Here is a 57,671-nt window from a genome sequence, read left to right as displayed (position 1 = left end):
CGGACTCCTCGATCAGTCGGCGGAAGTCCTGGCAGCGCGGGTCGTCGGAGGCGGCCAGGCGCACACGCAGACAGGCCTGGCGCAGGGCGTGGAGCGCGGACTCCCGCTTGTACGTCACGTCGTCGGGGGTGAGGCCGAGGAGGACGGCCGTACGGTCGTCCGGTTCCCGCTCCACGACGCCGTACCAGATGAGGCCCTGCGGCCGGGGCGGCAGCAGTTCGAACGCGGCGAGCAGGGGCGGGACGCGGCCGCCGGGGCCCGCGGTGTCCAGCACGACGCGCAGGGCGGGGGCGAGACCGGTCGCGCCGCCGTCGGTGGCCCAGCCGGCGGCGACCCGTGCGGTCAGCAGGAGCAACCGATGGCGCCAGGGGATGGCTGGCTCGATCCCCCGCGCCGTCTCCTTGGTGGCGGCCGTGAACGCCTGCGTCGCCAGTTCCCGTGCCGAGGACTCGCTCGCGGCGCACAGCCGGGCGTAGGTGAGGACCGACGGGTGGTGGCGCTCGCGCAGTTCGCGCAGGGCCGCGTACGCGGTCGGCGAGTTGGAACGTAACAGCGCGGTCAGCCGTGTGTCCGACGCGCTCGCGTGCCGGTGCTCGGACCCGTCGTCGGGGCGTGCGCCCGGCGCGCCGGTGTCCTGTTGGTCCTCATGGCCGTCGTCGCCGCCAGGGCGCTCGTCCCGAGCCCGAGCCATCCTCGTGCCTCCTCGCACCCCCGTGTCCGCCCGTCGGCTTCTGGCATACCGAACAGTCTGGCGCGTGACCATAGTGGCGGAAGGTGAACCGGGGGGAAGGGGTTTCTTGCGGTAAGGGGGTGGGACAAGGGAAGACAGGGTGCGACAGGAGGCGGACCGGACGCAGTTCGGCCGGGTACGTCAGGAGTGTCGTGACTCCCACCGCACCCGGCCGACTTGGATCCGTGTCGCTCCGTCTCTGCGTTCGTGTCCGTCGCCGTCACCGATGTGGTCGGCTCCGGCGCGCGCTCACTCCTCCAGCGTCAGCCCCTTGCGCAGGCGTACCAGCGTGCGGGACAGCAGCCGGGAGACGTGCATCTGGGAGATGCCCAGTTCGTCCCCGATCTCGGACTGCGTCATGCCGGCCACGAACCGCAGCGACAGGATCTTCCGGTCGCGCGGAGGCAGTTCGGCGATCAGCGGCTTCAGGGACTCGACGTACTCGATGCCTTCGAGGCCGTGGTCCTCGTAGCCGATCCGGTCCGCCAGGGCGCCCTCGGAGTCGTCCTCCTCGGGCTGGGCGTCCAGCGACGAGGCGGTGTACGCGTTCGACGCCGCCATGCCTTCGACGACCTCGTCGTTCGTCAGCCCGAGGCGCTCCGCCAGCTCTCCCACCGTCGGAGCGCGATCGAGCTTCTGAGCGAGCTCGTCGCCGGCCTTGGCCAGGTCGAGCCGGAGCTCCTGAAGTCTGCGCGGCACCCGCACGGACCAACTCGTGTCGCGGAAGAAACGCTTGATCTCACCGACGATCGTCGGCATCGCGAACGTGGGGAACTCGACGCCCCTGCTCAGTTCGAAGCGGTCGATCGCCTTGATGAGGCCGATCGTGCCGACCTGGATGATGTCCTCCATGGGTTCGCTGCGCGAGCGGAACCGGGAGGCGGCGAACTTCACCAGAGCCAGGTTGAGTTCGACCAGGGTGTTGCGGACGTACGAGTATTCGTACGTGCCTTCCTCAAGGGATTCGAGCCGCTCGAAGAGGGTTTTGGACAGGGCTCGTGCGTCCACCGGTCCCACCTCGTCGTACGGGGGGATCTCCGGGAGGTCGGCGAGCACGTCGCCCGGACTGTGGGCGAGGTCGTCCTGCGTCTCTTCCGGGGCGGATGCCGACGTCGCCCTCTGGGTATGCGATTCGTCGAGCCGGGGTGACATGATGTCCTCCATCGTTCTCGGCATATGGCCGCCGATGCCAATACGTGCACTGCGGTGTGCGGCGCCTCCAAAGCCGGCCGTGTCGATTGGTGTCACTACTAGCCCTACCCGGTTTCCGGACGTCGTCGCAAGTGCCTCCTGTGGTGAAATGTCCCTTTGCGGGCGATTGTTCGGGTGTCGGAGAGTGTGGAGAAGGCGTAGTGTTCGAGGGCGAGTCAGCAGTCACGACGGTCGGGAGAGAGACGGCATGGACCGTGGGACGGTCGGCAGCGCACAGTCGGGCCGGCTACGGGTCGAGGTGCGGGAAGAGGGCCTCAGTGCCGTCGTGACCCCGGCGGGTGAGCTCGATCACCACACCGCCGATCTGTTGCGTGAGCCACTCGAGAGCTGCCTGGACAAGGGGTTCACACGTCTGGTGGTGGACTGCTCACGCCTGGAGTTCTGCGACTCCACCGGGCTCAACGTCCTGCTGGGCGTGCGGCTCAGGGCGGAGTCGGGAGGCGGCGGCGTCCATCTGGCGGGAATGCTCCCGGCGGTGGCGCGTGTGTTCGAGATCACCGGGGCTGACGCCGTGTTCACCGTCCACGACACCCTTGAGGACGCCCTGGGCGACTAGAGCCGTGGCCGACCCGCCCGTGACCTGCGTCACGGGCGGCGTCGCCCGGCTCGGCCGACGGTCCGGCCGGCGACGGCGGGTCGGTGGCGTCGGCCGGTCGTCCCCGCGTCCTCGCTCAGGTGTCGCACCCTGACCGTCGGGTTATTCGCGTCACAGGTTCTGTGCCGAAAACGTGGGTGTTCTGACGGTTCGCTCGGGCAGGAGACATGCTGAACGCGTCGGTGGTGACCCGGATACGACCGGGTCCCGGCCCGGCGGCTCGGCAGTACGGCGAGGTGCGACGGAAGTACGGATGGCGCAACGGATGACAGCAGAGAACGGCATGTACCGCGGGTCTTCGTCCCGCACCCTTGATGAGTCCTGAATCGTGAACTGGTGAATCGGTGAGGTGAAGCGCTGATGAGCACCACCCGGCCTTTCTCGCCGGGCGACCGCGGCCCGGAACCGGGTGCCGGCGGCGCTTCCGGGGTGCCAGGCGGAGACCCGCCCGAGGCCCCCGCCGCGAGCCGCCTTCCCCGTCGGCTCGGCTTCGAGGGGGAGAGCGGAGTGGTGCCGCTCGCCCGTGACTTCACCCGCCAGGCGTTGTACGAGTGGGGGTGGCTGCCGGCCGCGACCGCGGACCAGCGGGCCGCGGCCGAGGACGTGCTGCTGGTGGTCTCCGAGCTGGTCACCAACGCCTGCCTGCACGCCGGGGGGCCGGCCGAGCTGCGGATCGGGTGCGACAACAAGGTGCTGCGCATCGAGGTGTCCGACCGGGGGACGGGCAGCCCGGAACCGCGCACACCGCACCGAGCCGGACGGCCGGGCGGGCACGGGATGTTCATCGTGCAGCGGCTCTGTCTGGACTGGGGGGTCGTACGGGCTCCCGGGGCGTCCGGCAAGACGGTGTGGGCGGAGCTGGGAGCACCCGCGTAGCCGCACGTCGCCGCACTCCGCGGGGCGCCGCGCAACCTCGGGCGGGCCGGGAAACGCCGTGCGCCGCGAACCTTCGGGCGGGCCTCGGACCGTCCCTTGAAGCCTGAACCACGAGTGAAGCCTGAACCACGAGCCGCCGTCGCGCGGTTCATCGTCTTCCGGCCACGAGCCGTCCGGCCACGAGCCGTTCGGCGTCCTACGGGTTCCCGGGTGGGCCGGTCGCCGTGCGGTCGCCCCCGGCGCATCGACACACATCCGACCCTTGCGCGTGTCTTCCTTCTCCAAGGGCCCCGGCGTACCTTGAGCCGCCGATCTGATGTTCCGTCAGAATGTGGGGTGCCGAGGTGTCGTACCGGACGTACCAGAAACGAACCGCCGCGCTCGCGTCCCTCGCGGCCCTGGCCGGCTCGGCGGTGCTGCTGGCCGCCCCGGTAGCCCATGCCGAGGTCGTGGACGTCGAGTACAACTGCAAGACGCCGATCGGGGACAAGTCCGCGGTGTCGCCGATCGACATCAAGGGAGTCGAGAGCGGCGACGGCTACAGGATCACGATGTCGTGGCAGAAGGGTGTCTCCTCCAGCCCGGTCGAGCTGGGCAAGGGCGCGATGACGCCCAGCGCCACGATCGAACTGGGCGGGGCCGACAGCGGCACGCTCACGGTGACGGGTCCGGCGAACCAGGACGCGACCCCGGCCAACACACCGATCAAGATCAACGACCTGAGCGGCACGTACACCCCGAAGGAGACCGGCAAGGTCGAGTTCACCGCTGGGGTGCTCACCATCAAGGCCCTCGGCACGGTGACCACCTGCACCCCGGGCAACGATCCCGGCCCGTCGCTGACGCTCGACGTCACCGCCGCGGGCGGGAGCGCCTCGGGCGGTACGGGGGGCGGGTCCGACACCGGAGGCACGGGCGGGTCGAGCGGGTCGCAGGGCACGGGCGGTGAGCTGCCGCAGACCGGGCCCCTGGACTCGGCGGTCGCACTGGGCACGCTCGGCGGCACGGTGCTGCTCGCGGGCGCGGCCGGGGTGCTGTGGGTGACGCGCAGGAACCAGGCGGTACGTCGCTGACGGGAGCCGAACGTGATCAGAAGGCGGCGGACCCCGGCGTCGTGCGCGGCCGGATTGCTGACCCTGGTGGTGCTCACCCTCGCCGTGGCGCTCCTGACGCCCCTCGCGGACGCGCACGCACAACCGCCGGGGCGGGCCACCGCGAGTGAGCCGACCGTGAAGCTGTCCAAGTCGGAGGCGGGGACCGGTGGTTCGGTCACCGTGACCGGGAGCGGCTGGCGGCCGGGGGCGATCCTGATGGTGCTGATCTGCGGCCGTTCGACACCGTCGAGGGGCGTGCCCGGCGGCACCGACTCCTGTGCCAACGCCGACGGACGGGCCGTCACCGCCGACGACGAGGGCACGTTCCGGCGGGAGTTGCCGGTGGCGGAGCCGCCGGTGCCGTGCCCGTGTGTCGTGCACGTCTCCACCATCACGGGCCCGAAGGCCGAGGCGGACGCGGCGTTCCGGGTCGCCGGGCACTCGGTCGAGCCGCTGCCGCAGGAGGCGACCGGAGGACGGCTGTCGCTGCTGACGGACGGTCGACTGACGGGCTCCAGCGGCCTGTTGACCTGGTTCGGGGCGCCGCCCGCCCGCGAACTGGTCCTCACCGTCGGCAATGTCGGTACCTCCCCCGTGAAGGACCCGGTCTTCCAGGTCGGCACCTCCCACGGTGTGTTCGCGCCGCGCTGGCAGGAGCAGCGGTGGCGCGGCACGGTCCCACCGGGCGGCGAGGCCCGCATCACCCTGCCCGTCGACCTCGCGGCCGGCGCCCACGGCGACTACACCGTCACCCTCAAGTACGGCGGCAAGGTCCTCACCGAACAGCCATGGACCGTGGGCCGCCCCTGGGGCGTCACCCTCTTCTGGCTGATGCTCTGCCTCGTCGTACCGGCAGCGCTGTTCCGGATCGGCATGGCGGTGGTGGACCGCGCACGGCCGGAGCGCGCGGCTCCCGAGCCGGAACGTCGGCGGCGCCTCGTCCCGGCCCTCCCCGCCTGGCTCCCCCGACCACCCCCGTCGACCGCGGCCCACGCCCAGTCCCGCACACCGCCCCCGTCCCGCACACCCTCGACCCTGCCGTGGTTCACGCCGGACACGGACACGGACATGGACGCGGGGGCGGCACCCGCCGTGCACCTCTCCTCGTCGCCGGAGGACACGTGAAAGGGCCGCCACACCCCCGGGTGCGGCGGCCCTTCCCACGGTCCGTCGGCCGTCGGCCGTCGGGCGTCGTTCTCAGTTGACGTCGCCCGTGAGGGCCCTGACCTTCTTGCGGTACATGTAGATCGCGAAGCCGGCGAGGACGGCGAGGGTGGCCTCGACGGCGACCATGCCGGTGCCGCTGAGGTCGAAGCCGCCGACGGCCGGGTTGGAGAGCAGGCCGGTGATCGAGTCGCCCGCGGTGACCGCGAGGAACCAGACGCCCATCATCTGGCTGGCGTACTTGGCCGGGGCCATCTTCGTCGTCACCGACAGGCCGACGGGGGAGAGGCACAGCTCACCGACGGTCTGGATGAAGTAGATGCCCACCAGCCACATCGGGCTGGCCAGATTGCCGTCCGCCGCCAGGCCCAGCGGGATCAGGAAGAAGAAGAACGAGACACCGATGAGCACCAGGGCCATGGCGAACTTCACGGCCGTACTGGGCTCCCTGCCCTGGCGGTTGAGCCACAGCCAGAGCCAGGCGAAGACCGGGGCCAGCGCCATGATGAACAGCGGGTTCAGCGACTGGTACCAGGAGGTCGGGAAGTCGAAGCCGAGCAGCGAGCCGGCCACCTTCTCGTCGTTCGAGCCGAACGCCTGGACCGTGGACGCGCCCTGGTCGTAGATCATCCAGAACACGGCGGCGGCGACGAAGAACCAGATGTAGCCGGTCATCTTCGACTGCTCGGCGGTGGTCAGCTCCTTGTCCCGCTTGATGCGCAGCAGCACACCGGCCGGGACGACCAGACCGATGACGGTCAGGGGGATCATCGCCCAGTTCAGGGTGAAGTGGCCGCTGAGCCCCACGACGCCGTAGAAGACGGCCGCGACGGCCAGCCAGAGCAGACCCTTGCGCAGCCAGGCGGCGCGCTCCTCGGCCGCGAGCGGCTTCGGGACGACGTCGCTCTTCGGGCTGAGGGTGCGGCTGCCGGCGAGGAAGGCGGCGAGACCGATGGCCATGCCGACCGCGGCCAGACCGAAGCCGAGGTGCCAGTTGACCTCCTGGCCGACGGTGCCGATGGCCAGTGGGGCGAAGAAGGCACCCGCGTTGATGCCCATGTAGAAGATCGTGAAGCCGCCGTCGCGCCGCGGGTCCTCGGGGCCGTCGTACAGATGGCCCACCATCGTGGAGATGTTGGCCTTCAGCAGACCGGAGCCGGCCGCGACCAGCGCGAGGCCCGCGAAGAACGGCGCCTGACCGCCCGGCAGGGCGAGCACCAGATGCCCGGACATGATCGTGACGGCCGCGATCGCCACCGTTTTGCGGGGGCCCCAGACGCGGTCGCCGAGCCAGCCGCCGGGCATGGCGAGCAGATAGACCATCGCCGAGTAGACGGCGACGATCGTGGTGGTGGTGGCCAGGTCCATGGCCAGGCCGCCGTGCATGCTCCCCTTGCCGGCGTCGGGGCCGCCGGAGAGCAGGTAGACGGTGAGGAGAGCCTTCATGCCGTAGTAGGAGAATCGCTCCCACATCTCGGTCATGAAGAGAGTGGCCAGTCCGCGGGGGTGGCCGAAGAAGGTGCCTTCGGCGCCGGGGGTTCCCCGGCCGGCCGAGTCCTTCGTCAGGCTGGACGCCATGGTCGTTCCTTGCTGGTCGGGACGGCGCACGTGGGGGGCGCGCCCACAGGTTGTTCCGCACACAAAAGAGACCTTCAGCGCAGATATGCCGCCAAAGGTCCCCACATGTAGCTACAGGCGTTCCGTCACCATACGCCAGGGGGTTGCAGGAAACGAAAGGACTTGAGAGGCGGATCACAGGTAAGAAGACACGGATGATCGCAGATTCGAAGGTCAATCTGGGTTCGCCTCACGCAGGCGCAGAAGGTGACCGTGTCGGGCACGGCGCGGCGACGCTCTGTTCACAGGACCGGCGCACGATCTCCGTCGAACCCGGCCGCCGCCTCCACGCCGCGCCATGGATCTTCACCGGCGCAGGGACGAAACGCCCGCCGCAGTGGATCATGCCCCGGTACGTAAGAGAACCGTTGGACAAAGGTGTGAATCACGCTTGCCGATCACCCTCCACCTGCGGTTCTCGGCGGACTACCATCACCCCATGACCCGTGTACTGCTCGCCGAGGACGACGCGTCCATCTCGGAGCCGTTGGCTCGCGCACTGCGCCGGGAAGGGTACGAGGTGGAGGTCCGCGAGGACGGTCCCACCGCGCTGGACGCCGGAATGCAGGGTGGCGTCGACCTGGTCGTCCTGGACCTGGGGCTGCCCGGGATGGACGGCCTGGAGGTGGCCCGTCGGCTGCGCGCCGAGGGGCACGCCATCCCGATCCTCATCCTGACCGCGCGCGCCGACGAGGTGGACACCGTCGTCGGGCTCGACGCGGGCGCCGACGACTACGTCACCAAGCCCTTCCGGTTGGCCGAGCTGCTCGCCCGTGTCCGGGCGCTGCTCCGGCGCGGCGCGGCGGAGCCGGCGCAGCCGCCCGCCACCCACGGCGTGCGGATCGACGTCGAGTCGCACCGGGCGTGGATGGGCGACGAGGAACTCCAGCTCACGGCCAAGGAGTTCGACCTGCTTCGGGTGCTCGTGCGCGACGCCGGCCGGGTCGTCACCCGTGACCAGCTGATGCGCGAGGTCTGGGACACCACCTGGTGGTCCTCGACGAAGACCCTCGACATGCACATCTCCTGGCTGCGGAAGAAGCTGGGCGACGACGCGGCGAATCCGCGGTACATCGCGACGGTGCGCGGGGTCGGCTTCCGGTTCGAGAAGAACTGAGGCCTACTGGGGCTGACCCGGGCGCCACATAGCTCGGGGCGTGGGTCGTGTGGCGGCCGCGGGGTCCGTTGTGGCTGGTCGCGCGGTTCCCCGCGCCCCTTGCGGGGCTGCGCCCCGGCACCCGACCCCCGCGCGGCGGCAGGCGTCAGGTGCCGCACAATCAGAGTCCAGGAACAAGCCGCCCCGCCCGGAGGGCAACCGTGCGTCGCCGTCTCATCCAGTCCACCCTCGCCGTGGTCCTCGTGGTCATCGCCGTCTTCGGCGTCTCCCTGGTCATCGTCGAGACCCGCACGATCAGCAACAGCGCCGAGGAACGCGTGGAGTCCGAGGCGGTCCAGCTGACGAGCATCGTGGACAGCCGGATCATCGGCGACGAGCGGATCACCGCCGAGGTCCTCCAGGACCAGGTGGGCGACGAGCGCTACGCCCGTATCGAGATCCCCGGCCAGTCCGTGATCGAGATCGGCGAGAAGCCCGTCGGTGACGTCATCAGCCACCAGGCCAAGGGCGAGAAGGACGAGGTCGTCACGGTCGAGGAGTCCCGCTCGGCGGTCAGCCGCGAGGTCGGCCGCACGCTGCTGATCATCGCGGCCGTGGCCCTGCTCGCCGTCATCGCCGCCGTCCTCCTCGCCGTACGCCAGGCCAATCGCCTCGCCTCCCCCCTGACCGACCTCGCCGAGACCGCCGAACGGCTCGGCTCCGGCGACCCGCGCCCCCGCCACAAGCGGTACGGCGTTCCCGAGCTGGACCGGGTCGCGGACGTGCTGGACGCCTCCGCCGAGCGCATCGGCCGCATGCTGACCGCCGAGCGGCGTCTCGCGGCCGACGCGTCCCACCAGCTGCGTACGCCACTGACGGCGCTGTCGATGCGGCTGGAGGAGATCACCCTCACCGACGACATCGACACGGTGAAGGAGGAGGCGCACATCGCGCTCACCCAGGTCGAGCGGCTCACGGACGTCGTGGAGCGGCTCCTCACCAACTCGCGCGACCCCCGCAACGGCTCCGCCGTCTCCTTCGAGCTCGACGAAGTCATCAAGCAGCAACTGGAGGAGTGGCGGCCGGCCTACCGCAGCGCCGGACGGGCCGTCGTCAGCTCCGGCAAGCGGCACCTCCAGGCCGTCGGCACGCCGGGCGCGGTCGCGCAGGTGCTGGCCGCGCTGATCGAGAACTCGCTGATGCACGGCGGCGGCACGGTGGCGCTGCGCACCCGGGTCACCGGGAACCAGGCGGTCATCGAGGTCACCGACGAGGGGCCCGGTGTGCCCGCCGACCTCGGGGCGCGGATCTTCGAGCGGGCGATCAGCGGGCGCAACTCGACGGGCATCGGGCTGGCCGTCGCGCGGGACCTCGCCGAGGCCGACGGGGGGCGCCTGGAGATGCTCCAGGCGCAGCCGCCGGTGTTCGGGCTGTTCCTGTCGCGCACGCCGGTGCGTACGCCTGCCGGCGAGGACCGGCCGGTTCGGTAGGCCGGCGGCCACGTGGCTCTCGGCGGTCGGTGCGGCTTCGCGGATGCGCCGTGGCCTTCCGGAGCGTAGGACGGCGGCTGCGGGGCCGTGGGGCTTCTCGCGCAGTTCCCCGCGCCCCTGAAGGCGCGGCCCGCGCCCCTCAGCGGCGCTTGCCGGTGGCCGTCCGCGGGTGGGTGGATTCCGCTTCCAGGAACGATTCCGCGCTGGCCACCGTCTCGCGTGCCGGGAGGGCCCGGAAGACCCAGGTGCGGTACGACCAGAACCGGAAGAGGGTCGCGACGCCGATGCCGAGGAACTTGAAGATGTTGGACTGCAGGGGGCTGTCCCAGCCGAAGCCGTACGTGGCGGTGTAGAGGACCCCGTTCTCGATCACCAGCCCGACCGCGCTGAACAGCAGGAACAGCGACAGCTCCTTCGTACGGCCGCTCTTGTCGCGGTCGCGGTACGTGAAGTAGCGGAACCCCACGTAGTTGAACGCGATGGCCACGACCGTGGCGATGACGCTGGCCCGGACCACCTGGAGCTCGGTGGTGTGCCGCACGAGGTTGAACACCCCGAGGTTCACCAGCAGCCCCGCACCGCCCACCGCGCCGAACTTGGCGACCTCACGCACGAGCAGGTCGAGTCGGCGGCGCAGGACGCCGCGGGGCTTCGTATGAGGCCCCGAGCTGGTACTTCCCATCGTGTACGGCCCCGTCGCTCGGTGAAATGAGTAGAAATAAGTTGATCTGAGTGAATCTTCGGTCGAAATCCACTGGTTCGGCCATGCTAACCAGCGCCCCTGCGCAATGCCTGTGCAGAAGCTCACAGCCGGGGTACGCGGGAGGTCCGGGGGCGGTCCAGGGGGGAAATGGGCGGGGAAATCGGGCACCCGGGAGTGGCCGATTCCGTGGCCGATACCCTGGGGGCGTGACGTTCCCGGTAGTCGGCATGGTCGGCGGTGGCCAGCTCGCTCGTATGACACACGAGGCGGGCATCCCGCTCGGCATCAGGTTCAAGCTCCTCAGTGACACCCCTCAGGATTCCGCGGCGCAGGTCGTCGGTGATGTCGTCATCGGCGACTACCGCGACCTCGACACGCTGCGTGCGTTCGCGCAGGGCTGCGACGTGATCACCTTCGATCACGAACATGTACCCACCGAGCATCTACGGGCCCTGGAGGCGGACGGTATCCCCGTGCGCCCCGGCCCGGACGCGCTCCAGCACGCCCAGGACAAGGGCGTGATGCGGGCGAAGCTCGTCGAGATCGGGGTGCCCTGCCCACGGCACCGCATCGTCGCGGACCCCGACGACGTGGCCGCTTTTGCCGCCGAGGGGCTCCCCGAGGGCGCCGAGGGCGACGGGTTTCCGGTCATCCTCAAGACGGTCCGCGGCGGCTACGACGGCAAGGGCGTATGGGTCGTCCGGTCGGTAGAGGACGCCGCCGAGCCCTTCCGTGCCGGCGTCGCGGTCCTCGCGGAGGAGAAGGTCGACTTCGTACGGGAGCTGGCCGCCAACGTCGTACGGTCGCCGCACGGCCAGGCCGTCGCCTATCCGGTGGTGGAATCGCAGCAGGTCAACGGCGTCTGCGACACCGTGATCGCCCCCGCGCCCGACCTGGACGAGGCGCTCGCCCTGCGCGCCGAGGAGATGGCGCTGCGCATCGCCAAGGAGCTGGACGTCGTCGGCCACCTGGCCGTCGAGCTGTTCCAGACCCGCGACGGCCGCATCCTGGTCAACGAGCTGGCCATGCGCCCCCACAACTCCGGCCACTGGAGCCAGGACGGCGCGATCACCTCGCAGTTCGCCAACCATGTCCGGGCCGTCCTCGACCTCCCGCTCGGCGACCCGCGCCCCCGTGCGAAGTGGACCGTCATGGTCAACGTCCTCGGCGGCGACTACCCGGACATGTACTCCGCGTACCTGCACTGCATGGCCCGCGACCCACAGCTCAAGATCCACATGTACGGAAAGGACGTGAAGCCGGGCCGTAAGGTCGGTCACGTCAACACCTACGGCGACGACCTGGACGACGTGCTGGAGCGCGCCCGTCACGCTGCCGGTTACCTGAGAGGCACGATCACCGAATGAGCCCCGTCGTAGGCATTGTCATGGGGTCGGACTCCGACTGGCCTGTCATGGAGGCCGCCGCGCAGGCCCTCGACGAGTTCGAGATCGCGTACGAGGTCGACGTCGTCTCGGCGCACCGGATGCCGCGCGAGATGGTCGCGTACGGCGAGGAGGCCGCCGGCCGGGGCCTCAAGGTGATCATCGCGGGTGCCGGCGGTGCCGCCCATCTGCCCGGCATGCTCGCGTCCGTGACGCCGCTGCCGGTCATCGGCGTGCCGGTGCCGCTGAAGTACCTCGACGGCATGGACTCCCTGCTGTCGATCGTGCAGATGCCGGCCGGGGTGCCCGTCGCGACGGTCTCCGTCGCCGGGGCCCGCAACGCCGGTCTGCTCGCCGCGCGCATCCTCGCCACGCACGACGAGGAACTTCTCGGCCGTATGCGGGAGTTCCAGCAGGAGCTGAACGACCAGGCGACCGAGAAGGGCAAGCGCCTGCGCACCAAGGTCGAGGGAGCGGGCAGCGGCTTCGGCTTCGGGAAGTAGACGTAGGCGACATGACGGGGATCACGGGGGACACGGGGGAGATGGCCATGGCATCGCTGGAGGCGGCCCGGGAGCTGCTGCGGGAGTTCCCGGTCGCGGACGGGCACAACGACCTGCCCTGGGCGCTGCGTGAGCAGGTCCGCTACGACCTGGACGCGCGGGACATCGCGGGCGACCAGAGCGCCTTCCTCCACACCGACCTGGCGCGGTTGCGCGCGGGCGGGGTGGGGGCGCAGTTCTGGTCGGTGTACGTCCCCTCGCACGCCGAGGCCCTGCCGGGGGCCGTCCCCGCGACACTGGAACAGATCGACTGTGTACGGCAGTTGATCGACCGTCACCCGGCGGAGCTGCGGGCCGCGCTGACCGCCGCCGACATGGAGGCGTCCCGCGCCGAGGGCCGGATCGCCTCCCTGATGGGCGCCGAGGGCGGCCACTCCATCGACAACAGCCTCGCCACGCTGCGGGCGCTGTACGCGCTCGGCGTCCGCTACATGACGCTCACCCACAACGACAACATCGCCTGGGCCGACTCCGCGACGGACGAGGCGGCCGTGGGCGGCCTCACCGCCTTCGGCCGGGCGGTGGTGCGGGAGATGAACCGTGAGGGGATGCTCGTCGACCTCTCGCACGTGGCCGCGACGACGATGCGGGACGCGCTCGACACGTCCGTGGCCCCGGTGATCTTCTCCCACTCCTCGTCGCGGGCGGTCTGCGACCACCCCCGCAACATCCCGGACGACATCCTGGAGCGGCTCCCGGACAACGGGGGAGTGGCGATGGTGACGTTCGTGCCGAAGTTCGTGCTGCAGGCCGCCGTCGACTGGACGGCCGCCGCCGACGAGAACATGCGGGCCCACGGCCTGCACCACCTCGACACCACCCCCGAGGGGATGGCGGTCCACCGCGCCTTCGAGGAGCGCAACCCCCGCCCGGTCGCCACGGTGGCCACGGTCGCGGACCATCTCGACCACATGCGCGAGGTCGCCGGCATCGACCACCTCGGCATCGGCGGCGACTACGACGGCACGGCCTTCACCCCGGACGGCCTGGGCGACGTCTCCTGCTACCCGAACCTGATCGCCGAGCTCCTCGACCGGGGCTGGTCCCGGACCGACCTGGCCAAGCTGACCTGGCACAACGCGGTCCGGGTGCTGGGCGCGGCGGAGGACGTGGCCCGGGACCTGCGGACCCGTACGGGCCCGTCCAACGCGACGCTGGACCAGCTGGACGGGTGACACCGGGCGCCGTCCGGACCTCACCCGGGTGGCGTAGTGGCGGCCCCGCGACGGCCGTTCAACCCGAACGCCCCACCCACCAGGAAGGCGGGCGGCCTCCGTGCCACGGTGACGAGTACTGCGATCACCCAACGGCTACGGAGGTCCGCCATGGCAGATCTGCAGGACGAACTGCAAGCCGCGGGGGAGGCCGGCGAACTCGACACGCCCCCCACCACCACCCGCACCGGCCCCGACCGGAAACGCGACCGGCGCCCACCGGCGGCGGAGCCGATAGCCCCCGGCGACGGCGGCTACCCCGACGACGGGGAGGCGGACGACGTCCGCCACGGCGCAGCGGCCGACGTCCGCCGCGGTGGAGCGGACGTCGCCGGGAACCCCGGGGACGAAGCCGTCGTGGTGGCGGGACCCGCCGAGGCATCCCCGGCGCCCTCCCCCTCCTCGGAACTGGCCGAGGCGGACGCCTTCCTCGTCGCGCACCCCGTCGCCGACGGTTACAGCGGGCTGCCGTGGGTGCTGCGCCAGCTGCCCCGGTACGACCTGGAGCTGGGCGAGGGCGGTGTGGACACCGATGTGCCGCGCATGCGCAAGGGGCACATCGGCGCGCTGTTCTGGTCGCTGCACCTCCCGGAGGGCCTCGCGGGCGAACGGGCCGTGGGAGCCACGCTGGAGCAGCTCGACCTGGTCCGGACGGTCGTCGACGCCCACCCCGAGGGCCTGCGGCTCACCCACAGCGCCGGGGAGACCACCGACGCCCGCAACTGCGGACGCGTGGCCGTCCTGCTGGGCCCCGCCGGAGCGCCGGCCATCGGCGACTCCCTCGGCATCCTGCGCGCCCTGCACCTCCTCGGCCTCAAGGCCCTCACCCTCGCCGGCGCGTCCTGGGCGGGCGAGTCCGGGCTGAGCAGGTTCGGTGAGGAGGTGGTCCGCGAGATGAACCGCATCGGCGTCCTCGCCGACCTCTCCGGAGCCTCCGAGGAGACCGTCCGCCGGGCGCTCGCGGTCTCCCGCGCGCCGGTGGTGTGCACCCGCTCGGCGGCCGCGAAGCTGCGCGCCCACCCCGCCAACCTCTCCGACGACCTCCTCGCCGCACTGGGCGAGGCGCGGGGCCTGTGCATGGTGCCGCTCACCGCCGAGCAGACCGGCCCCTCGGTCCGCGACGTCGCCGACCACCTCGACCACGTCCGCTCGATCGCCGGCCCCGAGTGCGTCGGCCTCTCCGGCACCTACGACTCCGGCGCGGCCCATCCCCAGGACCTCACCGACGCCTCCTGCTACCCGCGCCTCGTCGCCGAACTCATGCACCGAGGCTGGTCCGAACCCGACCTCGCCCTCCTGACCTGGGGCAACGTCCAACGCGTCCTCCGCACGGCCGACTTCACGGCCAGGGCGGCACGCGACCGCCGAGAGGCCTCGACGGCGAGGATCGCGGAACTGGACGGTTGACGGGGCCACGCCCCGTCAGGGGCGCGGGGAACTGCGCGACCAGCCACGAACGACCCGCGGCCGCTCGGCTCCCCGCACCCCCTCCCGCTATCGCGCACTCAACTCCGGCAAAGGCAGAACGGATGCCCCGCGGGATCCGCGTACACCCGGAACCCCCGCTCACGGTCCGCCGCGTCCAGCACCGTCGCCCCCAGCGCGAGCACCTGCTTCTCCGCCGCGTCCATGTCCTCCACGTTCAGGTCGAGGTGGAACTGCTGCGACCGCTCCGCCGAGGGCCATTCGGGCGCCACGTACCCCGGCGCCTGCTGGAACGCCAGCCGCGCGCCCCCGCCCGGCACCTCCAGATCCACCCAGTCCCCCTCCCCGCTGACCTTCCCGCCGATCACCTCGGCGTAGAACCCGGCGAGCGCGGCCGGGTCGGGACAGTCCAGAACGACGACATCCAGCTTGGCGATGGCCATGGCCTTCTCCTTGCTCGTTCTCTGCTCACCTGAACTTCGTTACCTGCAGAGGAGGGTAACCAGTAACGGTTACCTTATGCACCCCCATAAGCGGTAACCTCGCGGACATGAGTGCAAGAGTGTCCGCCCCCGGCGGCCTGGCCCTCGTCGAGAGCCTGGTGAACACGCTGGACCTGGAGACGGGCGCCGACACACTGGAGACCCCGGAGGCCCGCGCCGGCCTGCGCCTGGCGGCGGACGAGGACCTCACGGCCGTACGCGAACTGCGGGAGTCCCTCCGCGCGACCCTGCTGGCCCACGCCGGTCACGCCCCGCACGGCCCGGTGACCCCGCTGGGCACCCTCCTGGCCGCGGCACCGCTCGTCGTCGTGGTCTCCGCCGAGGACGGCTCCGCGAGCCTGCGCCCCGCCGCCGACCCGGCGCCCCTGCTCTCCCGCGTGGCCGCGGCCGTCGCCGAGGCCCTCACGGCGGGCACCTGGCAACGCCTCAAGGCCTGCGAGGCCACCGACTGCCACTGGGCGTACTACGACCGCAGCCCGGCCGGACGCGGCCGCTGGTGCTCGATGCAGGTGTGCGGGGCCCGTGCGAAGATGCGCCGCTACCGAGCGAAGTAAGCGCTTCGCCCCCGCCGAGGGCCGGAACGGTGGACAATGGCGAAAGACGCCGTTCCGGCCGACTGAGCCTCGGCCGGAGCGGCGTCACCTCGCGTCGGCGGCGCATCGTCGGAGCCGCCTTACCGAAGTCGGGGCGCCTTACCGAAGCCCAGGGCGCCCTACGGGAGCCGGGGGCACCCCCGTCCCTACGCGGTCGGCCGCCCCATCGCCCGGTACGTCCACCCCGCGCGGCGCCACAGCTCCGGGTCCAGCGCGTTGCGGCCGTCCAGCACGAGCCGGGTCGACGCGACCTCGCCCAGTGCCGCCGGGTCCAGCGTGCGGAACTCCTGCCACTCCGTCAGGTGCAGCACGATGTCGGCGCCCCGTACGGCGTCCAGCGCGGTGTCGGCGTACCCGAGCGTCGGGAAGAGCCGCCGCGCGTTGTCCATGCCCTTGGGGTCGTAGACGGTGACCTGGCCGCCCTGGAGATGGATCTGCCCGGCCACGTTGAGGGCGGGGGAGTCGCGCACGTCGTCGGAGTCGGGCTTGAAGGTGGCGCCGAGCACGGCGACCCGCTTGCCCAGGAAGGAACCGCCGCCCAGCGCCTGCCGGGCCAGCTCCACCATCTGACCGCGCTGGCGCATGTTGATGGAGTCGATCTCGCGCAGGAACGTCAGGGCCTGGTCGGCGCCCAGCTCACCGGCGCGCGCCATGAACGCCCGGATGTCCTTCGGCAGACAGCCGCCGCCGAAGCCGATGCCGGCCCGCAGGAACTTCTTCCCGATACGGTCGTCGTACCCGATGGCCTCCGCCAGCTTGGCGACATCGCCCCCGGCGGCCTCGCACACCTCGGCCATGGCGTTGATGAAGGAGATCTTGGTGGCGAGGAAGGAGTTCGCGGAGGTCTTCACCAGCTCGGCGGTCGGGAAGTCGGTGAGGACGAACGGGGAGCCCTCCTCGACCGGCGTCGCGTACACCTCCCGCAGCAGCTTCTCGGCCTTCTCGCTGCGCACGCCCACCACGATCCGGTCCGGGTGCAGCGTGTCGTTCACGGCGAAGCCCTCGCGCAGGAACTCCGGGTTCCAGGCCAGCTCGGCGTCCTCCCCGGCGGGCGCGTGCTCGGCGAGATACGCGGCCAGCCGGTCGGCGGACCCCACCGGCACCGTCGACTTGCCGACGACCAGCGCCGGGCCCGTCAGATGCGGGGCGAGCGAGGCGAAGGCCGCGTCGACGTAGGACATGTCGCAGGCGTACTCGCCGTGCCGCTGCGGGGTGTTCACACAGACGAAGTGGACGTCACCGAAGGCCGCGACCTCGGCGTAGTCGGTGGTGAAGCGCAGCCGCCCGCTCGACCCCTCGATCCCGGCGACGTGCTTGCGCAGCAGCTCCTCCAGGCCCGGCTCGTACATCGGGACCTCGCCCCGCCGGAGCATGTCGATCTTCTCTTCGACGACATCGAGCCCGAGCACCTCGAACCCCAGCTCGGCCATGGCGGCGGCGTGCGTCGCGCCGAGATAGCCGGTGCCGATCACGGTGATCTTGAGGGCCATGGGTGCTCCTGTGCTGTCCGGCCGAGGGTGCTCGCGCGTGCGGGAGACGTGCGCTGCCTGAGCATAGTCGGGGCGTGTTCGAGCCCTTCACCGGGCAGATTCCCCGGGGGCCGCGGCCTGTCGTCAAACTCACGTACCAGTCCCTTGAGCAGCCCTCTAAAATTGCGTTACTTAACGGTAGTTAGCGTCAGGAGCGTGAGAGACCTTGGCCGGATCGGCTGATTTCGACCTGTACCGCCCGTCCGAGGAGCACGACATGCTCCGTGACGCGATCCGTTCCCTCGCCGAGGCGAAGATCGCGCCCCACGCCGCCGCCGTGGACGAGGAGGCCCGCTTCCCGCAGGAGGCGCTGGACGCGCTGGTCGCGGGCGACCTGCACGCCGTGCATGTGCCCGAGGAGTACGGCGGCGCCGGCGCCGACGCGCTCGCCACGGTCATCGTGATCGAGGAGGTGGCCCGCGCCTGCGTGTCGTCCTCCCTCATCCCCGCCGTCAACAAGCTCGGCTCGCTGCCCGTGATGCTCTCCGGCTCCGAGGAGCTGAAGAAGAAGTACCTGGGCCCGCTCGCCAAGGGCGACGCGATGTTCTCGTACTGCCTCTCCGAGCCGGACGCGGGCTCCGACGCGGCCGGGATGAAGACCCGCGCGGTCCGCGACGGCGACCACTGGATCCTCAACGGCGTGAAGCGCTGGATCACCAACGCGGGCGTCTCCGAGTACTACACGGTCATGGCCGTCACGGACCCGGAGAAGCGCTCCAAGGGCATCTCCGCGTTCGTCGTCGAGAAGTCCGACGAGGGCGTCTCCTTCGGCGCCCCGGAGAAGAAGCTCGGCATCAAGGGCTCCCCGACCCGCGAGGTCTACCTCGACAACGTGCGCATCCCCGCCGACCGCATCATCGGCGAGGAGGGCACCGGCTTCGCCACGGCGATGAAGACCCTGGACCACACCCGCATCACCATCGCGGCCCAGGCCCTCGGTGTCGCCCAGGGCGCCCTCGACTACGCCAAGGGCTACGTCCAGGAGCGCAAGCAGTTCGGCAAGCCGATCGCCGACTTCCAGGGCATCCAGTTCATGCTCGCCGACATGGCCATGAAGGTCGAGGCCGCCCGCGCCCTGACCTACCAGGCCGCCGCCAAGTCCGAGCGCGGCGACAAGGACCTCACCTTCCAGGGCGCCGCCGCCAAGTGCTTCGCCTCCGACGTCGCCATGGAGGTCACCACGGACGCCGTCCAGCTCCTCGGCGGGTACGGCTACACCCGCGACTACCCGGTGGAGCGCATGATGCGCGACGCCAAGATCACCCAGATCTACGAGGGCACGAACCAGGTCCAGCGCATAGTCATGGCGCGCAACCTGCCGTAACAACCCCCTCCGGCGCGGTGGCGGGCGGGGGCTGGGAGGCGTAGGACGGAAGGTGCGCGGGGTCCGGCCCCGGACCCCGCTCTCCCACCACCCCCAGGAGGAGCCATGACGCAGCAGGCCGGGAACATGACCGCGATGAGCAAGGAGATGCAGGACTGCGTCGACGCCTGCATGACGTGCCACAGCATGTGCGAGGAGACCATGAGCTCCTGCATGCAGGCCGGCGGACAGGCCCAGATGCAGATCATGCGTGCCCTGATGGACTGCGCCGAGATGACCCGTATGTGCGCGGACATGATGATGCGCCGCTCGCCGCTGTCCGCCGAGATGTGCGCGATGTGCGCCCGCGCCTGTGACATGTGCGCCGAGGCGTGTATGTCCATGCCGGACGACCAGCAGATGATGCGCTGTGCCGAGGCGTGTCGCCGCTGCTCCGAGATGTGCCGGACGATGGCGGGTGCGACCGCCTGACCTGCCGGAGACGACTGAGGGGCACCCCCTGCGACAGGAGGTGCCCCTCGGTCACGTCGTCCGCCGGGTCAGTTGCCCGACACCGTCACCGTCTCGTCGTTCTTCAACTGCTCCACCAGTTGCTTCACCTTCGCGGTGTCCCACTGGAGGTTGCCGTTGGCGGAGTTGCCGGAGATCGGCATGTTCATGGACTTGCCGTCGCCGCCCGTCACGCCCTTCATCGCCCAGAACATGTCGGCCAGGTCGAACAGGCTCATGTCCTTGTCGACGATCAGGGTGTCCAGGCCCGAGCTCATCGTCGGGTATAGCTTGAACGGGTTCAGCACCGTGCTCGGCGTCGCCGTCTGGCTGGCGAGCGCCGCGAGGAACTTCTGCTGGTTCTTCGTTCGGTCCAGGTCGCTGCCCGCGAGGGCGTAGCGGGTCCGGACGAAGGCGAGGGCCTGCTCGCCGTTGAGGGTCTGCTTGCCCGCCTCGAAGTCGGCACCGGACTTGGTGTCCTTCATGCCGCCCTTCGGGATCTCGATCTCGACCCCGCCGACCGCGTCGACGATGTTCGCGAAGCCCGCGAAACCGATCTCCACGTAGTGGTCGATGCGCAGCCCGGTGTTGGCCTCGACGGTACGGACGAGCAGCTCGGGTCCGTCCTCCGCGTACGCCGCGTTCAGCTTCACCTGGCGGCCGGTGCCCTTGTAGGTCTTGCCGGACTCGGAGCCCACGAACGACGGTATCTCGACGTTCGAGTCACGGGGCAGCGAGACCAGCGTCGGGCCGTTCGAACCGGTGTGCAGGATCATCATCGAGTCCGTCCGCTTGCCGTCGGCGGACCCGGTGTGGAGCTCCTTCTTCTGCTCGTCGGACAGGCCCGCACGGCTGTCGGAGCCGACGATCAGGTAATTGGTGCCCTCGCCCTCGTCCGGCCGCTCGATGACCTTGGAGAGGTCGACCTCGCGGTTCAGCTTGGAGTCGGCCCAGAAGTACGTGCCGATCGTCGTCGCGAGCAGCACCACGGTGACCGTGATCGCGGTCAGCTTGATACGACGCCCCCAGTTCGGCGCGCCACGGTCGCCCCGGCCGCCCCCGTGACCACCGGAGCCGCCCGCGCCGCCGGCGCCGTAGACCTGGCCGGTGTTGTAGTCGCTGGTGTAGCCGCCGCCGTACTGGTCGGGGCCGCTGTTGCCGTAGCCGTCACCGTACGAGTCGCCGTACGACGGCTGCTGCGGCACACCACCCTGAGGGGGTGCCGACGGGCCGCGCCGGACCTGGCGCATCACGCGCGGCCCGTCGGGCTGGGCGTAGTCGCCGCCGCGGTTGTTGCCGGACCATCCCTCGGGCCAATCGTTCATGCGCCCCAGTGTGCCGCGTCCGGCTGTGCCCTTTACAAGGGTCGACGAAAAACCAAGGCCGTGCTGTTGCCAAGCTGACACAAATCGCACGCAAGTCGAACGGTCGGGGGCAGGCCCGTCAGGCGCAGGAGACCTGGTCGCCCCGCACCACTCCCGACTCGCCCTGGTCCGGGTTCTCGGCGCGTACCTTGCGGACCTGCTCGAAGTCCGTGCCGGCGACCACCTTCATGGTGGGGCCCTGGGCGCGGACCGGCCGGAGCTCCGAGCCCGGGAGGGCGGCCGCGAGGGAGCGGGCGGAGCGGTCCCAGCGGGGGTCGTAGAAGACCTGGGTGCGGGTGGCGTTCGGCTGCGGGGCGTTGACCGGGGCCTTGGTGGTGCGGAAGCCGGTGGCGGCCAGCTGATGGTCGACCTTCTTGCCGAGGCCCGCGACGGCGGTGCCGTTCTCGACCTGCACCCGGATCTGCTGCGGGGCCACATCGACGAGCGTGTACGTGCCGCGCGCCTTGTAGGGGGCGAGCGGACGGTCGTCGCGCAGCGCCTCGAAGAGGCGGGCGGCCTTGGCGTCGTCCCACTTCAGCGTGGAGCCGACCCCCGCCACGGCGTACCCCATACGGCCGATGGGCACCGTGGTGAACTCCGACGAGGCCGGTGAGAGGTTGCGCAACGCGCGGCCGAGGTCGATCAGCTCGCCGGTGCCGAACTCCTTGTCGGCGCGGACCGAACCGAGGACGGCCTGGGTGATGTCGCGGAACTTCATCGGGTTGAGCAGAACCCCGGAGGAGGTCGCCTGGGACATCAGGGACGCCATGAACCGCTGCTGGCGCTTCATCCGGCCCAGGTCGGAGGAGCCGTCGGCGTGCCGGGAGCGGACGTACTGGAGGGCCTCGCCGCCGTCCAGCTCATGGGTGCCCGCGTCCAGGTCGAGACCGGTGTAGGAGTCCTTGAGGGGGCGGGTGGTGCAGATCTTGACGCCGCCGAGGACGTCGACGGTCCGCATGAAGCTGGTGAAGTCGACCTCGACGTAGTGGTCGATCTTCACCTTGGTCATGTGCTCGACCGTGCGCACGGTGAGCTGCGGCCCGCCCTCCGCGTAGGCCGCGTTCAGCTTGATCGGGTGCGAGCGCTGGACCTTCCCGGTGGCGCGGTCGGTGTGCTCGGGCGTCTCGGCGTACGAGTCGCGCGGCAGGCTCACGATGCTCGCGCGCTCCCTGTCCTCCGAGATGTGCACGATCATCATCGTGTCCGTGCAGTGGCAGGGGGCACCGCCCAGCCGGTACTTGCGCCGCTCCTGCTCGCTGATCCGGTCGCGGCCGTCGGTGCCGACCAGCAGCACGTTCATGCCGTGGCCGGCCTCGGGGCGGTTCTTCATGTCCTTGAAGGCGTCGACCCGCTTGATCTCGCCGTCCAGGCGGGTCACCACCGCGTGGCCGATGCCCGCGGCGGCCAGCACCACCACCGAGAGCGTGGTCACCGCCCGCATGGCCCAGCTCCGCCGCCGCGGAGGCACGGGGGGCCGGGGCTGCTGCGGACGGGCTGGACGGCGGGGCGGTGTGGACACGGGGGACACCTCCGCGAGACCGGTCGGGGGAAGGGGGCGCAGAAGAGGGAGGGAGAAGCCAGAGAACCTTGAGCACCGTAGGGTCCCGGCATCCGCGCCCCGCGCACGCGACCGGGCGGCGCGCGTTCGTGTCCCCCGTTCGCGGTAACGTGAGCCCCCTATGAACGCCAAGCCCGACGTGCAGCTCCCCGCCGTGTCCGTGATCATGCCCGTCCTCGACGAGGAGCGGCATCTGCGCGGAGCCGTCCAAGCGATCCTCGCGCAGGAGTACGCCGGCGAGATGGAGGTCGTGATCGCCCTCGGTCCGTCCAAGGACCGCACGGACGAGATCGCGGCCCAGCTCGTGGCCGAGGACCCGCGCGTGCACACCGTCCCGAACCCCACCGGACGTACGCCCGCCGCCCTCAACGCCGCGATCAAGGCCTCCCGCCACCCGATCGTGGTCCGGGTCGACGGCCACGGCATCCTCTCGCCGAACTACATCGCCACCGCCGTACGGCTCCTGGAGGAGACCGGCGCGCAGAACGTCGGCGGCATCATGCACGCCGAGGGCGAGAACGACTGGGAGCACGCGGTCGCCGCAGCGATGACCTCGAAGATCGGGGTCGGCAACGCCGCCTTCCACACGGGTGGGCAGACGGGACCGGCCGAGACGGTCTATCTGGGGGTCTTCCGGCGCGAGGCGCTGGAGCGGCAGGGTGGCTACAACGTGGAGTTCATCCGCGCCCAGGACTGGGAGCTGAACTTCCGCATCCGTGAGGCGGGCGGCCTCATCTGGTTCTCGCCCGAGCTGCGGGTGTCGTACCGGCCCCGGCCCAGCGTGAAGGCGCTCGCCAAGCAGTACAAGGACTACGGGCGCTGGCGGCATGTCGTCGCCCGCTACCACGAGGGCTCCATCAACCTGCGCTACCTCGCCCCGCCGACCGCGGTGTGCGCGATCGTGGCCGGCACCCTGGTGGGCGCCCTGCTGACCCCGCTGGGCTTCGTCGTCCCCGGCGGCTATCTCGCGGCGATCGTGGCGGGCTCGATCCCGGCGGGCAAGGGGCTGCCGCTCAAGGCCCGCCTCCAGATCCCCGTCGCCCTCGCCACCATGCACATGTCGTGGGGCTTCGGCTTCCTCACCAGCCCCACATCGCTGGCGAAGAAGGTCATCGCCTCCCGCCGCCCGGCGGTGCTGACCGAGAGCTGAGCACCGAGCACGTACGAGCGGGGCCCCTCCCACCGCCGGGAGGGGCCCCGCTCGACGTTCCAGGCACTCACCAGGTGAACGCCGGATTGACCTTCATACAGGCTTCCTTGTTCGCGCCGTTGAGGGCGTCCGCCGACTTCGGAGTCGTGTCGTCCTCCTTCTCGGCCTCGTACGTCTTCCCCTCGCGCCAGTCGGCGCCGACGACGAGCGTGACACCGCTGACGTTCGTGGACTTCTCCACCTGGCCCAGCGGGATGCCGAGGGCCTTGGCGACCGCCTGCGCGTCACCCTCCAGCTCGGCGCTCGGGTACCGCACGACCGTCTTGTCCTCGGTGGTCGCGGTGGCCGAGTCGGACGAGGACTTGGCGAAGCCGTCCTCGACGAGCAACTGGGACACCGTGTGCGCGCGACCCGCGACCGGGGCGAGGGTGGAGGTCATGGTGCCGTTGATCACCAGCACCCCGATCTCGTCCTTCGCCGCCGCCGGGTCGTCGGAGGTCGCGTCCTCGGTGGTGGTCTTCTTCTTGTCCTTGCCGTCCAGGGCGATGTCCTCGCGCACCAGCCGGAACAGCTTCTCCGCGTCGCCCTCCTTCGGCACGACGCGCGCGCCGGAGTACGTGTACGGCATCGTCGTCATCGTGATCCGGGCCGGCTCGACCTTGCGCAGCTCCGTGCTGAGGTCGTAGAGCTGGGCGACGTCACCGAGGCCCTCGTCGACGGTGAGCGCGTCGGTGGCCTCCTCTGCGAGCCTGCGCAGCTTGTTCGGGTTGGTGATCGTGGCGTTCTCGCGCAGTTCGCGGACCATCGCGTTCATGTACTGGTGCTGGGCCTTGGCGCGCGCGATGTCGCTGCCGTCCTCGAAGCCGTACCGGGTGCGCAGCCACTGCAGGGCCTGCTTGCCCTGGATGTAGGTGGTGCCCTTCTTCAGCTTCAGCCCCGAGCCCTTGCCGTCGCTGGTGTGCGAGTAGATGTTGGCGTCCACGCACACCGGCACCCCGCCGATCGCGTCGGCCATCGACACCACACCGGAGAAGTCGACCATCATGAAGTGGTCGATGCGGATCCCGGTCAGCTTCTCCCAGGTGGCGACCGAGCAGCCGGGGCCGCCGCGCTCCAGCGACTGGTTCGTCATCACGTGGGTGAGCGCCTCGTACACCTCGCCGCTGTCGGGGTCGGTGCACTTGGGGATGTCCAACAGGGTGTCGCGGGGCATGCTGACGACCGACATGTTGGTGCGGTCCGCGGACAGGTGCAGCAGCATCTGGACGTCGGCGAGGGCCGGCCCGTTGAAGTTCTCCTTGGCGCCGCCGAGTTTCTGGTTCTCCGCGGTGTCCCGTGCGTCCGAACCGATCAGCAGGATGTTCAGCGGGGTCTGGCCGGCCGCGTTCGGCGTCGGCTCGGCGATCTTCGTGTCGCCGAGGTTCAGCTTCTCCTTCTTGATGTTGCCGTTGAGGTGCTGGTAGTAGAGATAACCGGCACCGGCGGTGCCGAGTATCACGACCGCCAGGACCGTCGCCGACCAGCGCAGCGCCCGTCTGCGTCGGGGCCTCCCCGCGGCCTTCGCGCGCCCCCGTCCGCCACCGCCGCCGCCGTCGCGGCGCTTCCGTCCGCCCTGCCCGGGGACCCTGACGTCCGCGTCACCGTCCGAGCCGGACGAGTCGCCCTCCTTCGGATCCGAGCCGGACGAGTCGCCCTCCTTCGGATCCAGGTCCCCGTCCCGCTCGCCGGGTTCGTCGACACGCGGTCGCCCCCCGTCCCCGCGCACGTCGCTCCGTACCATCTCCCTGCCCCTCCCCACCCTGCCGTGGCGGGGCCGTCCCCGCCTCCTGTTGGACCGTCGAGAACCCAACCGGGATGTACTCATGTTCTGTTGAACGCGTCATGTGTTCCGACCGGATGACATGCGGACACGGTTCGGCACGGCGGCACTCGCCGCCCCACGGCACTTCGACGACATTCGGAACCGACCGGGCGGGGGCGTCCTCGCGCCCGCCCGGTGCACCACCGGATCTTTCGACTGTCTTGCGCTGCTCGCGTCGGGTTAGACGCGCCACGACCCCGTCAGGTCATCAACTGGCGCACTTTTCCTTGTCCGCGGTGTTCTTCTGGACGTCCAGATCCGTCGCCGAGCCCCCGCTCAGCGGCACCCCGGCTCCCTTGAAGTCCTCGCCCAGGGTCAGCACCATCGAGGGCAGGCCCTGGGAGTTGGTCTCGCTGTTGCCCTCGCCGGGCTTCAGCGCGGACGCGGACAGACCCATGAGGTCGGCCAGCTTGCGTGCCTGGTCGGCCTGGTCCGGGTCGTACGCGAGGGTCGTCTTCGTCAACGTCTTGTCGGCGTTGCCGAGCTGGCTGGACTTGGTCACGCCGACATCGTTCTGCAGCCAGCTGAGCGTGGCCTGTGCGCTGCCGGCCTTGGCACCGCCGTTGTAGACGCTGACCCGGACCTCGGAGGCGTCGGCGCGCTTGCCCTTGAGCTTCGCGGCCTCCTTCTCCTTGGCCTGCTTCTTCACCTCGGTGAGCGAGATGTCGTTCCTGATGGTCTCGAAGAGCTGCTCCGCCTTGCCCGGCGTGGGCAGCACGGTCGCGCCGTCGGTGTTGTCGACGACCGGCACGGTGGTGAAGGTGATGTTCTTCGTCTTGACCTTGCCGACCTCCTGGCCGAGCGAGGCCAGCTTCTTGATGTCGGTGATCCTGGAGTCGACGGACAGTGCCTTGGTGGCAGCCTCGGCGAGGTTCACCACCTTCGTCGGGTCGGTGAGCGTGTCCTGCGACTTCATCTGGCGGATCATCGAGCTGAGGAACTGCTGCTGCAGCTCGATCCGGCTCAGGTCGCTGCCGAGGCCGACGCTGTAGCGGGTGCGCAGGAAGGCCAGCGCCTCCTCGCCCTCGATGCGGTGCTTGCCCGCGCTGAGGTCCAGCTTGGACTTGGAGTCCTTGATGTCCTTCTCCAGACACACCTCGACACCGCCGATGGCCGTGGAGAGCGTCTTCACCGCGTTGAAGTCGGCCACCATGAAGTGGTCGGGGGTGATCCCGGTCAGCTCGGTGACCGTGCGCATCGTGCAGCTCGGGGTGCGGCCGTCCTGACCGAGGCTCGTGTTGAACCGGACGTTGGAGGTGCCCCGGATGTTCTTCTTGGAGCCGTCCTCCTGTGTGGTGAGGCAGTCCGGGACATCCACGATCATGTCGCGCGGGATACTCATCGCGGTGGCGTTCGAACGGTCCTTGGAGACGTGCAACAGGATCGTGGTGTCGGCGTGGCCGACGCTGTCCTTGTCGCCGTAACTCCCGTTGCCCGCGCCGGTCCGCTTGTCCGTGCCGATCACCAGCAGGTTGATCGCCCGGTCCTTGCTGAAGCCGCCGGTGCTCGCGCCGTCGTCCGAGATCTTCTGGATGTTGTTGTTCAGGTGCTGGTAGTAGAGGTAGCCGGCGGCGCTCACCCCGACCAGCACGAAAGCCAGCGTGCCGCCCGTCCAGACCAGTATCCGCTTGCCCGTCGACTTCTTGGGCTTCGTCTTGCCCCGCCCGCCCCGGCGACCCGGCAGCGGCTCCTCCTCGGGCGTGCCCCGCCGACGCCGGGGTCCCGGCAGCGTGTCGGGGATCTCCCGGGTGTCCGTGCCCGCCGACGCGGAGCGCGTGGACGTACCGCCCGCGGCCCTGGCCCCCGCCGCGGCGGGCGCGGCCCGACGCGGCCTCGGCACCGCCGACTGCGGTGCGGAAGGAGTCAGTCGCAGTTCGTATTCACCGGTGTTCGGGTTGAGTACCCACTGGTCTGCGGGGTCGATGTCGTCCGCCCGCCCACGGCCTTGCGCGTCCACGGTTGTCTGATTCCTCCGTCGGGGCCACGCGGCGTCTTCCCCCTCAAAAGACGCTCGGGTCTCGATGCAAGTGGTGCGTGGCCGGAAGGCCTGGCGCACCGGATCGCTCACACTAGCCGCACGATCAGGCGCCGAGCGACGGCGGTGACAAATTGCACGTCCCTACAACCGGGCAATCCGCCCATTTCCTAGAGCATTTGTTCCTGCTGTTGACGTGTGCTTTACCTGCGGAACCCCTCCGGAGTCATCCGCAGTCCTCCTCGGCGGCCGTACTGCCACGGAAAGTCGGTACCGGATCCGGTGTCCCGGAGAGGCTTCCCGAAAGCTCTTCCGAATGCCCTTCCCGGGCCCCGTCCGGCAGTTCTCGCGCCACCGCCACGGGTGCGTCGGCGCGCAACCGTGCGAAAAGGCTCCGCGCCGCGGGCTCCACGAGCTCGTCACGATTGGCGTCGTACGCATACGACTTCCGGGGAACGGTCAGGAATTGCACCTTTTCCATGGGGATCGTACGCAGGCCGCGCACCAGGTCGTAGAGCCCGCGCAGACTCGCCAGCCCCGGGTCCGTGGTGAGTGACGAGGTGGCCGCGTCGAGCACCGGATAGAGCTTCACGGGATTCAGCAGGACGTCATTGCCGCGCACCTTCGCTGCCAGCGCCGCGAGGAAACGCTGCTGCCGGTCGATCCGCTCGGTGTCGCTGCCGTCGCCCAGTGACTTGCGGGCCCGCACATATCCCAGTGCCTGTTCCCCGTCGAGCTTCACCCTGCCCGCCGGCAGACGTAGTTCGGCCTGTTTGTCGTGAATGGGTTCGGCGAGACACACCTCGACCCCGTCCACGGCGTCGACCATCTCCTTGAAGCCGTGGAAGTCCACCACGATGTGATGGTCGACACGAATATCCGTCATCCGCTCGACCGTCCGAATGGTGCAGGCCGAACCGCCGCTCTGGAAGGCGTAGTTGAACATGGTGAACACCGGTTCGGTGCGACTGCCGTCCGGTCGCCGGCAACTCGGCACGTCCACCATCAGATCCCGTGGCAGCGACACCGCGGTCGCGCTGCGCCGGTCCGCCGCGAGATGCAGCAGGATCGTCGTGTCGGAGCGCTCGGTGCCCGAATCGCGCCCGTACTCGCCGTTCTCGTCCCCCGACCGCGAGTCCGACCCGATGACGAGGATGTTCTGCGCGCCCCGCACCAGCGCCGTCGGCCGCTCCTTCTCGTACCGCGCCAGCTCGTCCGCCGCCGACCGGTCCGAGGTGATGTTCCCGTCCAGCTTCTGGTACGCCGCCCAGCCCACCCCCAGGGCTCCGACGACGACCAGGGCGGCGCCGCTCGCCACCCACCGCCCCCACCGCCGTCGACGCCGACGCCGGGGCCCGAGCCCGGTGGGCGAACCGCCCGCACCGGGCCCCAGCCCACGCGCCTGCCCTCCGACGTCGTCCACTTCCGGCCACCCCTCACGGCGTACGAGCGAGTCGTTGCTCTTACGACGATGGCGCGAGAGGGGGCAGGGGGGCGGCCGGGGCTAGGCCGAATGGGGGAGGGGACGGCGCCTTGTGGCTGATGGGCGAGGGCAGCCGCGCCCTTCAGGGGCGCGGGGCTGTGACATATGCGGCTCCGCCGCGTGGGCGCGAGCAACCACAACACACCCGCAGCCGCCCACCGACCTCGCCCCCACGGCGCCACCGCGCACAGGTCATCCAGAACGCGTCACCGAGAGACCGAAGTGACCCGCTCGCTCTCGATCCGCTTGGCGAGCGCGTCCTCACCCGCCTGCTCCAGATGCCGGCACAACACCACGGACCCCCCACTGGCGAGCGGCCCGTACAACCCCGCGGCCAGCCCCTCCCACGTGTCGTACCCGAGCCCCGACAGCAGCCGTGACCCCGGCCCCGTCAGCCCCAGCCCGGCCGCGTCCGCCCGGGCCCGCTCGACCACCTCGGCCCCGCTGAACTCCCGCCCGGCCACGACGAGCGCCGCCTCCTCGGGATCCACCGGCGCGTATGCCACGAACCGGTCCCCCTGCGAGGGCACCTCGACGGCGTAGTCGGCGAACCCGGCGGGCACCTGCGGGAACCGCCCGCCGAGCGGCCGCAGCGCGAGCGCGACGCGTTCCCCGGAGCACGCCCGGGCCGCGTCCAGCGTGTCCGGGCCGCTCACCACGAGGTCGGCCGCCGCCGGGTCCCCGCCGACCTCGGCGACCACCCCCACCGACGAACACGCGAGCAGCCACACCGCCGTCTGCCAGTGGGCCGGCAGCAGCAGCGCGACCCGGTCGCCGGGCTCCGCGGACAACTCGCCCTGGAGGAGGTTGGCGGTCTTGGCCACCCAATTGGCGAAGGTGGCCACGGACAATTCGACCCGCTCGCCCGTGGCGTCGTCGTAGAAGGTCACCAGCGGGCGCGCGGGATCCGCGGCCAGCGCGGATCGCAGCAGGTCGGCAGGGGTGCGGTCGGTGGCGTTCATCCGCGTAAGCGTACGCGGGGACCGCCGTGCCCGTGGGCCCGGGCGGACCGGAAGGCTAACCGGTTCGGCGGAGCGGAGCCGACAGTCCGTCAATTCCGCGATGGACATATATGTATGACTATGTCCAGGATCAGACGCATGCGTAGATCACGATTCCTCGCGTCCTCGATCGGCGTCACCTGCGCGGCGGCACTCGCCCTCCCGGCGGCACTCCCGGCGACGGCCTCCGCGGCGACCCCGACGGACTCGTCCTCCACGGCGATCCAGGCTCTGGCGCAGCCCTCGACCCCCACCCGTCCGCTCGCGCTCGCCCCGGCGGCCGGCAGCACCCAGTCGCTCCCCCTCGTCCCTCTCGGAGTGGACCGCAACCTCGGCCCCGCCGCTCCCGAACAGGGTCTCGGCAAGCGGGACGTACGCTCGTTCTCCCTGGTCGGCGTCGTCTGGGACAACCCGGACGCCGAACTGGAGGGCCGCGTCCAGGTCCGTACCCGTGCGACGGACACCGCCCGCTGGTCCGGTTGGCAGGACGTCGAGACGCACAACCACGAGCACGCCGCCGACCCGGACACCGCCGAACGCTCCTCGGGCCGGGTGCGCGGCTCCACCGCCCCGCTGTGGGTCGGCGACTCGGACGGCGTAGAGGTGCGCGTACGCGCCGAGATCCGGGGCCGTACGGCCGCTCCGGGTGTCCAACTGCTCCCGGACGGCCTACGTCTGGAGCTGGTCGACCCCGGCGTCGCGGCCTCCGACGGCGCTGCGGGACCGGCGGCCGTGACGGGCGCCGCGCACACCACGGAACCCCCGCCCGTCGGCACCGTGGACACCCCGAGGCTGGGCGCGCTGACCGTCGAGTCGGCTGCCGCCTCCGCCGTCAACGCCGACCTCGCGCCGCTCGGCTCCACCACGATCGCGGCGCTGTCGCGCAAGGAGACCGTGGAACGGCTGGCGACCGCGGTGCCCGGCGCGAAGCCGTACATCGGTCCGCGTCCCCGTATCGTCACGCGGGCCGGCTGGGGCGCCGACGAGAAGCTGCGCGAGCGCGACTTCCGGTACACCAAGCGGGTCAGCGCGGCCTTCGTGCACCACACCGCGTCGGGCAACAACTACAAGTGCGCGCAGGCGCCTTCCGTCATCCGCAGTATCTACCGCTACCACGTCGTGAGCAGCGGCTGGCGCGACATCGGCTACAACTTCCTCGTCGACAAGTGCGGAAACATCTACGAGGGGCGCGCGGGTGGTGTCGCCAAGGCCGTCATGGGTGCCCACACCCTCGGTTTCAACACCAACAGCATGGGCATCGCGGTCATCGGCAGTTTCGGGACCACCAAGCCGCCCGCCGTCTCGGTCAAGGCGGTCGCGCAATTGACAGCCTGGAAACTCGGTCTTTACGGGGCGAACCCGAAGGGCAAGACATACCTGACTTCTGGTGGCGGCAATCTCTACCCAAAGGGTAAGAAGGTACGACTGAACGTGATCTCCGGCCACCGTGACGGGTTCGCGACCGAGTGCCCGGGGGGGCGCCTTTACGGAAAGCTCGGTACGGCCCGCTCGGAAGCCGCCCGCTTGCAGGGCCGGTGACCGGCCGGAGGTCACTCCGACACGACACACCGCACAGGTCGAGGGCACGCCCGCCGTGCCCTCGACGGCTTTCCGCACGGCCACGAAGGCGCCATGGAACGGTCTGCATACACTGGCCGGTCGAATGACAGTTCGGCCGGTCCCGGCAGGAAGCAGAGACGACAGGTGACAGAAGCGATCCTCCTGGTCGGCGGCAGAGGTACCCGGCTGCGTCCGCTCACGGTGCACACTCCGAAGCCCATGGTCCCGGCGGCCGGAGTCCCTTTCCTCACCCACCAGTTGGCGAGAGCCAGAGCGGCGGGTGTCGACCACATAGTCCTCGCCACCTCCTACCTCGCCGAGGTCTTCGAACCCCACTTCGGCGACGGTTCCGCCCTCGGCCTCCACCTCGAGTACGTCACGGAGGAGGAGCCCCTGGGGACGGGCGGCGCGATCCGCAACGCCGCCTCGCACCTCCACTCCGGCCCCGAGGACCCCGTCCTCGTCTTCAACGGCGACATCCTCACCGGCCTGGACATCCGCCGGCTGGTCGCCACCCACGAGACGACCGGCGCGGACGTCTCCCTCCACCTGACCCAGGTGACCGACCCTCGCGCCTACGGCCTCGTCCCCACCGACGACACGGGCCGCGTCCTGGCCTTCCTCGAAAAACCCCAGACCCCCGAGGAGATCGTCACCGACCAGATCAACGCGGGGGCGTACGTCTTCCGCCGCTCGGTCATCGACACGATCCCGGCGGGCCGCCCGGTCTCGGTGGAACGCGAGACGTTCCCGGACCTGCTCGCCGCGGGCGCCCACCTCCAGGGCATGGTCGACTCCACGTACTGGCTGGACCTCGGCACTCCCGCGGCCTTCGTCCGCGGCTCCGCCGACCTGGTCCTGGGCAGGGCCCCGTCCCCGGCCGTCCCGGGCCGCTGCGGCGACCGCCTGATCCTCCCCACCGCCCGGGTCGCGGGCGACGCCAAGCTGACCGGCGGCACGGTGGTGGGCGAGGGCGCGTTCGTCGGCGAGGGCGCCCGGGTCTCCGGCAGCACGGTCCTGGCCGGCGCGGTCGTCGAACCCGGCGCCGTCATCACCGACTCCCTCATCGGCGCCCGCGCCCGCATCGGCGAACGCTCCGTCCTCACCGGCACGGTCGTCGGCGACGGCGCGATCATCGGCGCCGACAACGAACTCCGCACGGGCGTACGCGTCTGGTGCGACGCGCAAATCCCCACGGGCGCGCTCCGCTTCTCGTCGGACCAGTAACTGCCGGGTGAGTCGGCCGGGTGCGGCTGGGTGGGGCTTCTCGCGCAGTTCCCCGCGCCCCTGAAAGGCCTACGGCCTTTCAGGCCGAAAAGCATGGGGCGCAGCCCCTGCTTTTCAGGGGCGCGGGGAACTGCGCGACCAGCCCCCACCGGACGGACGTCTGGGGGCCGAAGGGGCGCAGCCGGGGGCGGGGGCGCTACAACCGCCCGATATCCCCCCGAGGCATCCGCGGCACCCTCCGAGCCGGCACCCGCCCCGACAACAGAATCAACCGGGCCGCCCGATGCCGCTGCCCCACATACGGCTCCAACAACGACAACATCACCGAGTCATCCGCATCCCGATCCCCCGCCAACGCGAACCCCACGATCCCCGGCAGATGCAGGTCCCCGACGGTCACCTCGTCCGCCGCCCCGTGACTGCGCTGCACGGTCTCCGCCGAGGTCCACGGCCCGATCCCCGGCACCACCTCCAACCGCGCCCGCGCGTCCACCGGCGACATCCCCACGGCCTCCTCCAGCCGCGCCGCCACCCGGACCGCCCGCAGGATCGTCGACGCCCGCTTGTCGTCGACCCCGGCCCGATGCCACTCCCAGGACGGGATCAGCGCCCAGTCCCGCGCCCCGGGCATCACACACATCCGCCCCGGCACGGGCCCCGGCGCAGGCTCCCCGAACTGGCGTACGAGCAACCGCCACGCCCGATACGCCTCGTCCGTCGTGACCTTCTGCTCCAGCACCGACGGGATCAACGACTCCAGCACCAGCCCGGTCCGCGTCAGCCGCAGCCCCGGCCGCCGCCGCCAGGCCATCGCCACGATCCGATGCCGGGGTGCGAAGGCCTCGGGCTCGTCCGACGCGCCGAGCATCGTGGGCACCTGGTCGAGCAGCCACTCGGCCCCCGGTCCCCAGGCTTCCGCCTCGACGACCCCGCCCCGCAGCGCGACCCGCAACGTCCCGGCGCCGACCGGCGTACGCGTGGCCCGCCACACGGACCCGTCCGGCGTGGCCCGGAAGGTCGGATCCCCGGGCCCCCGCCGCAGCGGCCCCAGCACGAGCCCCAGATCGAGCGCCCCCTCGGGCACCCAGCTCCGCCGCCGCCCGCCCACGGCCCCCTGCCGGGGCACCCCACCGGATACGGCGACATGCCCACCCCGCACGGTCGTACGAGTGGGCCGCTGAGGAAACCGTCCGGCCACGAAGAGGTCCTAGCTATCGAGGGGCGCCCTATGAGCGTAGGGGTCTTTCAGGAGCGGGGGGAACCACGCAGCGGTGACGCCCCAGGGGCGCGGGGAACTGCGCGAGAAGCCCCACGCAGCCGCACCCGCCCACTGTCCGAGCCACCTCGAACCATAGGCGCCCTGAACCGTAAGCGCCCGGCCCCACTCACCCGTCACCGAACCTCGATGAACGCCCCCGCATCCCGCTCCGCCCGCGCCGCGGGCGCGGCCGCCGCGTGCCCCACAGCCACCGCCCCCATCGGATCCCACCCCTCCGGCAGCCCCAGCACCTCCCGCACGACATCCCGGCAGAACATCGTCGACGACACCCACGCCGACCCCAGCCGCTCCCCGGCCAGCGCGACGAGGAAGTTCTGCACCCCGGCCCCCGCGGCGACCACGAACATCTCCCGCTCGGCCGCGTCCCGCCGCGCGTCCCCGTAGACGTGCGACCCGTCCATCACCAGACACGGCACCACCAGATACGGCGCGCCCCGCAGCACCTCCCCGCGCCGCACCCGCTTCGCGATGGACTCCTCGCTCTTGCCGTCCCGCCGCAGGTCCGCGACCCACGCGTCCCGCATGGCGTCGAGCAGCCGTACCCGTGACTCCTCGGACTCCAGCAGCACGAACCGCCACGGCGTCGTGTGATGCGGCGCCGGCGCGGTCACGGCCGCGGCCACGGCCCGCCGCACCGCGCCGGGGTCGACCGGCTCGTCCGTGAACGCCCGCACCGTACGCCGCTGGGTCACCGCCAGCCGTACGGCCTCGGAGGTGCCGAGTCGGAACATGTCGTCCGCCGCGCCGCGCACGAGCGCCCGGGTCCCCTCGCCGGCGTCCTCGACCACCACGTGCCCGAGCCCCCGGACGACGGCGACGGGCAGCCCGGCGGCCTTGCCCTTCACCAGGTCACCGGCGCCGGCCAGCTCGTCGGCGGTGGCGACGACGGTCGCGCTGAGCGGATTGCCGTGCGCGTCGGTGCCGCCGCGCAGGTCGTCGAGGACCCGCACACCGGCCGCGCCGATGGCTACGTCCGTCAACCCGCTGCGCCAGGGCCGCCCGAACGTGTCGGTGACCAGCACGCCGACCTCGACGCCGAGTGCGTCCCTGATGCCGTCCCGGATCACCCGCGCGGAGGCGTCGGGGTCCTCGGGCAGCAACAGCACGGTCCCGGAAGGGGTGTTGGACGCGTCGACCCCGGCGGCGGCCATGACCAGCCCCTGCCGGTTCTCCACGATCCGCAGCGCCCCGCGCCGGGCCACCACCCGCACGGTCTCGGCGTCGATCGCGGCCTCCCGGTCGACCGCCTCGACCACCCGTCCCTCCGCCTTGGACACGATCTTGGAGGTGACGAGCACCACGTCCCCGTCGGCCAGCCCCGGTTCGGCGGCGGCTATCAGCTTGGCCAGCTCGTCCCCCTGCTGGACCTCGGGAATCCCCGTAGGCGCCCAGACCCGGTAGGCGGGACCGGGCAGACCGTCTCCACCCAAGGCCGCGCCCGACGCACCCCCGAGGTCCCGCGCTCGCTGTGACTCCCGGGCGTCCCGCGTATCGCTCACGCTCCCCGCACCTCCTCCGCCAGCGCCAGCGCCTCACGCGCCATCTCCGCCGTCGCGTCCACGTCGGTCATCATCAGCGGCACGGCCCGGCACCGTATCCCGGCGGCCTCCACACGCTCGACGACGCCCGTGTCGACCGTGTCGACGAGCCAGCCGTCCAGCAGCCCGGAGCCGTAGTGCTCGGCGACGGCGGCGGCCGTGGACTCGACGCCGACGGCGGCGAGGACCTTGTCGGCCATACCGCGCACGGGCGCGTCGCCGACGATGGGGGAGAGGCCGACGACGGGAACCCCGGCCTCGGCGATCGCCTCCCGGATGCCGGGCACGGCGAGGATGGTGCCGACGGAGACGACCGGGTTCGACGGCGGGAAGAGGATCACGTCCGCCTCGGCGATCGCCTCCAGGACCCCGGGCGCCGGCTTCGCCTGCTCGGCGCCGACCGGCACGATCGCCTCGGCGGGCACGGAGGCGCGCAGTCGCACCCAGTACTCCTGGAAGTGGATCGCCTTGCGCTCGCCGTCCACCTCGACGGCGACATGGGTCTCGACGCGGTCGTCCGTCATCGGGATGAGCCGCACGCCCGGCTTCCACCGGTCGCACAGTGCCTCGGTGACGGCGCTCAGCGGATATCCGGCGCCGATCATCTGGGTCCGCACGATGTGCGTGGCGAAGTCCCGGTCGCCGAGCCCGAACCACTCGGGCCCGACGCCGTACGCCGCGAGCTCCTCCTTGAGGTGGAAGGTCTCGTCGGCCCGGCCCCAGCCCTGCTCCTCGTTGATGCCGTCGCCGAGGGTGTACATCACCGTGTCGAGGTCCGGGCAGACCTTCAGCCCGAAGAGGTGGATGTCGTCCCCGGTGTTGCCGATGACCGTGATGTCCGCGTCCGGCACGGCCCGCTTCAGACCACGCAGGAACCGGGCACCACCGATGCCGCCTGCCAGAACCACAATGCGCATGGCACTCAGTCTCGCAGGCGGGTACGACAGCGGGTCGTCCGGCCGCGATCACGGCCGGTTTCGCGCGCTCCCGGTGGACGGTGGGCCGGCAGGGCCCTGCCGGCCGCTCAGGCCGTGACCGTCGCCGCCCCCGCCGCGCAGGCCTTCGTGTGCATCGGCATGTCCGTCAGGCCGGGGTAGTACACGTGCAGGCTGATGGCCGGTTCCAGCGTGTCGTTGACGACCTCGTGCGCGTAGCCCGGCGCGAACACCCGCTGCGCGCCCGCGCCGAGCACGCGCGTGCCCCGGTCGGTGCGCTCGGTCAGCGTGCCGTCGAGCACGGTCAGTACGCCGGAGGAGCCCCCGTGGTCGTGCAGCCCGGTGCCCTGTCCCGGCACCCAGGACAGCAGCCACACCTCGTACCCGGGCCCGGTCTGCAGCCGGTGGTACCAGCGCGTGGTCGCGTCGTACTCGACGAGGTGCTCCCAGCGGGAGCGGTCGTCGGCGAGGGAACGGGCCAGGCCGGCGAACTCGGCCACGGTGACCGGGTGTTGGCGCGGCGCCTGGAGGAGGTGGGGTACTTCGAGGAGGTCGCCGGCGATCTGGAGGTCGCTGTCGCTGTTCATGAAGAGAGGTGGTCCTCGACGATGAGTGCGTGGGGGAGGGCTGGGTGTCGCGTGGGGAACAGCAGCCGAGCCGGGACGGGCTCAGCGGCAGCCGGAGCGGGTGAAGCTCAACAGCTGGGACAGCAACAGCTACAGCGGCAGCGGGCAGCACCGTGGGACCCGGCGGTGCGGGTCGAGGTGAGTGCCAAGTGCGCGAGCATGCCCACAAGCACAGCGGTTCACACCTCCGCTGTCAACTTCACGTCCGGTATGTGGATGCCGGTTCACCTCTTTCGGTGCATCCGGGCGGTGAAAGGTTTGTGCTGGGGGAGTCGGGGACACATGGCGCACATCCCGCAACGAGCGAGTGGGATCGAGCCGGAACGAGATCGAACTCCTGGGCGTCTTTCCCCGTAAGGAAGGGTGATCCGGTGAGAACTCCCCTCTGCGGCCACGCTGCTGTCAGGGTTTATGCCGATTTGAACACTTTCCGCATAGCCTTGGTTCCGCAGAGTGAATAAGGGGCTCAATAGCAGATCTCGGCTTGACTCGCCCGTAGCAGCACACTTGTAATTTCACTCGTGTCGTTCAGCCGAAATCGGTAACGGCCGCACGACGGGGACGCGAAAGACGGACGAGGGGCGCACATGACCGAGCTCGTGCAGCAACTGCTGGTCGACGACGCGGACGAGGAACTCGGCTGGCAGGAGCGCGCGCTGTGCGCCCAGACCGATCCCGAGTCCTTCTTCCCCGAGAAGGGCGGCTCGACCCGCGAGGCCAAGAAGGTCTGCCTCGCCTGCGAGGTCCGCTCCGAATGCCTTGAGTACGCCCTCGCCAACGACGAGCGGTTCGGCATCTGGGGCGGCCTGTCGGAGCGCGAGCGCCGCCGCCTCAAGAAAGCGGCCGTCTGACCCGTCCCGGCACATCCGACCCGTCCCGGGAACAGTCGAACAGAAGCAACCGAACATGTCCGGCCCGTCGCGCGTGGGTTGTCCACAGGCGGCGGGCCGCCGTGCTGCTCAGCCGTTAGTGTGGGCCCTCGTCCGAGACGTCCCGCTGTCCCCGCCGGACACAGACGTCCACCGCAGTCCATCGAACCGGGGCCCGTACCTCGATGTCCGTGCACAGCCACACCTCAGCTCACCAGGACGCCGCTCCTGAGTTCCCGCGTCACGTGGTGACCGCGGTCCTCGTCGCGCACGACGGCGCCCGCTGGCTGCCCGACGCGCTCGCCGGGCTGCTCGGCCAGGAGCGCCCCGTGCAGAGCGCCATGGCGGCCGACACCGGCAGCGCGGACGACTCCGCCCGGCTCCTCTCCGACGCCCTGGGCGCGGACCGCGTGCTGCACCTCGCCCGACGCACCGGCTTCGGCCAGGCCGTCGAGGAGGCCAACCGCACCGCGGGCGTCCTCACCCAGGACGACCTCGCCTATCTGCGGCGCCCGAGCGGTTGGGACCCGGTCACCCGCAGCTGGCGCGACGACGCGTACGACATGCCCGAACTCCCCCACGGGGAGCCGGTCCAATGGCTGTGGCTGCTGCACGACGACTGCGCCCCCGAACCCGACGCCCTCGCCCAGCTGCTGCGGGTCGTGGAGAACGAACGCGAGCTGGGCCGCGACGACGTCGCCGTCGTCGGCCCCAAGCTGCGCGGCTGGTACGACCGCCGTCAGCTGCTGGAGGTCGGCGTCACCATCGCCCCCTCCGGCCGCCGCTGGACCGGTCTGGACCGCCGCGAGCAGGACCAGGGACAGCACGACCACATCAAGCCCAGCCTCGCCGTGTCCACCGCCGGCATGCTGATCCGCCGCGACGTGTTCGAGCAGCTGGGCGGCTTCGACCGCCGACTGCCCCTCATGCGGGACGACGTCGACCTGTGCTGGCGTGCCACCACCGCCGGGCACCGCGTGCTCGTCGCCCCCGAAGCCGTCGTCCGGCACGCCGAGGCCTCCTCGCGCGAGCGCCGCACCGTCGACTGCGTGGGCCGCAGCGCCGCCTCCCCGCACATGGTCGACAAGGCGGGCGCGGTCTACACCCTCCTCGTCAACTCCCGTACCGCGCAGCTCCCCTGGGTGCTGCTGCGCATCGTCCTCGGCACCCTGCTCAGGATCGTCGCGTACCTCGTCGGCAAGGTCCCCGGACAGGCCGTCGACGAGATCCGTGGCCTGCTGAGCGTGCTGCTGCGGCCCGAGCGGATCATCGCCGGGCGGCGCAGAAGAGGCCGCTCCCAGCTGGACAAGGGCGAGCTGCGGCCACTGTTCCCGCCGCCCGGCGCGACCGTCCGGGCCACCCTCGAACAGGCCGCCGGCGATCTGTTCGGCCGTACCGACGCCGAGACCTCCCCGGCCGGCCGGCACGGCGGCGCCATCGAGTCGGGCCCCGGCGACGACGACGCCGAGTTCCTCCAGGTCGAGCAGTTCGCCCGGCTGAAGCGCATCGCACGCGCCCCCGGCCCCGTCCTCTTCGCCCTCCTCCTGCTCGCCTCGCTCGTCGCCTGCCGTGCACTGCTCGGCGGCGGCGCGCTGGCCGGCGGCACCCTGCTGCCCGCACCCGCGGACTCCGCCGAGCTCTGGTCGCGCTACCTGGACGCCTGGCACCCGGTCGGCGCGGGCGGCGCCGAGGCCGCCCCGCCGTACCTGGCCGTCGTGGCCATGCTCGCCTCGCTGCTGTTCGGCTCCACCGGGCTCGCGGTCACCGTGCTCCTCGTCGCCTCCGTGCCCCTGGCCGGCTTCACCGCGTACTTCGCCTCGCGCCCGCTGGTCGAGTCCCGGCTGCTGCGCGCCTGGGCCGCGATCGTGTACGCCTTCCTGCCCGCCGTCACCGGCGCGCTCGCCACCGGCCGCCTGGGCACCGCCGTCCTCGCGATCCTGCTGCCCCTCATCGCCCGCGCGGGCGCCGCGGCCGCCGGGCTCGCGAACAGCACGGGGGCGCGCGGCAGCTGGCGTGCCACCTGGGCGTACGCGCTGCTGCTGACGATCACCACCGCGTTCACCCCGATCGTGTGGCCCATCGCGCTGCTCCTCGGCCTCGGGCTCCTCGTCGTGCGCCGCCGCGAGATCATCGCCTACGGCCCGCGCTTCCTCGCCCAGCTGGGCACCCCGCTGCTGATCCTCGCCCCCTGGTCGCTGACGCTGCTGCCGTTCGGCTTCTTCGACGAGGCCGGTCTGGAGTACGGCCCGAGCACGGCTTCGGCGACCGATCTCCTCGGCATCAGCCCCGGCGGACCGGGCACGGTCGGCGGGCTGACGCTCATCGGCGTCGTCCTGGCCGCACTGGCCGCCCTGCTGCGCGCGGAACGCCAGTTGGCCATCCGGACCGCCTGGACGGCGGCCCTGGTGGCCCTCGTCCTCGCGATCCTCTCCAACGGCTCCACCTGGGCAGGCCCCGCGACCCTGGTCTACGGCATCGCCCTCCTCGCCGCCGCCACCCTGGGCGCCGACGGGGCCCGCCACCGGGTGGCCGAGCAGAGCTTCGGCTGGCGCCAGCCGGTGGCCGTGCTCATCGCGCTCGCCGCCGCCGTCGGCCCGCTGCTGGCCGCCGCCGGCTGGGTGCTCGGCGGCGCCGACGGCCCCCTGGAGCGCCGCGACCCCGTCCAGGTGCCCGCGTTCGTCGCCGAGGAGAGCGGCACCCGCGACCAGGCCCGCACCCTGGTCCTCGACAGCGACTCCACCGCCGAGGTGCGCTACACCCTGGTCCGCGGGTCCGGCGTCCGCCTCGGCGACGCCGAACTCACCGCCGGCGCCGAGGAGAACGAGCAGCTCGACAAGGTCGTCGCCAACCTCGTGGCGGGCTCCGGCGCCGACCAGACCGACGAACTTGGCGGCTTCGCCGTGCGCTACGTCCTGGTCCGACCGGGCGCACCCCGCGAGGTCAGCCGCGTCCTGGACGCCACGCCCGGCCTGAGCAGGCTCAGCCAGCAGGACGGCAGCGCCCTGTGGCGGGTGGACCGCCAGGTCGCCCGCGTCACCATCGAGGCCTCCTCCGGCGACCCGAAGGCCGTCGCCGCGGGCCCCGTCGAGGTGCACACCACCATCCCGGCCGGCGGCTCGGGCCGGGTCCTGCGCCTCGCCGACACCGCCGACGAGTCGTGGACGGCCACCCTCGACGGCAAGCCGCTCACCCCGACCACGGTCGACGGCTGGGCCCAGGGCTTCCAACTGCCCGTCGACGGCGGCAGGCTGGACGTCACCTTCGATGCCCCGGTGACCCACACCGGCTGGCTGTGGACCCAGGGCTCGCTCGCCGTCGTCCTCGTGGTCCTCGCCCTGCCCGGCCGCCGCCGGGACGTCGACGACGACCTCCCCGACGAGCCCGTCGCCGTGCCCGCCCAGGACCTCACCGGCGACGGCCGCCGCGCCCGCCGCCTGCGCGCCCAGGCGGAGGCGGAGGCCGAACAGTCCGCCGACACGGGCGCGGCGCCCCCCGCCGAGGAGGTCCCGGTCGGGGCCCCCGTCCCGCAGCAGCAGGCGTACGGCCAGTGGGCGACCGCGGATCAGGCGGGCGCCGAGTACGGCCACTTTGACCAGGCCTACCAGGGCGGACAGCAGTACCCGGCGGGCACCTACGACCAGCAGCACTACCAGGCCGACCCCTACCAGGGCGCCCAGTACGACCCGTACGCCACCTACGGCGGCGACACGGCCTCGTACGACCAGACGTACGCCCAGGGCTACGACGCGACGTACGACCCGTCGCACGGCACCGGCGCCGACACCGAGCGCCCCGACGGGAGCCACCAGCAGTGAACCGCCAGACCCTGTCCCTGATCGCCGGCGCGACCGCCCTCGCCGCCGTCACCGGCTTCGCCACGCTCTCCGCGCCCGACGCCTCCGGCGGCGAGACCACGGCGAAGGCGGCCGCCCAACTGCCCGTGCAGCGCACGAGTCTGCTCTGCCCCCAGCCGAGCACCTCGGACCTCGCGGAGACGGCGTACACCGCCTTCACCCCCGCCACCGAGGGCACCGACGGGAAAGGCGGCGCCGAACTCGTCGCGGCGGGCGGGGCATCGACGGCCCCCGACACGGGCGGCGAGGACGACAAGGGCGACAAGGGTGACGACAGCGGCAAGGGCAAGGCCGCCAAGCCGGTCATCGAGGTCAAGGAGCCCGGCAAGCCCGTCGCCGACAGCACCGACGGCGGTGACTCGCCCGCGCTGATCGGCACGGCCGAGGGGAAGTTCGCGCCCGGCTGGACGGTCCAGGAGACCACCGAGGTCGCCGCCGGCACCGGCCGCGGTCTGCTCGGCGTCAACTGCGCCGCCCCCGAAACGGAGTTCTGGTTCCCGGGCGCGAGCACGGCCGCGGGCCGCACCGACTACGTCCACCTCGTCAACCCGGACGACTCGGCGGCCGTCGTCGACATCGAGCTCTTCGGCAAGGACGGCGCCCTGAAGTCGACGGTGGGCGACGGCATCACGGTCCAGCCCCGTTCCAGCGAGCCGGTCCTGCTGTCGACGCTCGCCACGGCGAAGGAGGCCGACCTTGCCGTCCACGTCAACGTCCGCAGCGGCCGGGTCGCCGCCGCGGTCCAGGCCCTCGACGACAAGCAGGGCGGCGACTGGCTGTCCGCCGCGGCCGACCCGGCGGGCACCCTGGTCTTCCCCGGCATCCCGAAGGACGCCACGTCCGTCACCCTCGTCGCCTACGCCCCCGGCGAGACCGACGCCGACCTGAAGCTCCGCCTCGCCTCGCCCAACGGGTCGATCACCCCGGCCGGCAACGAGACACTGCACGTCAAGGGAGGCATGACCGCCACCGCCGACCTGGGCGACATCACACGCGGCGAGCCCGGCTCCCTCATCCTCACCCCCACCGGCCGGTCGGTCCCGGTGGTGGCCGGCCTCCGCGTGGTCCGCGGCAAGGGCGCCGGCCAGGAGACGGCCTTCATCCCGGCGACCCGCCCGGTCGGCGCGCGCGCCACGGTCGCCGACAACCGCGCCAAGGGCACGACCCTGGCCCTCACCGCGCCCACCGGCGAGGCCGAGGTCAAGGTCACCGCGTCCGCCGGCAGCGGGGGCGGCGAGGCCACGACGAAGACGTTCAAGATCAAGGCCGGCACCACCCAGAACGTCGACCTGCCCGCCCCGAGCGGCCTCAAGGGCGCCTACGCCCTCACCGTGGAGTCCACGTCCGGCGCCCCGGTCTACGCCTCCCGCACCCTCGAATCCAAACTGGACGGCATCCCCGCCTTCACGATCCAGACCCTCCCGGACGACCGAGGAATGGTGGCCGTCCCGAAGGCGCGCCAGGACCTGTCGATCATGCAGCGTTAGGTGGGGGGCGGGTGAGTCGGCCGGGTGCGGCTGGGTGGGGCTTCTCGCGCAGTTCCCCGCGCCCCTGAAAGGCCTACGGCCTTTCGGGCCGAAAAGCACGGGGCGCAGCCCCTGCTTTTCAGGGGCGCGGGAAACTGCGCGACCAGCCCCCACCGGACGGACGCCTGGGGTCAAAGGGGCGCAGCCCCTTGAGGATGGGACGGGTAGGGGCGGCGGGGGCGAAACCCTCCCGGTCACACCCCACCCGCGTCAGTCCTCCCCGTACCGAGGATCCACAGTCTCCGGATTCAGCCCCAACAACTCGGCCACCTGCTCCACCACGACCTCATGCACCAGCGCGGCCCGCTCCTCCCGCCCCTTGGTACGAATCTCCACCGGCCGCCGATACACCACCACCCGAGCCGGCCGCCCCTCCCGCGCCACCACGATCCCCCCGAGCGGCACCGCCTCGTCGTTCCACGCCCCGTCCGACGGCCCGTCCAGCCGCGGCACCTCCAGCACGAGGAAGTCGATGTCGGCCAGCTGCGGCCACCGCCGCTCCAGCCGCTCCACGGAGTCCTGCACGAGATCCGCGAACACATCCGCGCGACTCGCCGCGAGCGGCACCTGCGGCGGCGCGATGGGCCCGCGCATCCCCCTGCCGTGCCGATCTCGGCGGCGGGGCCCGGGTGCGGAGGCGGCGCGGGGCGGTACGAGGTTGTCCATCACCTGTGAAGCGTAGTCCCCACGAGGTCCGCCCGCCCGGCTCCACACTCCCGGCCGCCCCCCGACCCGACACCGCTGACCTGCCATGTCCAACCGGCACGCCGCTCGGCGGTGCCCCGGCGAGCCCCACGCCCTGTCACGGGATGACCATTCCGGCCAAGGTTGGGCTCGTTTCCGTATCTCCACGAGACCGGCGAACTCACGCCAATTGGCAGGGTTTGCGCCGATAATTGACCGGACTTGGCGCCGTTCGGCATTCCGGACGCGGGGTTACTCGCAGGTCAACGCGGTGGGTTCCCAGGGGCGTGTGGGGCGTCTCACAGCACGACACGGGGGAGTGACCTGGTGCAGAGTCGTCGCGGCCCGCTCAAGAGTGCGGTACCGTCCAACGTCGTGAGCCCTGTACGTCGCTGTTCGCGCACCGCTTGCGGCCGCCCCGCCGTCGCGACGCTGACGTACGTCTACGCCGACTCGACCGCGGTCCTCGGCCCCCTCGCCACCTACGCCGAACCCCACTGCTACGACCTGTGCGCCGAGCACTCCGAGCGCCTCACCGCGCCGCGCGGCTGGGAGGTCGTACGGCTGCTGGACGCCTCGGCCCCCGCGCGCCCCAGCGGTGACGACCTGGAGGCCCTCGCCAACGCCGTTCGCGAGGCGGCCCGCCCGCAGCAGCGTGCGGCCGAGGCCGGTGGCGGTGGCGGCGCACGCGCGGCCGACCCGATGGAGGTCGCCCGCCGCGGTCATCTCCGGGTCCTGCGCTCACCCGACAACTGACCTCCCGCGTGGGGCCGTTGCCGATCCCGTAGCCGTACTCGCCGCACCCCGTAGCCGTACCTGTCGCACCCCGTTGGCGTTCCGGGCGCACCCGCCGTACCCCGTTGCCGATCCGGTCGCTCCGCCGCACCCCGCCGCCGCTCCCGCCGTGGCTCTTTCCGTTCGCGCCGTTCCGCTCGGCGGCGCACGCCTGTTGACGTCGTGTCGGCGCGGACGCGATCATTCCGGGTGCCCGTGCCGTGAGAAGCCGCTTCCGCATCGCGGAATTCCGGGAGGCTCCCGTGTACGTCCAGCAACTGGAACCCGTGGCCGGTTCACTCGGCCTGTCCGCCCTCGTCGCGACCCTGCCTCTCGTCACCGTCCTGGTGCTGCTCGGCGGTGTGCGACTGAAAGCCCATCTGGCAGGCCTGGTCGGCCTTCTGACGGCCGTTCTGGTCGCCTGGCTCGCCTTCCGCATGCCGCTCGGCCAGACGCTCTCCAGCGCCGCCCAGGGGGCCGCGTTCGGCCTCTTCCCGATCATGTGGATCGTCGTCAACGCCCTGTGGGTGTACCGCATGACCGTCCACACCCGCCACTTCGACATCCTGCGCCGCTCCTTCGGACGGCTCTCCGACGATCCGCGCATCCAGGCGCTCGTCGTCGCGTTCTGCTTCGGCGCGCTCCTGGAAGCCCTCGCCGGCTTCGGCGCGCCGGTCGCCATCTGCTCCGTCATGCTGGTCGCGCTCGGCTTCGAACCGGTGAAGGCCGCTGTGGTCGCCCTGGTCGCCAACACCGCGCCCGTCGCCTTCGGCGCCATGGGCACCCCGGTCGTCACCCTCGCCCAGGTCACCGAACTGCCCCTGGACACCGTGGCGTCCGTGGTCGGCCGCCAGACCCCGCTGCTCGCCCTCGTCGTGCCCCTGGTCCTCGTCTGGCTCGTCGACGGCCGGCGCGGGCTGCGCGAGACCTGGGTGCCCGCCCTCGCGTGCGGACTCGCCTTCGCCGTCGGCCAGTTCATCGCCTCCAACTACATCTCCGCGCAACTCGCCGACATCGGCGCCGCCCTGCTGGGCGCGGGCGCCCTCGTCGCCGTACCGCACGCCCGCCGGCCCGCCGCCGAGCCCGTACGCTCCGCCGTCCTGACCGGCGTACGCAGCGAGGACCTCGACGAGCAGGACCCGCCCCGCGAAGTCGCGCGCGCCTACGCCCCGTACGCGCTGATCGTCGTGATCTTCTCCGTCGCCCAGGTCCCCGCGGTGAAGGACTGGCTGGCCGGGGCGACCCGGACGTACGACTGGCCCTTCCTGAACGTCGCGGATCCCGAGGGCGACCTTGTGGGCGGCAACGTCTTCACCTGGCCCATCGGGTCCACCGGCGGCACGCTGGTGCTGCTCGCCGGTGTGTGCACGGCCGTGGTCCTGGGGGTCCACGCGCGCGTGGCGGTCAGGGAGTGGGCGGCGACGGTCCACGAACTGCGGTTCGCGATCCTCACCGTGACGTCCGTGCTCGCCCTCGCCTACGTCATGAACCTCTCCGGACAGGCCGCCACCATCGGCCACTTCGTGGCGGCGGCCGGCGCGGGACTCGCGTTCCTCTCGCCCGTGCTCGGCTGGTTCGGCGTCGCCGTCTCCGGCTCGGACACCTCAGCCAACGCCCTCTTCGGCGCCCTCCAGGTGAGCGCGGCCCGCGAGTCGGGCCTGTCGCCGGAACTGCTCGCCGCCGCCAACAGCTCCGGCGGTGTCCTCGGCAAGATGATCTCGCCGCAGAACCTGACCATCGCCTGCGCCGCCGTCGGCCTCGCCGGGCGCGAGGGCGACCTGCTGCGCAAGGTGCTGCCGTGGAGCCTGGGACTGTTGCTGGTGATGTGCCTGATCGTGGTGGGGCAGAGCACACCCGTACTGGAATGGATGCTTCCCTGAGTCCCCCCACCGGACGGGTGCCTCCTCCTGTCGGGACCGAGGGCCGTCCTCCCGCCGGGCCGGGTGCCGTCCTCGGCGACCACCCGGAGGTCCCACCCTCCGCTGTCGGTCCGTCCGGGTACTTTGGGGCGATCCGGTGGGGACTTCAGGAGGGTGTGGCCGTGACGGCTGATCTGTCGACGATCGTGAAGGCGTACGACGTACGCGGGGTGGTCCCCGACCAGTGGGACGAGCCCCTCGCGGAGCTCTTCGGGGCGGCCTTCGCCCAGGTGACCGGCGCCGACGCCGTCGTGATCGGCCACGACATGCGGCCCTCCTCACCCGGCCTGTCCCGGGCCTTCGCCCGCGGGGCGGCGGCGCTCGGCGTGCACGTCACCGAGATCGGCCTCTGCTCCACGGACCAGCTGTACTACGCGTCCGGCGCGCTGAACCTGCCCGGCGCGATGTTCACCGCCTCCCACAACCCCGCCCAGTACAACGGCATCAAGATGTGCCGCGCCGGCGCCGCCCCCGTCGGCCAGGACACCGGCCTCGCCGAGATCCGCGAGCTGGTCGAGGGCTGGAGCGAGACGGGCGCCCCGGAGCCGGCCGCCACCCCGGGAACGATCACTCGGCGCGACACGCTGGAGGACTACGCGGCCCACCTGCGCTCCCTCGTCGATCTGACCTCCGTCCGCCCCCTCAAGGTCGTCGTCGACGCGGGCAACGGTATGGGCGGCCACACCGTCCCCACGGTCTTCGCGGGCCTGCCGCTGGATCTGGTCCCGATGTACTTCGAGCTGGACGGCACGTTCCCGAACCACGAGGCCAACCCCCTCGACCCGGCGAACATCGTCGACCTCCAGAAGCGCGTACGCGAGGAGGGTGCCGACCTCGGCATCGCCTTCGACGGCGACGCCGACCGCTGCTTCGTGGTCGACGAGCGGGGCGACGCCGTCTCGCCCTCCGCGATCACCGCCCTGGTCGCCGCCCGCGAACTCGCCAAGAACGGCGGCAAGGGCACGGTCATCCACAACCTGATCACCTCCTGGTCCGTCCCGGAGGTGGTGCGCGAGAACGGCGGCACGCCGGTGCGCACCCGGGTCGGGCACTCCTTCATCAAGGCCGAGATGGCGAGATCCGGTGCCATCTTCGGCGGCGAGCACTCCGCCCACTACTACTTCGCGGACTTCTGGAACGCCGACACGGGCATGCTGGCCGCCCTCCACGTCCTCGCCGCCCTCGGGGGCCAGGACGGCCCCCTCTCCGGCCTCCTCGCCCAGTACGACCGCTACGCCGGCTCCGGCGAGATCAACTCCACGGTCGCCGACCAGCCGGGCCGCCTGGCCGCGATCCGCTCCGCCTACGAGGGCCGCGAGAGCATCACCCTCGACGACCTCGACGGTCTGACCGTCTCCGCCCCCGACTGGTGGTTCAACGTCCGCCCCTCCAACACGGAACCCCTCCTGAGACTGAACGCGGAGGCGAGGGACGAGACGACGATGGCAAAGGTGAGGGACGAGGTACTGGCGATCATCAGGGCCTGAGCCCTCTGAAAAAGGCACGGGGCGCAGCCCCTGCCTTTCAGGGGCGCGGGGAACTGCGCGACCAGCCCCCACCGGACGGACGCCTGGGGGTCGAAGGGGCGCAGCCCCTGGAGGATGGGACGGGTAGGGGCGGCGGGGGCGCGAACCACCCCGCCCCCAACCCCGGCGCCAACCCCCACACGGCGGTACTCTGACCAGGCCGCACCGCACGAACCCGCCCCCGAAGGGACCGAGACATGCCGCTCGAAGCCGGCCTCCTGGAGATCCTCGCCTGCCCGGCGTGCCACGCCCCCCTCACGGAGGAGGACACCGAGCTGACCTGCACGAGCCAGGACTGCGGCCTCGCCTACCCGATCCGGGACGGCATCCCCGTACTCCTCGTCGACGAGGCCCGACGCCCCGCGTGACCCGCGCGACCCACACGATCACGCTCCCGCGCAAGGCGTAACCCCGCACAAGCCGGGAAAACCGGTGAAAAGCGCATCAGGGCACCCGGCGATCGGAGGCTGCCGCCCATGCTCGACGAATCGCTGCTAGACACCCCCGACGCCTTGTCGGAGGCAGACCGCCGCGACCTGCTCCGCGGCGCCGCCGAGGCAGGCGCCCGGGTCCGCACGGCCATCCGCCTCGGCACCGAGGCCGGCATCCCGGACCTGAAACCGGACGGCCGCCCCCGCGCCCTCCTGATCGCGGGCCCCGGGATGGCCTCCGCGGGCGTCGCCGACCTGCTCGGCGCCCTCGCGGGATCCAGTTGCCCCCTCACCCGCCTCCACCCCACCGGCGTGGCCCCCGCGCCGGGCGCCCTCCGCTGGGAGCTCCCAGGCTGGGCGGGCTCGGTCGACCTCCTCCTGATCGCCACCGCCGACGGCGCCGAACCCGGCCTGTCGCTCCTGGTCGACCAGGCCTACCGGCGCGGCTGCACCATCGTCGCCGTGGCCCCGCCCCGGACCCCGGTCGCCGAGGCGGTGGAAGGCGCCCACGGGCTCTTCGTACCGATGGCGAGCGCCCCGTACGAGCAGGAGGTGCCCCTCGGCGCCGCCGCCCCCGGCGTGCTCTGGGCGCTGCTCACCCCGATGCTCGCGCTGCTGGACCGCACCGGCCTGGTCGCCGCCGCACCAGACGCCCTGCAGAAGGTCGCCGACCGCCTCGACCACGTCGCCGAGCGGTGCGGCCCGGCCATCGCCACGTACAGCAATCCGGCCAAGACGCTCGCCGCCGAGCTGGCCGACTCCCTCCCGATGATCTGGACCGAGGGCCAGACCGCAGGGCCCGTGGGCCGCCGTTTCGCCGCCGCGCTCGCCGAACTCGCCGGGCGCCCGGCCGTCGTCGCCCAGCTGCCGGAGGCGCTCGCCTCGCACACGGTGCTGCTGTCCGGGCCGCTCGCCGCGAGCGCCGACCCCGACGACTTCTTCCGTGACCGCGTCGAGGACGCACCCGTCCTGCACGCGCGCGTGGTGCTCGTCCGCGACCGGCCGACCGGCGGCCTGAGCGCCGTCCCGGCCGCCCGCGAGCTGGCCCTCGGCCACGACACCGCGATCAGCGAGCTGGAACCCGAGGAGGGCAGCGACCTGGAGACCCTCGCGGAGATGATCGCCATCACCGATTTCGCCGCCGTTTACCTGTCGCTCGCTTCCGGAGCCTGATCCTTACCGGAGTCCGACCCTGACCGGGGCCCCGGCCGGCTCCCCACGTACGGAGAAACACACACACCATGGACCGCCTCGACAACACCGTCCGCCCCTACGCCTGGGGCTCGACCACCGCCATCCCGCAGCTCCTCGGAGTGGCCCCCACCGGCGAGCCGCAGGCGGAGATGTGGATGGGAGCCCACCCCGGCGCCCCCTCGCGCACCGGGCGCGGCCCCCTCACCGAGGTGATCGACGAGGCACCCGAACGCGAACTGGGAAGCCGCACGGTCGAGAAGTTCGGCCCCCGCCTCCCCTTCCTCCTGAAGCTCCTCGCCGCCGGCGCCCCCCTCTCCCTCCAGGTCCACCCCGACCTCGAACAGGCCAGGAAGGGCTACGAGGACGAGGAGCGGCGCGGCGTCCCCATCGACGCGGGCCACCGCAACTACAAGGACGCCAACCACAAGCCGGAACTGATCTGCGCCCTCACGGAGTTCGACGGCCTCTGCGGCTTCCGCGAACCGCTCCGCGCCGCCGAGCTGCTGGCCGCCCTCGACGTCGACTCCCTCAAGCCGTACGTCGACCTCCTGCACGCCCACCCCGAAGAGGCCGCGCTGCGCGAGGTGTTGACCGCCGTCCTGGGCGCCGACCCCGAGGAGATGGCCCACACCGTCACCGAGGCCGCGGCCGCCTGCGCCCGCCTCGGCGGCGACCACGCCCCCTACGCGGACATCGCCCACCACTACCCGGGCGACCCCGGTGTCATCGCCGCCATGCTCCTCAACCACGTACGCCTGCAGCCCGGCGAGGCCCTGTTCCTGGGCGCCGGGATCCCGCACGCGTATCTGAACGGCCTCGGCGTCGAGATCATGGCCAACTCCGACAACGTCCTGCGCTGCGGCCTCACCCCCAAGCACGTCGACGTCCCCGAACTCCTGCGCATCGTCCGCTTCGAGGCGACCGACCCGGGCGTGCTGCGCCCGGAGGCGTCTCCCGACGGCGAGGAGGTCTACGAGACGCCCATCGACGAGTTCCGCCTCTCCCGCTTCGTCCTCCCCGAGGCCACAGCCCCGCACGACCTCACCCGCGCCACCCCGCAGATCCTTCTCTGCACCGCCGGTACGGTCCGAGCCGGCGAACACACGCTCGCCCCCGGCGAGTCCGTCTTCGTACCGGCGGACGAGAGGACCGAGGTGTCCGGACCGGGCACGCTGTTCCGCGCCACCGTGATCGCGTGACGGCCTGACCCCACCCGATCCACGACCCGACGCACCAACACCGGGCCGGGCTGCAACAATGCCCCCTGCAAAAGGCGGGCAAAGCCCGGCCGGTGACGGACGGAAGCGTGGGTACCCATCCCCACGCACAGACACATGCGTAGGCGAAGGGACACCTCGGACACATGAGCGCGTCAGGCGGCACCAAGGCGATCGTGGCGGCACTCGCCGCCAACCTCGCGATCGCGGTAGCGAAGTTCGTGGCGTTCCTCTTCAGCCACTCGTCGTCGATGCTCGCCGAGTCCGTGCACTCGCTCGCCGACTCGGGCAACCAGGCCCTGCTGCTCCTCGGCGGCAAGAAGGCCAAGCGCGAGGCGACCGCGGAACACCCCTTCGGCTACGGTCGCGAGCGCTACATCTACGCCTTCCTCGTCTCCATCGTCCTCTTCTCCGTCGGCGGCATGTTCGCCCTCTACGAGGGCTACGAGAAGATCAAGCACCCGCACGAGATCGAGGCCTGGTACTGGCCGGTCGGCGTCCTGGTCTTCGCGATCATCGCCGAGACCTTCTCCTTCCGGACCGCCATCAAGGAGTCCAACGTCCTGCGGGGCAAGAAGTCCTGGACCGAGTTCGTCCGCCACGCCAAGGCCCCCGAGCTGCCCGTCGTCCTCCTGGAGGACCTCGGCGCCCTCGTCGGCCTGATCCTCGCCCTCGGCGGCGTCGGCCTCGCCCTCCTCACCGGCGACGGTGTCTGGGACGGCATCGGCACCCTCTGCATCGGCATCCTGCTCATCCTGATCGCGATCGTCCTCGCCGCCGAGACCAAGTCCCTCCTCCTCGGCGAGTCCGCCGGCGCCGAGAACGTGGAGAAGATTGCGAAGGCCGTCGTCGACGGCGACACCGTCACCCGCGTCATCCACATGCGCACCCTCCACCTCGGCCCCGAGGAACTCCTCGTCGCCGCCAAGATCGCCGTGAAGCACGACGACACGGCCACCGAGGTCGCGAGCGCCATCAACGCGGCCGAGGCCCGCATCCGCGAGGCTGTCCCGATCGCCCGCGTCATCTACCTGGAACCCGACATCTACAGCGAGGCCGAAGCCGCCAAGGGCGCCGACCCGGAGGCGGCGCCCGGCGGCCCGTCAGCCCCCGCCGAGCACTGACCCGACCGGCCCTGTCGGGCCACCCCACCAGGCACCGAGCACCGGGGCCCGTCGCGCGAACGCCCGCGACGGGCCCCTGCCCTTCCGCGGTTCGTGCCGCCTCCGTTCCCGCGCTGCTGCCGCCTCCGCCCCGCCCGCCGCCCCCTCTCTTCGGCTTGATCCGTTCGCAGGCGGACTGGGGCGGGCCGGGCCCAGCGTGTAGCTTGGGACGGAGCCAGACGTCGCTGCTGATGGCGGTCGGGCGGTCCCACCGCGGACCGACCGAGGGAGAGAGGGCCTCCGACGGACTGCGCTGCGCGCACGCGGGCATGCCTGTGTCCTCTTCGGGGCACCCCTGTGTCCGCCGCCGCGCAGACCAGCCCTACCCACCCTCGACCCGACACCGAGGAGCAGTTCGCAATGACGACTGTCGACAACCGGCAGGACTTCAAGGTCGCCGACCTCTCCCTGGCCGCCTTCGGCCGCAAGGAGATCACCCTCGCCGAGCACGAGATGCCCGGCCTGATGGCGATCCGCAAGGAGTACGCCGAGTCCCAGCCCCTGGCCGGCGCCCGCGTCACCGGCTCCCTGCACATGACCGTGCAGACCGCCGTCCTCATCGAGACCCTGGTCGCCCTCGGCGCCCGGGTCCGCTGGGCCTCCTGCAACATCTTCTCCACCCAGGACCACGCCGCCGCCGCCATCGCGGTCGGCCCGAACGGCACGGTGGACAACCCGCAGGGCGTCCCGGTCTTCGCCTGGAAGGGCGAGACCCTGGAGGAGTACTGGTGGTGCACCGAGCAGGCGCTGACCTGGCCGGACAGCCCCACCGGCGGCCCCAACATGATCCTCGACGACGGTGGTGACGCCACCCTCCTCGTCCACAAGGGCGTCGAGTACGAGAAGGCCGGCGAGGTCCCCGCGGTCGACACCGCCGAGAACGAGGAGCACCGCGTCATCCTCGAACTCCTCAACCGCACCATCACCGACGGCTCGCAGAAGTGGACCCAGCTCGCCTCGGAGATCCGCGGCGTGACCGAGGAGACCACGACCGGTGTCCACCGCCTGTACGAGATGCAGCGCGACGGCGTTCTCCTCTTCCCGGCGATCAACGTCAACGACGCCGTCACCAAGTCGAAGTTCGACAACAAGTACGGCTGCCGCCACTCCCTGATCGACGGCATCAACCGCGCCACCGACGTCCTCATCGGCGGCAAGACGGCCGTCGTCTGCGGCTACGGCGACGTGGGCAAGGGCTGCGCGGAGTCCCTGCGCGGACAGGGCGCCCGCGTCATCGTCACCGAGATCGACCCGATCTGCGCCCTGCAGGCGGCGATGGACGGCTACCAGGTCACGACCCTCGACGAGGTCATCGACAAGGCCGACATCTTCATCACCACGACCGGCAACAAGGACATCATCATGGCCTCGGACATGGCCAAGATGAAGCACCAGGCCATCGTCGGCAATATCGGCCACTTCGACAACGAGATCGACATGGCCGGCCTCGCCAAGATCCCCGGCATCGTCAAGGACGAGGTCAAGCCGCAGGTCCACACCTGGACCTTCCCCGACGGCAAGGTGCTCATCGTCCTGTCCGAGGGCCGCCTGCTGAACCTGGGCAACGCCACCGGTCACCCGTCGTTCGTCATGTCCAACTCGTTCGCGGACCAGACCCTGGCCCAGATCGAGCTGTTCACCAAGCAGTCCGAGTACCCGATCGGCGTGTACACGCTGCCCAAGCACCTCGACGAGAAGGTCGCCCGCCTCCACCTCGACTCGCTCGGCGTGAAGCTCACGACCCTCCGTCCGGAGCAGGCCTCGTACATCGGCGTCGAGGTCGAGGGCCCGTACAAGCCGGACCACTACCGCTACTGATCCGTCACTGATCCGTCCGGCGGCGGATGCGTCGTACGTCGACCGTCGACGCATCCGCCTCGGCAGCATCACCCAGGCAGGCCCCCGCACCCCCGTGCCGGGGGCCTGCCCGTTCGGCACCGCTTCAGGCCCGTCGGCCGGACCAGCCCGTCAAGACCCAGGACCCCCATGCCCCGCGGCCGGTATTCGCTTCATGACCCGCACGACCACACCCTCCTCGCCGAGGAACACTTCCACTGCGCGCCCGGCCCCTCCGGCTGGCGCTACGTCTCCCAACTGACCGCCCCCTCCGGCGACCACGCCGGCTCCGTCGACCTGGCCCTCGACGAACTCGGCCGGCCCATCCGCCTCGAACTCCACGCCGCGAGCTGGCAGGTCCGCGGCGCCGCCCTGGACGGCGTCACCTGGGTCCGCACCGACCCCACCGGAACCGAAGCCACCGAAGGCAATGTCCGCGCCCACGCCTTCACCGGCGCCTCCCCGGCGTTTTTGATCGCCACCGCCCGCCTGCTGCGCCTCACCCCCTCCGCCCCGGCCACCCGCGTACGCCTCGTCGCCTTCACCGACCCGGTCCTGGCTCCGCGCACCCTCGACCAGTCCTGGGCCTTGATCGCAAGAGAAGCACACGCCACTGACAACGGCCCCCTGACCGTGGACGAATACCAGGTCACAGCCCTGGACACGGGCGAGCGGCACACCGTTCACATCGCGGGCGACGTCGTTCTGGCGGCTCCCGGCATCGAGCTGGAGCACCTGGAAACACCGCCGTCCACATTCGACTGAGACGCGGTCCCACCCGCTACTCAGGCGGGCGGGGCGAACCCGGTACCCGGCCGCTCGGGAGACGGCGCGTGCGGCGGCTCGGAGGCGGGCGGGGCGCCGGGAGCGGCCACACCGGGAAGGCCGACAGTGCCGTGCTCGGGCCCGGCCGCGGCACCAGCGGCTCCCACAGGCGGCACGTACCCGGTGCCGGAGCCGATGCCGGAGTCGTAACCGCCGGCAGCCGGGGCCGGGCTCACATACCCCTGAGGTGCGGCATACGGGGGCGCCACGTGAGGCTGAGCGGCGTGAAGCGGAGCGGCGACATGCTGAGCGGCGAGATGCTGAGCGGGCGGCGCGCCACCCACACCCGCCCCGGCCGCGCCCTGGAACGCCTGGCGAGCCTCTCGGGCCTGCCGCTCGTGCACCACGGCCGCCAGGTACGCGCCCGGCGGCACCCCGTAGGGCGCCGGAGCCCCGATACGGGCCGCGAGGTCCGCGGCGAGACGTTCCGCCATGGCCGCGCCGACGTGCGGGTCCAGTTGCCGCATCCGCGTCAGGTACTGGCGGATGGCCAGCCACAGCCCGTCCGGCACAGCGGACAGGTCGAGCGCGGCGAACTGCCCCGCGAGCCACGGCGGAGGCGGAGGCACGAACGCCGCCCGCCCGGCCGGAACCCGCTCCCGCACGACGAGGGTCCCGGCGAACACGTCGCCCAGCCGCCGCCCCCGCGCCGACACGAGCGAGGCGATGCAGGCGACGACCCCGAACGTCATCAGGATCTCGACCACCCCGACCGCCCCGCGCACCAGCGCGTGCCGGAACCGGATCGGCCCGCCGTCGTCCCGCACCACCCGCAGTCCGCAGGCCATCTTCCCCAGCGAACGCCCATGGCTCAGCGTCTCCACCGCGATCGGCCCGCCCACCAGGACGAGCAGGAAGCTCGCGATGGATATCGCCGCCTGCGCCGCCTCGTCGAGGCCGGCCGTCGACAGCACCAGGACCAGAACCACCGCGAGGTAGACGACCATGGCCACGACCAGGTCGAGCAGCACGGCCAGCGCCCGGCTCGGCAGCTTCGCGGGACGCAGTTCCAGCGCCACCGCCTCGCCCGTCACTAGCTCACTCACACCCGTAGTCCCTTCCGGATTCATCCCCTGACCTGCCCCGAGAGTGGCCAGTCTGCCAAGCTGAGGTCACATCGCGCTGCAGTAGGACCAGTACGACCAGTGCGATCAGTACGACAAGACGACACGCAGTGCGAGAGGGACGAGGAGCAGCACACCCGATGGACCTCGATGTCTTCGTGTCCGCCCATCGTGCCGAGTGGGACCGCCTCGACGCCCTGCTCCGCCGCCAGCGCCGTCTCGACGGAGCCGAGGTCGACGAACTCGTCACCCTCTACCAGCGCACCGCCACCCACCTCTCACTGATCCAGTCGAGCGCTCCGGACCCGCAGCTCACCGGCCGTCTCAGCCAGCTGGTGGCCCGCGCGCGCAGCGCCGTCACGGGCAGCCGACGGGCCTCCTGGCGCGACGTCACCCGCTTCCTGACCCATGGTTTCCCCGCGGCGGTCTACCGATCCCGTCACTGGTGGGTCCCCACCGCGCTGCTCTCCACCCTCGTCGCCGTGCTCCTGGGGTGGTGGATCGGCACCCACCCGGAAGTTCAGGCCAGCATCGCGGCCCCCGACGCGCTCCGCGAGATGACCCGCCCCGGCGGCCAGTACGAGACGTACTACTCCAGCCATCCCGCCGCGTCCTTCGCGGCCCAGGTGTGGACGAACAACGCCCAGGCCGCCGCGATGTGCCTGGTTCTGGGGATCTTCCTGGGCCTGCCGGTCCTCTGGATCCTGCTCCTGAACATGCTCAACCTGGGCGTCGGCATAGGCCTGATGACCTCGGCCGGCCGCCTCGACGTCTTCCTCGGCCTGATCCTCCCGCACGGCCTGCTGGAACTGACCGCAGTCTTCGTGGCCGCCGGTACGGGGCTGCGGCTCGGCTGGACCGTCATCGACCCAGGGCCCCGGACCCGCCGTTCGGCCCTGGCCGAGGAAGGGCGAGCCGCCCTCGGCATGGCGATAGGCCTGGCGCTGGTGCTTTTCGTCTCCGGCGCCATCGAAGGCTTCGTCACCCCGTCGGGCCTGCCCACCTGGGCCCGTATCAGCATCGGCGTCCTCGCCGAGGTCGCCTTCCTCGCCTACGTCTATGTCCTGGGCGGACGAGCCGTCCGGGCCGGTGACACGGGCGACGTCGAGGAGCACGAACGCAGCGCCGCGGTCCCGACGGCCGCCTGATGTGCGTCCACCCCCGTCGGGCTGTTAGTCTCCTCTTCGTTCCCGCAAGAGCCGTTGACACGGCCGATGTGGGGAGGTAGATTTGAACAGTTGCCTAGAGGTGTCCATACCCCAGGGCGGCAGTGAAAATTTATCGACTCCTCGTGAATGAGATGTCCCGAGTGAGTCCACCCGATGAATCAGGAACGAACGGCCGGCCAGATCGGTCAAAAACTTCTGATAAAGTCGGACTCGCCGAAAGAAAGCCGCAAGGCAATCAATTAGGTAAGGCCCCCAACGGCCACCGGAAATGAATTCCGACCGGAAACGGAACGGAAAACGGATCTGGTAAGGTTGGAAACGCAAGACCGAAGGGAAACTGCCCGGAGGAAAGCCTGAGGAAGTAGCTCGGGTGAGTACAAAGGAAGCGTCCGTTCCTTGAGAACTCAACAGCGTGCCAAAAATCAACGCCAGATATGTTGATACCCCGTTCCCGGCCGGTC

Annotated in this window: 47 protein-coding genes (1 of these 47 running past the window's edge); 29 read left to right on the top strand and 18 right to left on the bottom strand. The window is 71.3% G+C overall.

The window, feature by feature from the left end; translation table 11 throughout:
- Both PUR53_RS11605 and PUR53_RS11600 read right to left on the bottom strand, forming a co-directional pair.
- Positions 1-691, bottom strand: partial view of an RICIN domain-containing protein gene (locus tag PUR53_RS11605; RefSeq protein WP_329908234.1) — the 5' end (the start) only. 1,619 nt of this gene lie to the left of the window's left edge; 691 of the gene's 2,310 nt are visible here — the first part of the coding sequence; its start codon is at positions 689-691; its stop codon lies beyond the left edge, outside the window.
- Between the two features lie 288 nt (positions 692-979).
- Positions 980-1,882 carry an RNA polymerase sigma factor SigF gene (locus tag PUR53_RS11600; protein WP_329898791.1) on the bottom strand — a complete coding sequence of 301 codons (903 nt, stop codon included), beginning with the start codon at positions 1,880-1,882 and terminating at the stop codon, positions 980-982.
- 247 nt (positions 1,883-2,129) lie between these two features.
- Here PUR53_RS11600 and PUR53_RS11595 point away from each other — a divergent pair, with 247 nt between their 5' ends.
- The 4 genes from PUR53_RS11595 (at position 2,130) to PUR53_RS11580 (ending at position 5,632) form a co-directional block, all read left to right on the top strand.
- Positions 2,130-2,498 carry an STAS domain-containing protein gene (locus PUR53_RS11595; RefSeq protein ID WP_329898792.1) on the top strand — a complete coding sequence of 123 codons (369 nt, stop codon included), beginning with the start codon at positions 2,130-2,132 and terminating at the stop codon, positions 2,496-2,498.
- A gap of 399 nt (positions 2,499-2,897) precedes the next feature.
- Entirely contained in the window at positions 2,898-3,413 is a 516-nt protein-coding gene (locus PUR53_RS11590) for an ATP-binding protein (RefSeq protein ID WP_329898793.1), read from the top strand.
- Between the two features lie 329 nt (positions 3,414-3,742).
- Positions 3,743-4,486: an LPXTG cell wall anchor domain-containing protein gene (locus PUR53_RS11585; protein WP_329908233.1), complete on the top strand. Its 744-nt coding sequence runs from the start codon at positions 3,743-3,745 to the stop codon at positions 4,484-4,486.
- 12 nt (positions 4,487-4,498) lie between these two features.
- On the top strand, positions 4,499-5,632 hold the full coding sequence (locus PUR53_RS11580; protein ID WP_443080292.1) for a hypothetical protein: 1,134 nt from the start codon (positions 4,499-4,501) through the stop codon (positions 5,630-5,632).
- Positions 5,633-5,704: 72 nt separating this feature from the next.
- Here PUR53_RS11580 and PUR53_RS11575 read toward each other — a convergent pair whose 3' ends face one another.
- A complete protein-coding gene (locus PUR53_RS11575; protein WP_329908232.1) occupies positions 5,705-7,249 on the bottom strand; it encodes a peptide MFS transporter in 1,545 nt (514 codons plus the stop codon).
- A 478-nt stretch (positions 7,250-7,727) separates the two neighbouring features.
- Between PUR53_RS11575 and PUR53_RS11570 the strand changes: the two genes are divergently transcribed.
- A complete protein-coding gene (locus PUR53_RS11570) occupies positions 7,728-8,405 on the top strand; it encodes a response regulator transcription factor (protein WP_239754987.1) in 678 nt (225 codons plus the stop codon).
- Between the two features lie 200 nt (positions 8,406-8,605).
- The gene (locus PUR53_RS11565; protein WP_329898796.1) at positions 8,606-9,874 is read left to right on the top strand and encodes an ATP-binding protein; all 1,269 of its coding nucleotides are present in this window, start codon (positions 8,606-8,608) and stop codon (positions 9,872-9,874) included.
- Between the two features lie 139 nt (positions 9,875-10,013).
- On the opposite strand, the gene PUR53_RS11560 is transcribed toward PUR53_RS11565, so the two are convergent.
- Entirely contained in the window at positions 10,014-10,556 is a 543-nt protein-coding gene (locus tag PUR53_RS11560) for a GtrA family protein (protein WP_329898797.1), read from the bottom strand.
- 227 nt (positions 10,557-10,783) lie between these two features.
- Between PUR53_RS11560 and PUR53_RS11555 the strand changes: the two genes are divergently transcribed.
- From PUR53_RS11555 to PUR53_RS11540, 4 genes are all read left to right on the top strand, one after another.
- Positions 10,784-11,944, top strand: coding sequence for a 5-(carboxyamino)imidazole ribonucleotide synthase (locus PUR53_RS11555; protein ID WP_329898798.1), 1,161 nt, complete (start codon positions 10,784-10,786; stop codon positions 11,942-11,944).
- On the top strand, positions 11,941-12,465 hold the full coding sequence (gene purE / locus PUR53_RS11550) for a 5-(carboxyamino)imidazole ribonucleotide mutase (protein WP_329898799.1): 525 nt from the start codon (positions 11,941-11,943) through the stop codon (positions 12,463-12,465). Before PUR53_RS11555 ends, purE begins: the two co-directional genes overlap by 4 nt.
- 47 nt (positions 12,466-12,512) lie before the next feature.
- Positions 12,513-13,700 (top strand): dipeptidase, encoded by a 1,188-nt coding sequence (locus PUR53_RS11545; protein WP_329898800.1) that lies wholly within the window; start codon positions 12,513-12,515, stop codon positions 13,698-13,700.
- 150 nt (positions 13,701-13,850) lie between these two features.
- A complete protein-coding gene (locus PUR53_RS11540) occupies positions 13,851-15,146 on the top strand; it encodes a dipeptidase (RefSeq protein ID WP_329908231.1) in 1,296 nt (431 codons plus the stop codon).
- A gap of 98 nt (positions 15,147-15,244) precedes the next feature.
- Here the strand turns inward: PUR53_RS11540 and PUR53_RS11535 are convergent, their stop codons facing one another.
- The gene (locus PUR53_RS11535; protein ID WP_329898802.1) at positions 15,245-15,607 is read right to left on the bottom strand and encodes a VOC family protein; all 363 of its coding nucleotides are present in this window, start codon (positions 15,605-15,607) and stop codon (positions 15,245-15,247) included.
- Between the two features lie 107 nt (positions 15,608-15,714).
- Here PUR53_RS11535 and PUR53_RS11530 point away from each other — a divergent pair, with 107 nt between their 5' ends.
- Positions 15,715-16,221, top strand: coding sequence for a CGNR zinc finger domain-containing protein (locus PUR53_RS11530; protein WP_329898803.1), 507 nt, complete (start codon positions 15,715-15,717; stop codon positions 16,219-16,221).
- 185 nt (positions 16,222-16,406) lie between these two features.
- Here PUR53_RS11530 and PUR53_RS11525 read toward each other — a convergent pair whose 3' ends face one another.
- On the bottom strand, positions 16,407-17,750 hold the full coding sequence (locus PUR53_RS11525) for a UDP-glucose dehydrogenase family protein (protein WP_329898804.1): 1,344 nt from the start codon (positions 17,748-17,750) through the stop codon (positions 16,407-16,409).
- A gap of 205 nt (positions 17,751-17,955) precedes the next feature.
- Between PUR53_RS11525 and PUR53_RS11520 the strand changes: the two genes are divergently transcribed.
- A complete protein-coding gene (locus PUR53_RS11520) occupies positions 17,956-19,113 on the top strand; it encodes an acyl-CoA dehydrogenase (protein ID WP_329908230.1) in 1,158 nt (385 codons plus the stop codon).
- A 105-nt stretch (positions 19,114-19,218) separates the two neighbouring features.
- A complete protein-coding gene (locus PUR53_RS11515) occupies positions 19,219-19,584 on the top strand; it encodes a four-helix bundle copper-binding protein (RefSeq protein WP_329895022.1) in 366 nt (121 codons plus the stop codon).
- 68 nt (positions 19,585-19,652) lie between these two features.
- On the opposite strand, the gene PUR53_RS11510 is transcribed toward PUR53_RS11515, so the two are convergent.
- Entirely contained in the window at positions 19,653-20,927 is a 1,275-nt protein-coding gene (locus PUR53_RS11510) for an LCP family protein (protein WP_329908229.1), read from the bottom strand.
- A gap of 118 nt (positions 20,928-21,045) precedes the next feature.
- Positions 21,046-22,485, bottom strand: coding sequence for an LCP family protein (locus tag PUR53_RS11505; RefSeq protein WP_443080291.1), 1,440 nt, complete (start codon positions 22,483-22,485; stop codon positions 21,046-21,048).
- A gap of 160 nt (positions 22,486-22,645) precedes the next feature.
- Here PUR53_RS11505 and PUR53_RS11500 point away from each other — a divergent pair, with 160 nt between their 5' ends.
- Positions 22,646-23,674 (top strand): glycosyltransferase family 2 protein, encoded by a 1,029-nt coding sequence (locus PUR53_RS11500; RefSeq protein ID WP_329908226.1) that lies wholly within the window; start codon positions 22,646-22,648, stop codon positions 23,672-23,674.
- 67 nt (positions 23,675-23,741) lie between these two features.
- Here the strand turns inward: PUR53_RS11500 and PUR53_RS11495 are convergent, their stop codons facing one another.
- The 4 genes from PUR53_RS11495 to PUR53_RS11480 all read right to left on the bottom strand — a co-directional run bounded on the left by PUR53_RS11495 (position 23,742) and on the right by PUR53_RS11480 (position 29,955).
- Positions 23,742-25,454 (bottom strand): LCP family protein, encoded by a 1,713-nt coding sequence (locus PUR53_RS11495; RefSeq protein WP_329908224.1) that lies wholly within the window; start codon positions 25,452-25,454, stop codon positions 23,742-23,744.
- Positions 25,455-25,743: 289 nt separating this feature from the next.
- The gene (locus tag PUR53_RS11490; protein ID WP_329908223.1) at positions 25,744-27,492 is read right to left on the bottom strand and encodes an LCP family protein; all 1,749 of its coding nucleotides are present in this window, start codon (positions 27,490-27,492) and stop codon (positions 25,744-25,746) included.
- Positions 27,493-27,736: 244 nt separating this feature from the next.
- Positions 27,737-28,933 carry an LCP family protein gene (locus tag PUR53_RS11485; RefSeq protein ID WP_329895028.1) on the bottom strand — a complete coding sequence of 399 codons (1,197 nt, stop codon included), beginning with the start codon at positions 28,931-28,933 and terminating at the stop codon, positions 27,737-27,739.
- Positions 28,934-29,199: 266 nt separating this feature from the next.
- Positions 29,200-29,955 carry a TIGR03089 family protein gene (locus tag PUR53_RS11480; protein WP_329908222.1) on the bottom strand — a complete coding sequence of 252 codons (756 nt, stop codon included), beginning with the start codon at positions 29,953-29,955 and terminating at the stop codon, positions 29,200-29,202.
- A gap of 120 nt (positions 29,956-30,075) precedes the next feature.
- Here PUR53_RS11480 and PUR53_RS11475 point away from each other — a divergent pair, with 120 nt between their 5' ends.
- Together PUR53_RS11475 and PUR53_RS11470 are read left to right on the top strand one after the other, a co-directional pair.
- A complete protein-coding gene (locus tag PUR53_RS11475) occupies positions 30,076-31,533 on the top strand; it encodes a peptidoglycan recognition protein family protein (RefSeq protein WP_329908221.1) in 1,458 nt (485 codons plus the stop codon).
- Positions 31,534-31,698: 165 nt separating this feature from the next.
- Positions 31,699-32,781, top strand: a complete 1,083-nt coding sequence (locus PUR53_RS11470; RefSeq protein ID WP_239754965.1) for a nucleotidyltransferase family protein — start codon at positions 31,699-31,701, stop codon at positions 32,779-32,781.
- 196 nt (positions 32,782-32,977) lie between these two features.
- Here the strand turns inward: PUR53_RS11470 and PUR53_RS11465 are convergent, their stop codons facing one another.
- The 4 genes from PUR53_RS11465 to PUR53_RS11450 form a co-directional block, all read right to left on the bottom strand.
- Positions 32,978-33,979, bottom strand: coding sequence for a DNA-3-methyladenine glycosylase family protein (locus PUR53_RS11465; RefSeq protein WP_329908220.1), 1,002 nt, complete (start codon positions 33,977-33,979; stop codon positions 32,978-32,980).
- A gap of 194 nt (positions 33,980-34,173) precedes the next feature.
- Positions 34,174-35,490: a coenzyme F420-0:L-glutamate ligase gene (locus PUR53_RS11460; RefSeq protein WP_329908252.1), complete on the bottom strand. Its 1,317-nt coding sequence runs from the start codon at positions 35,488-35,490 to the stop codon at positions 34,174-34,176.
- A 65-nt stretch (positions 35,491-35,555) separates the two neighbouring features.
- On the bottom strand, positions 35,556-36,515 hold the full coding sequence (cofD, locus tag PUR53_RS11455) for a 2-phospho-L-lactate transferase (protein WP_329908219.1): 960 nt from the start codon (positions 36,513-36,515) through the stop codon (positions 35,556-35,558).
- A gap of 107 nt (positions 36,516-36,622) precedes the next feature.
- Positions 36,623-37,120 (bottom strand): cysteine dioxygenase, encoded by a 498-nt coding sequence (locus PUR53_RS11450; protein ID WP_329908217.1) that lies wholly within the window; start codon positions 37,118-37,120, stop codon positions 36,623-36,625.
- A 626-nt stretch (positions 37,121-37,746) separates the two neighbouring features.
- Between PUR53_RS11450 and PUR53_RS11445 the strand changes: the two genes are divergently transcribed.
- From PUR53_RS11445 to PUR53_RS11435, 3 genes are all read left to right on the top strand, one after another.
- Entirely contained in the window at positions 37,747-38,010 is a 264-nt protein-coding gene (locus PUR53_RS11445) for a WhiB family transcriptional regulator (protein ID WP_003975777.1), read from the top strand.
- Positions 38,011-38,213: 203 nt separating this feature from the next.
- On the top strand, positions 38,214-41,843 hold the full coding sequence (locus PUR53_RS11440) for a glycosyltransferase family 2 protein (RefSeq protein ID WP_329908215.1): 3,630 nt from the start codon (positions 38,214-38,216) through the stop codon (positions 41,841-41,843).
- On the top strand, positions 41,840-43,369 hold the full coding sequence (locus PUR53_RS11435; protein ID WP_329908213.1) for a DUF5719 family protein: 1,530 nt from the start codon (positions 41,840-41,842) through the stop codon (positions 43,367-43,369). Before PUR53_RS11440 ends, PUR53_RS11435 begins: the two co-directional genes overlap by 4 nt.
- Before the next feature lie 249 nt (positions 43,370-43,618).
- Here PUR53_RS11435 and PUR53_RS11430 read toward each other — a convergent pair whose 3' ends face one another.
- Positions 43,619-44,074 carry a metallopeptidase family protein gene (locus tag PUR53_RS11430; protein ID WP_329895046.1) on the bottom strand — a complete coding sequence of 152 codons (456 nt, stop codon included), beginning with the start codon at positions 44,072-44,074 and terminating at the stop codon, positions 43,619-43,621.
- A 345-nt stretch (positions 44,075-44,419) separates the two neighbouring features.
- On the opposite strand from PUR53_RS11430, the gene PUR53_RS11425 reads away from it, so the two are divergent.
- The 9 genes from PUR53_RS11425 to PUR53_RS11385 all read left to right on the top strand — a co-directional run bounded on the left by PUR53_RS11425 (position 44,420) and on the right by PUR53_RS11385 (position 54,917).
- Complete coding sequence (locus PUR53_RS11425) at positions 44,420-44,848, top strand: DUF3499 domain-containing protein (protein WP_329895035.1); 429 nt, start codon at positions 44,420-44,422, stop codon at positions 44,846-44,848.
- 281 nt (positions 44,849-45,129) lie between these two features.
- Positions 45,130-46,746, top strand: coding sequence for an L-lactate permease (locus PUR53_RS11420; RefSeq protein ID WP_329908251.1), 1,617 nt, complete (start codon positions 45,130-45,132; stop codon positions 46,744-46,746).
- 161 nt (positions 46,747-46,907) lie between these two features.
- Positions 46,908-48,272 carry a phosphomannomutase/phosphoglucomutase gene (locus tag PUR53_RS11415; protein WP_329908211.1) on the top strand — a complete coding sequence of 455 codons (1,365 nt, stop codon included), beginning with the start codon at positions 46,908-46,910 and terminating at the stop codon, positions 48,270-48,272.
- 236 nt (positions 48,273-48,508) lie between these two features.
- On the top strand, positions 48,509-48,679 hold the full coding sequence (locus PUR53_RS11410) for a Trm112 family protein (protein WP_005485663.1): 171 nt from the start codon (positions 48,509-48,511) through the stop codon (positions 48,677-48,679).
- A gap of 108 nt (positions 48,680-48,787) precedes the next feature.
- On the top strand, positions 48,788-49,915 hold the full coding sequence (locus PUR53_RS11405; protein ID WP_329895037.1) for an SIS domain-containing protein: 1,128 nt from the start codon (positions 48,788-48,790) through the stop codon (positions 49,913-49,915).
- Positions 49,916-49,983: 68 nt separating this feature from the next.
- On the top strand, positions 49,984-51,135 hold the full coding sequence (manA, locus tag PUR53_RS11400; RefSeq protein ID WP_329908210.1) for a mannose-6-phosphate isomerase, class I: 1,152 nt from the start codon (positions 49,984-49,986) through the stop codon (positions 51,133-51,135).
- Between the two features lie 164 nt (positions 51,136-51,299).
- Positions 51,300-52,277 carry a cation diffusion facilitator family transporter gene (locus PUR53_RS11395; RefSeq protein ID WP_329908209.1) on the top strand — a complete coding sequence of 326 codons (978 nt, stop codon included), beginning with the start codon at positions 51,300-51,302 and terminating at the stop codon, positions 52,275-52,277.
- 399 nt (positions 52,278-52,676) lie between these two features.
- The gene (gene ahcY, locus PUR53_RS11390) at positions 52,677-54,134 is read left to right on the top strand and encodes an adenosylhomocysteinase (RefSeq protein ID WP_329895040.1); all 1,458 of its coding nucleotides are present in this window, start codon (positions 52,677-52,679) and stop codon (positions 54,132-54,134) included.
- A gap of 168 nt (positions 54,135-54,302) precedes the next feature.
- Positions 54,303-54,917: a hypothetical protein gene (locus tag PUR53_RS11385; protein ID WP_329908207.1), complete on the top strand. Its 615-nt coding sequence runs from the start codon at positions 54,303-54,305 to the stop codon at positions 54,915-54,917.
- 20 nt (positions 54,918-54,937) lie between these two features.
- Here the strand turns inward: PUR53_RS11385 and PUR53_RS11380 are convergent, their stop codons facing one another.
- On the bottom strand, positions 54,938-56,023 hold the full coding sequence (locus PUR53_RS11380; protein ID WP_329908206.1) for an RDD family protein: 1,086 nt from the start codon (positions 56,021-56,023) through the stop codon (positions 54,938-54,940).
- A gap of 158 nt (positions 56,024-56,181) precedes the next feature.
- On the opposite strand from PUR53_RS11380, the gene PUR53_RS11375 reads away from it, so the two are divergent.
- Positions 56,182-57,189, top strand: coding sequence for a stage II sporulation protein M (locus tag PUR53_RS11375; protein WP_329895043.1), 1,008 nt, complete (start codon positions 56,182-56,184; stop codon positions 57,187-57,189).
- Positions 57,190-57,671: the final 482 nt, after the last annotated feature.

It is taken from the genome of Streptomyces sp. SP18BB07, assembly GCF_036322545.1.
In the GTDB taxonomy this organism is placed as follows: domain Bacteria; phylum Actinomycetota; class Actinomycetes; order Streptomycetales; family Streptomycetaceae; genus Streptomyces; species Streptomyces deccanensis.
This window is presented reverse-complemented; position numbering and strand designations above follow the sequence as displayed.

Excerpts from the sequence above, each read along its gene's own strand:
- PUR53_RS11510 (WP_329908229.1), bottom strand. The coding sequence starts at position 20,927 with ATGAACGATTGGCCCGAGGGATGGTCCGGCAACAACCGCGGCGGCGAC.
- PUR53_RS11500 (WP_329908226.1), top strand. The coding sequence starts at position 22,646 with ATGAACGCCAAGCCCGACGTGCAGCTCCCCGCCGTGTCCGTGATCATG.
- ahcY (WP_329895040.1), top strand. The coding sequence starts at position 52,677 with ATGACGACTGTCGACAACCGGCAGGACTTCAAGGTCGCCGACCTCTCC.
- PUR53_RS11560 (WP_329898797.1), bottom strand. The coding sequence starts at position 10,556 with ATGGGAAGTACCAGCTCGGGGCCTCATACGAAGCCCCGCGGCGTCCTG.
- PUR53_RS11450 (WP_329908217.1), bottom strand. The coding sequence starts at position 37,120 with ATGAACAGCGACAGCGACCTCCAGATCGCCGGCGACCTCCTCGAAGTA.
- PUR53_RS11395 (WP_329908209.1), top strand. The coding sequence starts at position 51,300 with ATGAGCGCGTCAGGCGGCACCAAGGCGATCGTGGCGGCACTCGCCGCC.
- PUR53_RS11530 (WP_329898803.1), top strand. The coding sequence starts at position 15,715 with ATGAGTGCAAGAGTGTCCGCCCCCGGCGGCCTGGCCCTCGTCGAGAGC.
- PUR53_RS11575 (WP_329908232.1), bottom strand. The coding sequence starts at position 7,249 with ATGGCGTCCAGCCTGACGAAGGACTCGGCCGGCCGGGGAACCCCCGGC.
- PUR53_RS11495 (WP_329908224.1), bottom strand. The coding sequence starts at position 25,454 with ATGGTACGGAGCGACGTGCGCGGGGACGGGGGGCGACCGCGTGTCGAC.
- PUR53_RS11480 (WP_329908222.1), bottom strand. The coding sequence starts at position 29,955 with ATGAACGCCACCGACCGCACCCCTGCCGACCTGCTGCGATCCGCGCTG.
- manA (WP_329908210.1), top strand. The coding sequence starts at position 49,984 with ATGGACCGCCTCGACAACACCGTCCGCCCCTACGCCTGGGGCTCGACC.
- PUR53_RS11540 (WP_329908231.1), top strand. The coding sequence starts at position 13,851 with ATGGCAGATCTGCAGGACGAACTGCAAGCCGCGGGGGAGGCCGGCGAA.
- PUR53_RS11375 (WP_329895043.1), top strand. The coding sequence starts at position 56,182 with ATGGACCTCGATGTCTTCGTGTCCGCCCATCGTGCCGAGTGGGACCGC.
- PUR53_RS11590 (WP_329898793.1), top strand. The coding sequence starts at position 2,898 with ATGAGCACCACCCGGCCTTTCTCGCCGGGCGACCGCGGCCCGGAACCG.
- PUR53_RS11600 (WP_329898791.1), bottom strand. The coding sequence starts at position 1,882 with ATGTCACCCCGGCTCGACGAATCGCATACCCAGAGGGCGACGTCGGCA.
- cofD (WP_329908219.1), bottom strand. The coding sequence starts at position 36,515 with ATGCGCATTGTGGTTCTGGCAGGCGGCATCGGTGGTGCCCGGTTCCTG.
- PUR53_RS11535 (WP_329898802.1), bottom strand. The coding sequence starts at position 15,607 with ATGGCCATCGCCAAGCTGGATGTCGTCGTTCTGGACTGTCCCGACCCG.
- PUR53_RS11440 (WP_329908215.1), top strand. The coding sequence starts at position 38,214 with ATGTCCGTGCACAGCCACACCTCAGCTCACCAGGACGCCGCTCCTGAG.
- PUR53_RS11585 (WP_329908233.1), top strand. The coding sequence starts at position 3,743 with ATGTGGGGTGCCGAGGTGTCGTACCGGACGTACCAGAAACGAACCGCC.
- PUR53_RS11595 (WP_329898792.1), top strand. The coding sequence starts at position 2,130 with ATGGACCGTGGGACGGTCGGCAGCGCACAGTCGGGCCGGCTACGGGTC.
- PUR53_RS11570 (WP_239754987.1), top strand. The coding sequence starts at position 7,728 with ATGACCCGTGTACTGCTCGCCGAGGACGACGCGTCCATCTCGGAGCCG.
- PUR53_RS11385 (WP_329908207.1), top strand. The coding sequence starts at position 54,303 with ATGCCCCGCGGCCGGTATTCGCTTCATGACCCGCACGACCACACCCTC.
- PUR53_RS11405 (WP_329895037.1), top strand. The coding sequence starts at position 48,788 with ATGCTCGACGAATCGCTGCTAGACACCCCCGACGCCTTGTCGGAGGCA.
- PUR53_RS11410 (WP_005485663.1), top strand. The coding sequence starts at position 48,509 with ATGCCGCTCGAAGCCGGCCTCCTGGAGATCCTCGCCTGCCCGGCGTGC.
- PUR53_RS11445 (WP_003975777.1), top strand. The coding sequence starts at position 37,747 with ATGACCGAGCTCGTGCAGCAACTGCTGGTCGACGACGCGGACGAGGAA.
- PUR53_RS11475 (WP_329908221.1), top strand. The coding sequence starts at position 30,076 with ATGTCCAGGATCAGACGCATGCGTAGATCACGATTCCTCGCGTCCTCG.
- PUR53_RS11545 (WP_329898800.1), top strand. The coding sequence starts at position 12,513 with ATGGCATCGCTGGAGGCGGCCCGGGAGCTGCTGCGGGAGTTCCCGGTC.
- purE (WP_329898799.1), top strand. The coding sequence starts at position 11,941 with ATGAGCCCCGTCGTAGGCATTGTCATGGGGTCGGACTCCGACTGGCCT.
- PUR53_RS11430 (WP_329895046.1), bottom strand. The coding sequence starts at position 44,074 with ATGGACAACCTCGTACCGCCCCGCGCCGCCTCCGCACCCGGGCCCCGC.
- PUR53_RS11525 (WP_329898804.1), bottom strand. The coding sequence starts at position 17,750 with ATGGCCCTCAAGATCACCGTGATCGGCACCGGCTATCTCGGCGCGACG.
- PUR53_RS11515 (WP_329895022.1), top strand. The coding sequence starts at position 19,219 with ATGACGCAGCAGGCCGGGAACATGACCGCGATGAGCAAGGAGATGCAG.